Here is a 47,584-nt window from a genome sequence, read left to right on the forward strand (position 1 = left end):
CAGAGTAACATAGCTTTCTGTTTCACGTTTCAAGGGTTTGCGACGGATAGCCTCAAGGATATTGAGGACAATTTTTCCCCCATCCAAAGCCGGAATCGGAATTAGATTAAAAATCCCGATATTAAGGGACAGCATGGCTAAGAGACTCAGAATAGCCGGCAATCCTTGCTGAGCTGCCTGACTGCTGACATTATAAATAGCAACCGGACCGCCTAATTTATTTAAATTAAAGTTAAAAATCAAATCTTTCAAAGCCGTCAAAATCCGACCTGTAGTCGTCCAAGTAGCGGTAAAGCCTCCGACCACCTTGTCCCAAAAACCAGTCTTGATAGCAGGCGAAACCCCCAAGAGGTAGCGATTCCCTTCTTTTTTAGGCTCAACGTTCACTTTCTGGATTTTGCTACCACTCTTATAAGTGATGGTCAGTTTTGGTGCATCTGCCTTATCTTTCGTCGCTTCCGACACTGCGTTGGTTAGGTCACCCCAGTTTGCAATCTCATAATTGTTGACTTTCAGAATCTGGTCATTGCTTTTCACCCCTGCCTTTGCAACGGCGCCACCTTCCAGCACCTGAAAATGATTGCTGTTTTCATCTTGGACACCGCCTTGGAGAAAGGCCAAAAGCATGAAAACTAAAATACTCAAAATGAAATTGTTCATGGGGCCTGCAAAATTGGTGATGAGGCGTCCCCAAATCGTCGCATTTTGATACTGAACATCCAGCGGAGCAATCCGAACTTCCGTTCCGTCTTCCTCAACAATGGTCGCATCGTGGTCAACAGAATAAGTCTTGGTCTCGTCTAAGACCAGCCCTGTGATTTCCAGCTTTTCTTCAAAATCAAAGCTGGTCACATTCATGGGGAGGGCTGTCTGATCGATTTTCTTGCTGGACAGATTGATCTGTACGACCTTTCCGTCTGTGTTCAGGGTTAAAGTAGCTGGCGTACCCGTTTTGATTTCCGTAGAATCTTCGCCCCAGCCAGCCATGCGGACATAGCCACCTAGCGGCAGAATCCGAATCGTGTAGGCTGTTCCATCCTTGCCAATATGGGCAAAGATTTTCGGCCCCATCCCAATGGCAAACTCTCGAACTAGAATTCCTGATTTTTTGGCAAAGTAGAAATGTCCAAATTCATGGACTACCACAATAATGCCAAAAATAATGATAAAGGTTATAATCTGCATTCTGTAATTTATTTTATCCTTCCTATGTTTATCAGAGTTATTCCGTCTACTTTTAACCTATCATCGGAAAATGTGAAACGGATAGGCCGTAAGCTGCAAGCGGTAGTGAAGCAGGGCAAAGCACGCTAATAACCAACTGAACAATTATAAAACAACCGTTCAAAATCGCCCCCAGCCCAAGCAACAAGCAGACACCATGAAAGCAAAGAAAGAGCAGAAAGAAGCTAAGCTTTTGAGCTGAGCCAAACTTCCTACCCTCGCTTAGCCGAAAGCTCTCGCACCTTAAGAACTATCAGCCTTGCGTATTGGTGCTATTTTCACTAGCATCTGTTCCCTAAATTCTCTTACTCGCTATTTTAGAACAAGCCAAAGAAGTGCATGATTGGAAAGACAAAGAGCAAGCTGTCAAAGCGGTCCAAAACACCACCGTGCCCAGGAATAAACTTACCTGAATCTTTCACGCCAAAATGACGCTTGATGGCACTTTCTACCAAATCCCCAAATTGACCAGCGATACTGAAAATAACGGTCAACAGCAGGATGGTCAAAAAGCTATGAGGGGTGGCAACTTGCGGACGAACAATCATAAAAATTGCAGAAACCACCACTGCTGAGGCGATACCGCCCAGACTGCCTTCGACTGTTTTATTTGGCGACACCTTTGGCAGCAATTTCCGGCGACCGTAGCGGGTACCGACCAAATAAGCTCCACTGTCTGTCGCCCAAACGATAAAGAGGGCCAGTAAAACCTTATCCACATTCACCAAACGGGCATCGATCAAAGCATTAAAACCTAGCCCGACATAAAAGCTAGAAGCAATCGGATAAGCCGCATCTTCAAAGCTATAGGAAGAACCCAAAACAGTCGCTCCCAGCAAGACAAAGACAATCAAGCCATAAGCCACGACATTACCATCCACGGGTAAAAATTTCAGATAGTTCTCAAGTGGCAGAGTCAAAACAAAGGCTGCCAACATGGCCAGTCCCCCCTCCAGCGTCGCTGTCGGAAGCCCCTTCATCTGAAGCAGCTCATGCACTGCCAGCATAGCAAAAAGTCCAACTCCAATCTGGAAGGCAACACCTCCCATCATCACCAGAGGAATAAAAATAGCTAAGGCAATTCCTCCAAAAATAAGACGTTTTTGTAAATCCTTACTCATCTTTTCTTACTCCCTTACACACCGCCAAATCGTCGATTGCGGCGATTATACTCTACAATCGCATCCTTCAGGGCATTTTCATCAAAATCCGGCCAAAGGATATCTGTAAAATAAAGCTCACTATATGCTGTCTGCCAAGGCAGGAAATTGCTAAGGCGCAGTTCGCCACTCGTACGAATCACTAAGTCAGGATCCCGCAAACTTGCAGGCAGACTGCTGGTATAGAGATAATCTCCAATCATTTCCTCTGTAATATCCGCTGGTTGGACTTTAGCGTCTAAAACATCTTGGGCAAGCTTCTGGACCGCTCGATTGATTTCAGCTCGTCCGCCGTAGTTTAGGGCGAAATTCAAAATCAGCCCCGTATTCAAGCGAGTCAGCTCCTCAGCCTTCTCCAAGGCCTCAAATGTTGCTTTAGGAAGTCGCTTCGTGTCGCCAATCATTTGAATTTTCACATTATTTCTGTGCAGTTCTGGCACATAGCGATCATAAAACTCAACCGGCAAATTCATAATGAAGGACACTTCTTTTTCTGGTCGCGTCCAGTTTTCCGTTGAAAAGGCATAGACAGTCAAAACCTGCACGCCCATCTCCTTGGCTGCAATCGTCACCGCTTGCAGGGCTTCCATGCCTGCCTTGTGTCCAAAAATACGTGGCTGCATGCGCTTTTTGGCCCAACGACCATTGCCATCCATGATAATCCCTAGATGCTTGGGAACAGTCAAATCTTCATCTGACTTTTCTTTTTTCTTAAAACTAAACATATTTTTTATCCTATTTAAAGTTTTATCATTTCATTATATCATAAATCCTTTAAATGTGGGCAGGAGAGCTGACTTTTCGTCTGTCAGATCTGATAATGAAAAGATGGATGTGCGCACAAACAAGTTTCAATAGTATTTTACAAGTATAAAATTGTAAAATATGGACTTACAAATGCCTATAAAAGAAAAAGAGTCTGGGACAAAAAGATTTCAATTTTTAAAAATCTTAATTATTAAGCCCTTCAAATATATAATTAAATGCGAAAAGCGAACAAAGCAGAATTCTGATTACCAGAAAACTAGTTTTGTTCGCTTTTTATACTTGAGGTCGGACTTTTGTCCCAGACTCTCTATGATCAGTATTATTCTTCAATTGCAGAATCTTCTTCAGAAACAGCAACATCACCCTCTACTCCTGCGGCAGCTGGAATACCTTCTGTCAGTGGCAGAACAGTCTTGATAGCTGTCAATTCAAATGTCAGGTAAACACCGTCTACATCCAAGACAACTGTCTTACGCTCTGAATCGACTTCGTCAATAGTCCCATAAAGACCACCAATTGTAATGACCTCATAGCCTTTTTGCAGTTTATTAAGGCTTTCCATACGTTTTTCAGCTTGCTTTTTCTGTGTCCGTACTTGGAAATACATCATTCCCACCATCACCACAACCATAACAATCAACATTGTTGGATTCATTTCTCTTCTCCTTTGGAATTCATATCGTAACTACTATAGCAGATTTTGGCCATTTTGACAAGGTAGGAAAATGATTTCCAAAAAATCAGGATGACTTGCACCCTGATTTTTTTCTCTTTTATTTAAGATTTTTAACAACTTCTACTACGTGCTCAACTGTAAAGCCGTATTCTTCCAGCACCTTTCCTGCTGGAGCAGATGCACCGAACTGGTCAATTCCGATAACTGCACCGTCTAGACCGACATACTTGTACCAAGGCTGGCTAGCTGCCATCTCGATCGCTACGCGGCGACGAACTGCATTTGGCAAAATTTCTTCTTTGTAGGCTGCATCTTGAGCATCAAAAAGCTCTGTTGATGGTACGCTGACCACGCGAATTTTAGCACCTTCTGCTGCAAGTGCTTTAGCAGCTGCGACAGCCAAATTAACCTCAGAACCAGAAGCTAGCAAGATGGTATCGAAATCTGCTCCTGTTTCGTAGACCACATAAGCTCCTTTAGATACCTTGTCAAAGTCTGTGCCTTCTTCAACTGTCAGATTCTGACGAGTCAAGACCAAAGCAGTCGGAGTGGACTGGCTCTTAAGGGCCAGATACCAAGCCGCCTGAGTTTCACGCGCATCTGCTGGGCGGAAAACAGTCAGGTTTGGAATAGCACGCAGACCAGCCAAATGCTCAATCGGCTCGTGAGTCGGTCCATCTTCACCAACTGCAATGGAGTCGTGCGTGAAGACATAAGTCACTGGCAAACCTTGAAGGGCAGACAAACGGACAGCTGCCTTAACATAGTCTGAGAAGACGAAGAAGGTACCACCATAGACGCGAAGACCACCATGAAGCGCCATACCGTTGAGAATTGTTCCCATAGCAAACTCGCGCACACCAAATTGGATGTTGCGGTTGAGACGGTGGGCATCATCTTGCAGGCCATCTTCCTTGATATAGGTCATATTGGAGTGAGCTAAGTCAGCAGAACCGCCAAGGAAAGTTGGAAGCACCTTAGCTGCTGCATTGAGGGCATCCTGACTAGAATTACGGGTCGCTTGAGAGAAGCCATTTTCAAGCACTGGGAAATCTTCTGGTTTGATCTCTACTGGATCCTGACCAGCAATGATGGCTGCTACTTCTTCAGCTAATTCTGGATGGGCTTGCTTGTAGTCCTCTACTAGCTGTTTCCATGCATCGTATGCTGTTGCACCACGCTCTGCTACATTTGTACGGTAGTCAGCATAGACTTCCTCAGGAATCTCAAATGGTGCATAGTCCCAGCCCAAGGCTTTACGAGTAGCTTCCGCTTCTTCTGCTCCAAGAGGCGCACCGTGAACAGCATTCGTACCTTGCTTGTTTGGCGCGCCATGACCGATAATAGTCTTGACTTCAATCAAAGACGGCTTACCAGAAGCTTTCGCTGCATTGATAGCTGCATCAATGGCTGCAAGGTCTGTTCCGTCTTCCACCAAAGCAGTGTGCCAACCGTAAGCGTCATAGCGAGCACGGACATTTTCTGTAAAGGAGTCCTTAGTCTCTCCATCTAAGTTGATATCATTTGAATCATAGAGAACAACCAGCTTATCCAGCTTTTGCAAACCAGCATAGGAAGCCGCTTCAGATGAAACCCCTTCCATCAAATCACCGTCGCCACAGATGACATAGGTATAATGGTCAAAAATCGGATAGCTATCACGGTTATACTTAGCTGCCAAGAAACGCTCTGCCTGAGCAAAACCAGTCGCTGTAGAAATCCCTTGTCCCAATGGTCCAGTCGTCGCATCAACACCAGCTGTGTGGCCAAACTCTGGGTGACCTGGTGTCTTAGAACCCCATTGGCGGAAGTTCTTGATTTCTTCTATGCTAACATCCTTAAAACCAGAAAGATGAAGTAATGCGTAGAGCAACATAGAGCCGTGTCCTGCAGACAGAACGAAGCGGTCGCGGTTAATCCAGTTTGGCTCTTCTGGATTGATACGCAGTTGCTTAGTAAACAAGTCATAAGCCATCGGCGCAGCGCCCATGACCACACCAGGGTGACCTGACTTAGACTTTTCAATTGCGTCAATCCCTAAAAAGCGAATGGCATTAACTGATAATTGTGACATTGAGTTCTCCTTTCGAAAATAAGAGCGCTTACTCAGCAAGCGCAATCACCTTCTTTTTCTATTCTACATCTACTATTATAGTATAATTTTGTCTTTCTAGCAATAACGGAAGCGCTTTTCTCCCCAAACCATCAGTCTTTCAGCTTCCTGCCAGTCATGTCTTCCTAGTTTTTTCAGAAGAAACCGGAATTGAACAAGCTCAGCTGTCAAAACCAAGAGATCACTGCGTCCGACGACATAAAAATCTTTTCTCATTTTCTTACTCATTTTCAATCCGCAGGAAAACACAAAACTAATAACAATATTATACCTATTAAAATTGACTCTGAGTCAGAGACAAGGTAAATAAAAACCATGAGTTTATACACTCATGGTCTTCTAGCATTCAAATATTCTGCCTAATTCTTTATTGTAATCCCATACTTTTCATGGTTTTCTTCATACCATTCAATTAAAGCAAGCGCTGTTTGATAAGTGATATTCTTAATCTTGCTAGTGCCTTTAGCTAAAGTCAAGATGCTCATTTTGCTGACATTTGCATCGGTAGCAACACGGTAACTGGTCAAAGTACCATTGATTAGCAACTGAACGACTGCTTCTACCTTTTTATAATCAGACATTGATGTAATATCCAATCTTTTCATCCTTAAATCCTTTCCTAAAATTAATCTCTTCTAAACTATTATACACCTTTTCTACTATATTTATATATATAAATGCTTATTTTGCATAAAAAAGTAGAAAAATCCAGCTGAAAATCAACTGGATTTTATTTCAGAAAATTTTTAAGCTTTTTCAGTACCATCTGTTGCTGATTTTTCACGAATAACCAGAACACCATCTTCCATATCTGCAGTCAAGTGCTTAGCATCTAGATTATCCAAGTGGAAGTCGGTCACCTTGTCACGAATTTGCTGCTCGATGACACGGCGGAGCGGACGAACTCCCATGACTTGGTCGTAACCAGCATCGCGCAGGAATTCCTTAGCTGCATCTGATACAGCCAGATCAATCTCTTTCTTGCTGAGAGTTTGATTGACTTCAATCAACATGAGATCTACAATCTCCATCAAATCTTCTTTCTTAAGATGAGAGAACTCAATAACCGCGTTGAAACGATTGAGGAACTCTGGACGGAAATAAGGTTTGAGTCGGTCCATCAGTTCAGGTTTCTCTGCATCCTCTTCCAAGCCAGCTTCATAGCCAAATCCGGCATTGGAAGTTGCAATGATGACCGTGTTCTTGAAGTTGACAGTATTCCCTTGACCATCTGTCAAACGACCGTCATCCAGAACTTGAAGGAGAAGGGTAATCACCTGTGGATCCGCCTTTTCAATCTCATCCAAGAGGATGATAGAGTAAGGATTGCGGCGTACACGCTCGGTCAGGGTATTACTGTTGTCATCATAGCCGACATAGCCCGCAGTAGTACCAATCAGTTTGGAAACCGCGGTCCGGTCAGAGTATTCAGACATATCCAGACGGATGATGGCTTCCTTAGTACCAAACATATCCAGAGCCAGCTGCTTAGCCAGTTCGGTCTTGCCGACGCCTGTTGGACCAACGAAGAGGAAGCTTCCAATTGGACGGTTGCCTTCATCAAATCCTGCGCGATTACGGCGGATGGCTCTTGCTACAGCTTCTACAGCCTTGTCTTGGCCAATCACCTTTGCTTTGAGACGGTCATTCATGCCCTTGAGGCGCTCAATGTCGCTGGCCCCCATCTGAGAGACAGGCACTCCCGTCATCCGTTCAACAGACTCCGCTACATCGTTGACCGTAGCCGTCACCTTCATGTCCTCGGTGTGGTTTTGAATTTTCTTTTCCAGCTCTTCAATGCGGGTCTTGGCATTCAAAGCTGCTTCATAATCTTCTTTCTCAACAGCTGCTTCCTGCTTAGCCTTCTGCTCAGCAATCTCACGCTCAACCGTGTGGACATCGGTCACTGGATGCTGGGCTGCTAAGTGGGCAGCTGTCACATCAACCAGGTCAATCGCCTTGTCCGGCAGACTCCGCTGCGGAATATACTGGACAGAGTAATCCACTGCTGCTTTCAGCACTTCATCCGGCAGGATCACATTGTGGTGCTTTTCGTACAAGTCGCGGATACCTTGGAGAATCTTATAGGTATCTTCGGCAGACGGTGCATTGACCTTAACTTCATTGAAACGACGAGCCAGAGCTGCATTTTTGAGAATGGTATTGCGGTACTCGTCCTGAGTAGTAGCCCCGATGACGGTCAGCTCACCGCGCGAAAGGGCCGGTTTGAGAATATCTGCCAGTCCCTTAGAACCGCTATCTCCGCCAGTAGATCCTGCACCCAGAATTTGATGGATTTCATCAAAGAAGAGAATAATATTGCCGGATTCCTTGACTTCATTGACCAAGTTTTGGATATTTTCCTCAAAGCTGCCACGATACTGAGTGCCGGCTTCTAGGCCGGAAATATCAATAGAAATAACTTCCTTGTTCTTGATGGCCGCTGGCACGTCACCATTGACGATAGCCTGGGCCAATCCTTCTACGACGGCTGTCTTTCCGACACCGGCATCCCCGACCAGAACTGGATTATTCTTGGTCCGACGTGAAAGAATTTCAGCAGTTTCCTGAATTTCCTTATTGCGGCCAATGACCGGATCCAGCTTATCCTCACGCGCTTCCTGGGTCAGATTACGTCCTAGCTTAGCCAGAATACCATCTTGTTTTGGCCCATGAGCAGTGGTTTGTCCAGTCTGCTCACCTGCTCCTTGACCAGGGAGCTTGCCAGTAGCCCGGTACTGGGCAAACTCTTCCGGCGTTACCTCTCGACCATTGATTAAATAACGACGATTTTCACTGTTGTAGCCACCCATGCGCCCCATGAGTTGGTTGAAAAGGTCGTCCATATTGTTAAAATTGTTGTAGTTGTTGTTCATAGCATTGCCTCACTTTTTTATATTTTTTTACATAATTTTTATTTTTGCTGAAATTTTAGATAAGAAATCTTTTCCTTATCTACTATAAATATTCATTTGGGAGATTTTCTCCTATCTATTATTTTACATAACTTATTCGATTTCCAAAAATTAAGACTGTTCTAGTCTTTTATTTTATGGATGAATTCTATCTGCTCCAGAAGAATATGATTTTACATAATTTTGCCTCCTGTAAAAAATAAATGCCTTCTGGCTATTTCCTCATCTTCTGAATAAATCCTGTGTAAACTTTTTTGTTTACAGTTGTAATTATACATTCTTTTTTACCCCTTGTCAATAGGTTTGAATAAAAAATTTACATAATTTTTAATAACTCAAAGAAAAAGATTCCACCAAACTAATTTAGAAACATTCCTTTACTTGATAATACTGATTAATAAAAACAAAGAATCCCCTAAACTAAAATTAGGGGACCTTCAATATCTGAAGTTTTCAAGATTCTACTAGATAATCAGCTACTGCTCTTATTCTACAGTAACAGACTTAGCGAGATTGCGCGGTTTATCCACATCCAAACCACGGTGCAAGGTTGCAAAATAAGCAATCAGCTGGGTCGGTACCACCATCGAAATCGGAGACAAATAAGGGTGAACTTGACTCAAGACAATGTCATCTTCGTCCTTAGCCACATTTTCCTCAGCAATCGTCAAAACCTTGGCTCCACGCGCTACAACTTCAGAGACATTACCGCGAGTATGACTAGACAGGACTTCATCTGAGAGTAGGGCCAGCACAGGAGTCCCCTCTTCAATCAGGGAAATCGTACCATGCTTAAGCTCGCCTGCCGCAAAGCCTTCACACTGGATATAGGAAATTTCCTTGAGCTTGAGGCTGGCTTCCATCGCCACATAATAGTCCTGACCACGGCCGATGTAAAAGGCACTGCGAGTATCTACTAACAAATCACGCACCTTGCTGTCAATCAGCTCTTTCTCAGAAAGAATGGCCTCAATAGACTGGGCTACGATAGACAGCTCATGAACCAAATCAAAATTCTTGGCTTTTTCGTTGCCGTTGGCATCACCGACTGCCTTGGCTAAGAAAGCTAGGGCAGCGATTTGCGCGGTGTAGGCTTTGGTTGAAGCCACGGCGATTTCTGGTCCAGCATGGAGAAGCAAGGTGTGCTTGGCTTCCCGAGACAAGGTTGAACCTGGCACATTGGTTACTGTCAGGCTAGGAATGCCCAACTCATTAGCCTTGACCAAGACTTGGCGGCTATCTGCTGTCTCACCAGATTGGCTGATGAAGATGAAGAGTGGTTTCTTGCTGAGGAGTGGCATGGCATAGCCCCATTCAGAAGAAATGCCCAGCTCAACTGGCGTATCCGTCAGCTCTTCCAGCATTCGTTTAGAAGCGTAACCAGCATGATAAGAAGTTCCAGCAGCAATGATATAAATGCGATCAGCTTCTTGGACTGTCTTGATGATGGCAGGATCAATCAGCATCTTATTATTTTCATCCGCATAGGTGCTGATCAGCTTGCGCATCACGGTCGGCTGCTCATCAATTTCCTTCAACATGTAGTAAGGATAAGTGCCTTTGCCGATATCAGACAGATCCAGCTCAGCTGTATAGCTGCCCCGTTCAAGAACATTGCCTTCGTAGTCTTGCACTTCTACACTATTTGCAGTCACGATAACCAGCTCTTTATCATGGATTTCCATATATTCGCTGGTCTCACGAATCATAGCCATGGCATCGGAGCAGATCATGTTGCAGCCTTCGCCCAAGCCAATCAAAAGCGGAGACTTGTTTTTAGCAACGTAGATTGTAGAAGGATCTTCGGCATCTACCAAAGCAAAAGCGTAGGAACCTTCGATAATGTGAAGAGCCTTGCGGAAAGCATCTAGAACAGAGAGTCCGTCTTCTTCTGCAAATTTTCCAATCAAATGGACTGTAATTTCTGTATCTGTCTGCCCTTTAAAATCATGGTCAGCAAGATAGTTATTTTTGATATCCAGATAATTTTCAATCACGCCGTTGTGAACCATCACAAAGCGACCCGTCTGAGAGGTGTGGGGATGGGCATTATTCTCACTTGGTTTCCCATGGGTTGCCCAGCGCGTGTGGCCGATACCAGTTGAGCCAGCTACATCGATGCCAATCTTTGCACGAAGATCAGCAATCCGGCCAACAGACTTAACCAAGCTGGATTTTTTCCCTGTTGTAACAAAAATTCCAGCCGAATCATAGCCTCGGTACTCTAACTTTTCAAGCCCTTGCATCAAAATATCTGTTGCATTGCGGTTCCCCACCACTCCGACGATTCCACACATAGTTTTACTTCTAACCTTTTGCTGACAAAAGGCTAGCTCCTCCTTGATTCAAAATTGGTATAGTCTTTTTTATCTTTTCATTCACAGACAGAAACAGTATACACACCTATTCAGATTTTGTCAACAAAAAATTGGTATAGTTCCTTTTAAAAATCCTATGAACCTTATCAGGACAAGGATTTTGAAGCTACACCAATACTATCTTGACCTTACAAACTGACGACAGCCTACTTTTAATCTGACAACTGATTTCTAAAACACCGTTTTCCGTTTACAAATAAAAGGACGCTAGGAAATACCGCTTCCCGACTTTCAAGAGCCCTTAAACTGCAAAGAACTGCCCTACCAGATAGGTCACGGCCATGGTCAAAAGACCAATGGCTAGATTTCGAATCATGGCATTTTTAATCGGAGCTTTACCTAGTTTAGCGCTGGTGTAGCCCGTTCCCAATAGAGCCAAAGCTACAATCAGGACCGTCGCCCAAATACGGATGCTAGCAGGAAGCAGGATAATTGTGAGCATCGGGAAAAGAGCTCCAATCGCAAAAGCGATAAAACTAGAGAGAGCCGCCTGCCAGGGATTGGTAAACTCCTCTACCTCGATACCGTACTTTTCCTCCACCAAGGCCTTGAGCGGATCCTGCAAGAAAGCCCGATTGGTCAGGAGTTGGGCAGAGGTCTCGCACTCGCCATTTTGGACATAGGCTGCATAGAGAGACTGCCTAGCGATGTCTGGATTTTTCATCAAAAGTTCCCGCTCCCTAGTTACTGCAGCTTCCTCTGTATCCTTTTGAGTAGAAACAGAAACATACTCTCCACCAGCCATAGAAAATGCCCCAGCAAAGACGGCAGCTAAACCAGATAAAAAGATAATCCAGACATCCTGAGTGGCACTGGCCACCCCAATTACTACACCAGCTATAGAAATAATCCCGTCGTTGGCTCCCAGAACCCCTGCCCTCAAAATATTCAACCGGCCACTAAAGTTCTTGTCAATTTTATGTTCTTCCATTCTAAAACTTCTTCCTTTTTATTTATAATCATTATAAATAAAATCTCTGTCTAATACAAGGAAAAACAAGAAAATGAGAAAAGTTCCACGATTTAAGATAAAAATCCATCCCATGAATAAAGAAATAAGCTTGGGACACAAGTTCAAACTAAAATATAAAAAACGAACAAAATAGTCTTCTGTAATAGTCAGAATTCTTCCTTGTTCACTTTTTAGTTAGATATATCTAATATGAGAATCTTATAACTAAGGAGTCGTCAAAGTGAAGATCATCTTGCTCCAACTCCAGCCATGCTTTGTTAATCCATGACAATCATAGCCTTAATGGTCTTGCGTTCATCCATATCCTTATATGCTTGGTCAATATCTTCTAGTTTATAGCTTGAAGTAAAGACGCGACCTGGATTAATATCCCCATCAAGGACAGCTTTCAGCAAGAACTGTTTGTCGTAAGTCGTGACAGAGGCTGCGCCTCCTGCTACAGTTAAGTTTTGGGCAAAAGTTGAACCGATCGCGCGATTATTATAGTGAGGAACCCCAACAAAGCCCATCCGACCACCATTGTGAAGGACTCCAAGCGCTTGATCAACAGCCGCTTCTGTTCCCACGCATTCCAGAGCTGCATCAGCACCACCACCTAGAATCTCACGCACCTTGGCAATACCTTCTTCGCCGCGTTCCGCAACAACAGCAGTTGCACCTGACTCCAAGGCCATTTTTTGTCGGTCTTCATGGCGACTCATGAGAACAATTTGGGAAGCACCGCGCATTTTCGCAGCAATAACAGCGCATTGCCCAACAGCCCCATCACCAATCACGACCACCTTATCACCAGGTTTCACATCTGCCACACGCGCAGCATGATAGCCAGTTGGCATCACATCCGCAAGAGTCAAGAGGGACTTTAGCATACCTTCTGTATAGTCTGACGGTTGTCCTGGGATTTTTATAAGAGACCAGTTGGCAAATTCGAAGCGCATATATTCTGCTTGCACGCCATCTGACCAGTTATTGCCAATATGACGATCACAGGTGCCATCATATCCTGCTCGACAAGCATCACATTCCCCGCATCCATGAGTAAATGGAGCAATAACAAAATCGCCAGGTTTAACGGTCGTCACTCCATCACCAATTGCCTCAACGATACCAATCGCTTCGTGCCCGCTATTCTGATGGCCTTTTTCAATATCTGGATTGCGATAATGCCACAGGTCTGAACCACAGACACAGGTCCGAACGATCCGAATAATGGCATCATCTGCCTCAATGATTTGCGGACGGTCCACTTCAACAAGGCCAACCTGACCAGCTTTTGTATAGACTGTTTTCTTCATAGAACCACTCCTTTTCTATTAGTTTATCACTTTTATTATACACTTTTTGTAAATTTTTGTATGAAGTCAGAATGCGTGAGGGTATAAAACGTATTACTCTTGTGCTTTGAAATAGTCTTCTTCAGACACAGGCTCACTCCATTCCGTACTAGTATTTTCACCAGGAATTTCAAAAGCTAAATGAGAGAACCAAGAATCCTTGCTAGCACCATGCCAGTGCTTTGTATTGGCTGGGATGGTAACGGTGTCACCAGGTTGGAGTTTCATAGGCTCTTTTCCCCATTCTTGATAATGTCCTTGACCACCCACACAGATAATGACTTGTCCCCCGCCTTTAGTAGCTCTATGGCTATGCCAATGATTGCGACAGCCTGGTTCGAAAGTAATATTAAAGATTGGGAAAGCTCCATCCGAGATTGGAGCTAAATAGGATTGACCCACAAAGTATTGTTCATAGGCACTATTGTCTTGTCCAATTGGAAAAAATATTGAAGCTTGATAAGCTTCTTTTGCACTAGCGTCTGACGGGACATCCTCCGTCCAGAGTGCTTTAGCTAGGTTGAAAACGGCCCATGCTTTTGGCCAGCCTGCATAAAAAGCCACATGCGTAATGATGGCAGCAATTTCTTTTTTGCTTACCCCATGCTTCTTAGCATTTGCAAGATGGTAAGACAAGGATTGATCTGTGATACCGGATGCCATCAGTGCTACAACCGTGATAATACATCTTGTTTTCAGGTCAATATCTTGGTTATTCCAATTTTCTCCAAAGAGAATATCATCATTAAAATAGGCAAATTCTGGTGCAAAGTCACCTAGGGCATCTCTCCCTGCTGTTTGTTTGATTTTTGACATAATTTTTCTTCCTTTGCTTAGATTTTAACTTCCCTAAAAATTCAATCTTGCTATTTTACCAATGTCATGAAAAATTCTGCTGTTTCTGGATCTTGATGGTCAAAGAAGAGAGATTTTTCTTGATCTAAATCTTGAATGGCTGCCATCTCTTCTGCCGTCAATTCAAAGTCAAAGATATTGAAGTTTTCCTGCATGCGTTCTTTGCGAACAGACTTAGGAATCACCACAACATCACTTTGAAGAAGAAAACGCAGTGCTACTTGAGCAACAGATTTCTCATATTTTTCTCCAATTTCTTTTAGAGTTGGCGTATTGAAGAAATCATTGCGCCCTTCTGCAAAAGGTCCCCAAGATTCGATTTGGCAGTTGTATTTATCTAAATAAGTCTTGGCCACTTTTTGCTGTTGAAAGATGTGCGTTTCAATCTGATTTACAGCTGGCTTGATTTCTACAAAATGCTGCAAATCGATAAAACGATCTGGTGAGAAGTTTGAAACCCCAATAGCACGGAGCTTACCAGCCTTGTAGGCTTCCTCCATAGCTTTGTAAGTTCCATAGTAATCACCGAAAGGCTGATGAATCAGCAAAAGATCGATATAATCTGTTTGCATTTTTTGCAAGGATTCTTCAATGGATGCCTTGGCCTTCTCATAGCCAGCATTGCTAATCCAAATCTTGGTGGTGATGAAAAATTCTTCCCGCGGAAGGCCAGATTCCTTGATAGCTTCTCCCACACCTGATTCATTGCCATAAGATTGAGCGGTATCAAAGGCACGATAACCGACTTCGATAGCATCAAGAACTGCACGCTTGGTTTCATCTACCGGTGTTTGGTAGACTCCAAATCCTAATTGTGGCATTTTAACCTTGTTATTTAAAGTTTTGTAAAACATATTTTGTATCCCCTTGTTTCTTTTGATACTTCTAGTTTACACCCGCTTGAAAATTTTGTACACTAGTAATAAAGCAAGCTAGTTTTCATAAAACGAAAAGTGAGAAAGAGGTAAACATGCTTAATCTAGAAGAACTCGAACAGCTCGTCGCCTTTAAAGAATTAGGAACTCTCTCTAAAGTTGCAGAGAAATTCCTCATTTCGACACCTTCCTTATCACGTTCCATGCAACACTTGGAAGAAGATTTTGGTGTTCCCCTTTTTGACCGCAGTGCTAATCGGATTTCGTTGAATGAAACAGGAGAGCGTGCTGTTGAAGTTGCGCACAGAATTTTAAGTACTAGTCAGCAGGGTATCAAAGAAGTCAGACAGTTTGATCAAAGCCTCAAAACCATTACAATTGCTTCAGTCGCTCCTGCACCACTTTGGTCTCTGCTGCCACAGTTAACCACCCTCTATCCCAATAAACAAATTAGCCATCAAATTTGCTCTATCCACAAGGTAATGGAAGCTATTGAGAAGAGAGAAATCGACCTAGCTGTTCTCCCATTTGCGTATGAGCAGAATCAAACGACCTGTCTACCTTATCTACAGGAGGAACTCGCCATCGCAGTCACGACGGGTCATGATTTGGCTCGTCTAGAGTCCGTTAGCTTCGAGGCAATCAATGGTTATAACTTTCTCCTAATGGATCAAATTGGATTTTGGAATGAATTGGTTCAAGAAAAAATGCCAGCTTCAAAATTTCTGATCCAGTCCAACCGCTTTGAGTTTGAAGAATTGGCCTACAATTCTACACTTCCCCGCTTTGCAACTAATCTCAGCCAAGAAAGAGAAAAGATTCAGGACGACCGAGTAATGATACCTATTTCCAACCCTGAAGCACATGTCCGCTATCATTTAGTTTCTCTTAATCCCGAAATCAACTTGACTGACTTAATAAATATTTAAAATCGCCAGTAAAAGACCTCGAGAAAAATATTCTCGAGGTCTCTTTTATATTTAGTAATAATGGCCTTCTCAAGCCCAATATTGTACTTGACTATGTCCCTGCAAATGCAACAAACAAACTGATTATTTCACCACGATATTAACTAGTTTATTTGGCACACTAATCACTTTCACGACTTCTTTTCCGGCAATTTCAGATTTAATTTTCTCATCTGCCAGAGCGATTTCTTGCAGTTCCTCACGGCTCAGATCCTTGGCTACGACTAACTTAGCACGAACTTTACCCTTGATTTGGACGACGATTTCGACCTCTGCCTCGACTAGCTTGCTTTCATCATAAGTTGGCCAAGCTACGTAGGAAATGCTCTTGCCAGTTTGAGCTACTGCCTGCCAGAGTTCTTCAGCCAAGTGCGGTGCAAAAGGCGCCAATAGTTGAACAAAGCCTTTAGCGTATTCGACATAGAGCTTTTCTTCCTTGTTGGCTGCGTTGACAAAGATCATGAGCTGGGCAATAGCTGTGTTGAACTTGAGCTCCTCAATCTGCTCTGTGACAGCCTTGACTGTTTCGTGGTAGACCTTGTCCAAGGCTCCGCTATTTTCAGAGACCAGCTCCTTAGAGTTAAGGAGACGATAGACCCGATCCAGGAACTTACGGCTACCTTCCAGACCTTCTTCACTCCAAGCGATGGATGCATCCAGCGGCCCCATGAACATTTCATAGACACGTAGTGTATCAGCACCATATTGCTCCACTACATCGTCTGGGTTAACCACATTCTTCAGAGATTTAGACATCTTAGCAGGCGCTTGCTCTAGTTCTTCCCCAGTTTCGATGTTAAAGAAGGAGCCATCGCGTTTTTCCACCTTGTCCGTCGCCACTAGAGCACCACGGCTATCACGGTAGCTAGTCCCCAGAATCATTCCTTGGTTAAAGAGTTTTTGGAAAGGCTCTTTGGTCGGAACCACTCCGATATCATAGAGGAATTTATGCCAGAAGCGAGCGTAGAGGAGATGGAGTACAGCGTGTTCCGCACCGCCGATGTAAATGTCAACTGGAAGCCAAGCCTTGAGCAGATCTTCGTCCGCTAATTTCTCATTGTTATGCGGGTCAATATAACGCAGGTAATACCAACTGGAACCTGCCCATTGAGGCATGGTATTGGTTTCGCGGCGTCCTTTGACACCATCTTCCCGAGTCACTTCCAGCCAGTCAGTCAGATTGGCCAGAGGGCTTTCACCAGTACCAGAAGGGCGGATATCCTTGGTTACAGGCAAGACAAGCGGCAGTTCATTTTCAGGAACAGCCGTTGAAGTGCCATCTTCCCAATGAATGATGGGAATTGGTTCACCCCAGTAGCGCTGACGGCTAAAGAGCCAGTCGCGCAGTCGATAGGTGACTTTTTCATTTCCGACACCTTCTGCTTCCAGCCAAGCAACCATCTTGTCAATCGCGGTAGCCTTGTCCAAGCCATCTAGGAAGCCAGAGTTAATATGCGGACCGTCCTCTGTATAAGCAGCGTCAGAAACATTGCCACCCTCTAGAACCGGAATAATCTCTAAATCAAACTGCTTAGCAAACTCCCAGTCGCGCTCGTCGTGTGCAGGAACAGCCATGATGGCACCAGTTCCATAGCTAGCAAGCACATAGTCGGCAATCCAGATTGGAATTTCCTTACCGTTGACAGGATTGATGGCATAAGCTCCTGTCCAGACACCGGTCTTCTCCTTAGCCAAATCAGTCCGAGCGAGGTCGGATTTGAGGCTGGCTGCGTGTTTGTAGTCTGCTACTGCTTGGGCTTGTTCTGCACTTGTGATAGCATCAACAAGTACATGCTCTGGAGCCAAAACAGCATAGGTCGCACCAAAAAGGGTGTCCGGACGAGTCGTAAAGACGGTGAAGCCCTTGTCTGTACCCTTAATCTTGAAGGTTACATTGGCACCGATTGACTTACCGATCCAGTTGCGCTGCATGTCCTTGATAGACTCAGGCCAGTCCAGCTCCTCTAAGTCATTGAGCAAACGCTCTGCATAGGCTGTGATTTTCAGCATCCATTGGCGCATTGGTTTGCGGACAACTGGATAGCCACCGCGCTCAGATGTTCCGTCTGGCAGAACTTCCTCATTGGCAATAGCCGTTCCCAGCTCTTCCACCCAGTTTACTGGCACCTCAGCTTCATAAGCCAGACCTTTTTCATAAAGCTTGGTGAAAATCCATTGGGTCCACTTGTAGTAGTTGGGGTCAGTGGTATTGACTTCCCGATCCCAGTCGTAAGAAAAACCAAGCGCATTGATTTGGCGTTTGAAGTTAGCAATGTTTTCTGCTGTAAAGTCAGCTGGGTCATTCCCTGTATCCATAGCATACTGCTCAGCTGGCAGACCAAAGGCATCCCAGCCCATAGGATGCAGGACGTTATAGCCCTGAGCCCGCTTGTAGCGGCTGAGGATATCTGTCGCCGTGTAGCCCTCCGGATGCCCTACATGGAGCCCCGCTCCTGATGGATAAGGAAACATATCCAGCGCATAAAAGTTAGGCTTGTCCTTGTCGGTACCTGTCTTGAATGTATGGTGCTCAGCCCAGTATTTCTGCCACTTAGGCTCGATTTCTTTGTGATTGTAAGTTGCCATAATCATTTACTCTCCAACGATCTTTTCCGTGTTCTAGCCACGTTTCTATCTATTATACCATTTTCAAGGGATTTTGAAAGACGCCGAAGAAAGGGAATTGATAAAATCTTTGATAATTTACCTTGACTTATCCTCAAAAACCGATAGAATAAATTTAAAATCAAGTTAAAAAGGAAGAGGTATGAAGATGAGAAAGACTTTGTTTCAGATTATTGAGCCCCATCAACAGGAAAGTTTTATTGAAGAAGCCTATGATATTTTTATGATCTTTGTCATCCTCAGCAGCTTAATCCCACTGACTAGCAAAAGTCACTCAGGAATCTTCATGTGGATTGATCTTGTGTCAACGATTATTTTTATTATTGACTACATACTTCGGCTTGTAACCGCAGATTATAAATTGCAGAAAGGAAAAATTTCTTTTCTGCTTTATCCTTTTACTTTTCTGGCCTTAGCTGATTTACTCTGTATTCTGCCGTCCCTCTTTTTATTAAATAACAGCCTGCGACTTTTTAAGATTTTGCGGATGCTTCGTACTTTGCGTATTTTTAAATTTTTCCGTTATTCTAAGAACATCCAGATCATGACCAACGTCTTAAAAAAACAGAAAGACAATCTGATTATTGTAGGAATTTTAGCGCTTAGCTATATCTTTATTTCTGCCCTCGTCATGTTTAATGTAGAGCCCAGCACCTTCCCTAACTTTTTTGACGCCCTCTACTGGGCAACCATCTCCTTAACGACTGTTGGCTATGGTGATATTTACGCAGTTTCAACGACTGGAAAAATTATTACTATGATTTCCTCCTTTTTAGGAATCGCCATTGTGGCTCTGCCCGCTGGTATCATCACGGCCGGCTATATGAAAGAAATCAAAGAACTATAAAAACCTGTTCGGGAAGGCCGTTTAAGCCGTTCCTGAACAGGTTTTTTAATGAATTATCAGGTTGATTCTTAAAGAATTTTACCAAATCACAACCCGCTCTTCCGGGCTGCGCCACATGCCATCTCCTTCTTTGACATCAAAGGTCGTAAAGAAGTCATCAAAGTTGGGCAGCTGGATATTGGTCCGGAGCTTGGCTGGGGCATGGACATCCACGCTAGCCAACATCTGCATGAACTCTGGCCGTGCTTTCATCCGCCAAATGCGGGCAAAGTTAGTAAAGAATTCCTCAGCAGAGAAGTCCGCTTCCTTCTTGGCTGCTTCTAAAGCTGCGGCAATACCACCTAGGTCGGCGATATTTTCAGATACGGTCAGCTTGCCATTAACTTTGGCTCCGTAAGAATCCTGACCTTCGAACTGGTCGATAACCTTTTGCGTCCGTTCTGTGAAAGCCTCATAGTCTTCTGGTTTCCACCAGTCCTTCAGACTTCCGTGTTCGTCAAATGAAGCTCCGTTTGAATCAAAGGCATGAGAAATTTCATGGGCAATCACCGCACCGATTCCACCGTAGTTAGCTGATGAGGATTGATGCAAATCATAAAATGGCGCTTGGAGAATAGCTGCTGGAAAAACAATCTGATTTTGCTGCGGGTCATAGTAGGCATTGACCAGATGGGCCGGCATGTGCCATTCACTGCGGTCCACTTCCTGATTCCACTTGCTCCACGTATGCGCAATGGAAATTTTTGCTAAGTTTCGAGCATTCTCCACCAAGCTCAATTTTTCATCAATTACTTTTTTCGCATAAGTTTCTGGCAATTTTTCTGGATAGCCGATATGTGGCGTGATGACATTGAGCTTAACGATAGCCTTATCGCGTGTCTCCTTAGCCAGCCAGTCTGCTGTCGTCAAACGCGACTTATAAACCTCAATCATGGCGGCCACTTTATGCTCTACATCTGCTTTTGCTTCAGGGGAAAATTTCTGACCAGCATACCAAAGACCGAGAGCTTGATTATATGGTCCTTGAGCTAGTGTCAAGGCTGCTTTCTCTTTCGGCCGTGGCTCCGGCACACCTGAGATGGTCCGAGCATAGCTACCAGACAGGACGCGGAGTTCCTCAGTCAGATAGGATGTCCAAGCACCAGCCGCCGATAATTTCAACCCCGCATGGATAGCAGGCCAGTTCTTTTCAGAATAGTATTCTGCTGCAAATTCTTTCCAGAAGCGCTCCTGAGGTACAATGACTTTGTCTGGCAACTGACCTAGAATCTGTGTAAAGATAGCGTTCAAAGGCAGTTCTGGCGTCAGCTCAACAAAATCAGCCCAGTCATAAGGATGATAAAGTTTGGCATATTCTGACATTTCTTCATTTGATAGGACATACTTGGCTAGCTTGGCATCTAATTCCAAATACTTATCCAAAATATCCTTCGTTTCCTCTGCTGAAAAGCCAAATTTAGGTAGAAGTTCTTCCTGCATCTTGCGCCAGGCGGCCAGAAGTTCAGGCCCTTTTTCATTTCCTTCTTCATAGTAGGTCGTATCTGGCAGAATGATGCCAGGCGCATCTGCCCAGAGAACATTCATTTGAGCATTCATAAAGTCTGGAGCAACATCAAATCGTAAAAAATTCGGTTTGCCAGCCAGCATATACTCCGCACTCTTGCCTGCAAATTCCGCAAAAGAGCTCAGCGCTTTATACTCTTCCACAAGTGGCATAGCAGGTGCTACACCAGCCTTCTCACGCGCCTCAAAATCGGCTACCAGACGGTGATACTTGACAAAGTTCTGCAAAATAGGATCATCCGGGAGTTCCTGACCTTTAAGCCATTTATCTGTCGTTTCCAGCATCAGTTTTTCAATATCCTGATCCAAATCCATAAACCCACCAGTCATTGGCTTATCATCGGGAATAACTGCTGTCTCAGCCCATGTCCCGTTAACATAGTCATAAAAATCATCTTGTAAACGTGTCATTATGTTCTCGCTTTCATGCTTTTAATATAACCTTATCAAAATTAGGATATATTTTCAAATCTTTCGTGAATTAAATTAAATTTTCTATAAATTAACTTGACTTAATAATATTTTTAAGTTATATTAATCTTATGGAGGTGAAAGAAATGATTCGAATTGAAAATCTGAGTGTCAGCTATCAAGACACTCTGGCACTCCAATCTCTATCTTTAAATATAAAAGGTCCGACCATCACTGGTATTTTGGGACCAAATGGGGCAGGTAAGTCTACCCTGATCAAGGCCATGCTGGGCATTATTGACCATGAGGGCCAGACCTATCTTAACGAAGAACCCCTAAATCAGCAGCTAGCCCGTATTGCCTATGTCGAGCAAAAAGCACAAATCGATTACAATTTTCCTATCAAAGTCAAGGAATGCGTTTCTTTGGGACTTTATCCGACAATCAAGCTCTTCCAACGACTTAAAAAGAGTGATTGGCAAAAAGTCACTCAGGCTCTCAAAGTCGTCGGTCTGGAAGAATTTGCCGAGCGCCAGATTAGCCAGCTGTCAGGCGGGCAGTTTCAGCGGGTCTTGATTGCGAGATGCTTAGTCCAGAAAGCCGACTATATCTTTCTGGATGAGCCCTTTGTCGGCATTGACACCGTCAGTGAAGAGATTATTATGTCCACCCTGCGGAAGCTGAAAGACCAGGGCAAGACCATCTTGATTATCCACCATGACCTAAGCAAAGTGACGACCTATTTCGACCAAATTCTCCTGCTTAATAGAGAGCTCGTAGCCTTTGGTCCAACGGAAACCACCTTTAATCAGACTAACATGGAAAAAGCTTATGGTTCTCAACTGTTTATGAAGGGAGGTCAATAAGATGATTCAAGAATTTATCCACGCCTTGCAGGACTTCCACTTCCTACAAAATGCCCTGATCACAGCCATTGTTATCGGGATTGTCGCTGGCGCCGTCGGCTGCTTTATCATTCTGCGGGGGATGTCCCTGATGGGAGATGCCATTTCCCACGCGGTGCTGCCTGGTGTAGCCCTATCCTATATTTTAGGAATTAACTTCTTTATCGGTGCTATCACTTTTGGTCTGCTCGCTTCGGTCATCATTACCTATATCAAGGGCAATTCTATCATCAAGAGCGATACGGCTATCGGCATCACCTTCTCCTCTTTCCTAGCGCTGGGGGTCATTCTGATTGGCGTCGCCAATAGCTCGACCGACCTTTTCCACATTCTTTTCGGGAATATCTTGGCGGTTCAAGATATAGATATGTGGATTAGTATTGGTGTTGGAATTTTGGTCCTCTTGGTCATAGCTATCTTTTTCAGACAATTGCTACTGACTTCTTTTGATCCAATTCTGGCTCAATCGATGGGTATGCCAGTCAACTTCTACCACTATCTGCTGATGATTCTCTTGACTTTGGTGGCTGTGACGGCCATGCAGAGCGTGGGCACCATTCTGATTGTGGCTCTCTTGATTACACCAGCGGCCACTGCCTATCTCTATGCCAAGAGCCTCAAGACCATGATTGTACTATCCTCCTGTCTGGGAGCGCTGGCTTCTGTCCTGGGCCTCTTTATCGGCTATACTTTCAATGTCGCAGCAGGATCCAGTATTGTCCTGACCTCTGCTCTCATCTTTGTTATTTCCTTCTTTATTGCGCCCAAACAGCGCTATTTGAAGATTAAAAATAAAACACAATAAATTCTAAGGAGTTTTTTATGAAAAAATTGACTTTTCTCGCTTTGATTTTCCTAACGGCCATCGGCCTCTTTGCCTGCTCCGGTCAGAAGAATTCGTCCAGTGACTCTTCCAAGCTCAAGGTCGTCGCAACTAACTCGATCATTGCGGATATTACTAAAAATATCGCCGGCGATAAGATTGACCTGCACAGCATTGTACCAGTCGGCAAAGACCCGCACGAATACGAACCCCTGCCTGAAGATGTCAAAAAGACTTCTAAAGCTGATCTTATCTTTTACAATGGTATCAACCTAGAAACCGGCGGCAATGCTTGGTTTACCAAGTTGGTCAAAAATGCCAACAAAGAAGAAAACAAGGACTACTATGCAGTCAGCGATGGCGTTGAAGTGATTTACCTTGAAGGCCAAAGTGAAAAGGGCAAAGAAGACCCCCATGCTTGGCTCAACTTGGAAAATGGCATCATCTATGCACAAAACATTGCCAAGCGCTTGATTGAAAAAGACCCTGACAACAAGGACACGTACGAGAAAAACCTCAAAGCTTATGTAGAAAAACTGACCGCTTTGGACAAGGAAGCCAAAGAGAAATTCAACAACATCCCAGAAGAAAAGAAAATGATTGTGACCAGCGAAGGCTGCTTCAAGTACTTCTCTAAGGCCTACAATGTGCCATCTGCCTATATCTGGGAAATCAACACTGAAGAAGAAGGTACCCCAGACCAAATTAAAACCTTGGTTGAAAAACTGCGTAAGACTAAAGTCCCATCTCTCTTTGTGGAATCAAGTGTTGACGAGCGTCCGATGAAGACCGTTTCTAAAGACACCAATATCCCAATCTACGCCAAAATCTTTACTGACTCTGTTGCGGAAGAAGGAGAAGAAGGCGACAGCTACTACAGCATGATGAAGTACAATCTGGACAAAATTTCCGAAGGATTGGCAAAATAATACATGAGAGGTTAGGAAGACAAGATTCTAACCTCTTTATTTATAGAGACTGAGCTTCAAATGGAGACGCTCTCAAATTTCCGGTCAAATTATTCGAAAAAAATCGTCATTCGCAGTACAATGAAGCTATTAAACACGAATGGAGACTTCTTATGACAACTTTTCTCGGAAATCCTGTTACCTTCACTGGCCAACAACTACAGGTCGGCGACATGGCCCGCGATTTTAGCCTGACAGCAACCGACCTTTCAAAGAAAACCTTGGCTGACTTTGCTGGTAAAAAGAAAGTCCTGAGCATCATCCCATCTATCGATACTGGTGTCTGCTCGACTCAGACTCGCCGTTTCAACCAAGAACTCTCTGACTTGGACAATACCGTTGTCATCACGGTTTCAGTTGATCTGCCTTTTGCCCAAAGCAAGTGGTGTGCTGCGGAAGGCATTGAAAATGCTGTCATGCTGTCTGACTACTTCGATCATTCTTTCGGCCGCGACTACGCTGTCCTCATCAATGAATGGCATCTCTTAGCCCGTGCAGTTCTAGTTCTGGACGAAAACAACACTGTAACCTACACAGAGTATGTAGACAACATTAATACCGAGCCAGACTTTGAAGCGGCTATTGCTGCAGTTAAAAGCTTAGGATAATCGAAAAGCGCGAAAAATTTCGCGCTTTTTGTTGTAAAAATCCTTTTTTCAATCTTAACTGTTGTTAGCATAAAAAAGATTGAAGCAATCTCGTTCCAAACTTTATTTTCTAACAGTATTTTTTGCTTCTACTTCTCTATTTTCCTGAGCCGAAGCCTCTTGTAAAAATTGAACTAGCTTGAAAAAAATCGAACAGAGTTGCTCCTGCTCTCGAATACTACTTTTCAACTAACAACAACACTTCCTTGCCCTGTCAGCCCCCGAACTGTATTCTTTTCACAATTTTTGTTATACTAGTTATAGAAAGGCTAGGAGGACTGAAAATGACCCCAAATAAAGAAGATTATCTCAAATGTATCTATGAGATTGGCACCTATGCTAAAAAAATTACCAATAAAGAGGTCGCTCAGCTTATGCATGTTTCTCCTCCAGCCGTGACCGAAATGATCAAAAAAATGCTGGCCGAAAATTTGCTGGTAAAGGACAAAAAGGCTGGCTATCTGCTGACCGATTTAGGACTCAGATTGGTCTCCGAACTTTACCGCAAGCATCGCCTGATTGAGGTGTTCCTCGTCAACCATCTGGGGTATACAACAGATGAAATCCATGAGGAAGCCGAAGTCCTAGAACATACTGTTTCAGATCGTTTTGTTGAACGTTTGGATGCCATGCTGAATTTCCCAGAAACCTGTCCTCACGGCGGTACGATTCCAGCCAAGGGAGAGCTTTTGGTAGAGAAAAACAATCTCACCTTAGAAGCGGCCTCTGAGCCTGGAGACTATCTTGTCACTCGGGTCCACGATGAATTTGATCTTCTCATTTATCTGGAAAAGCATGGTCTTCAGCTAGGCAAGACCATTACCCTTCTTCAGTATGACTCCTTTGCCCAGCTTTATGTCCTCAAAGTTGATGGGCAAGAGATTCAGGTCAACTCCATGATTGCCAAACAGATTTATATTGAAAAACTTTAAAACGAAAGGCTCGATTCGCAATACAAATCGAGCCTTTTCAATTTTAGTAGCTTTTTTAGATTAAGCTTTTTCTAACTTGGCTAAATCAGCATGAAAGCCGAGCAAAGACCAGCAAAAATATTGGCCAAAGCGTGTGTGCCCCAGCTGGATAAAATGGAACCATCCGATTTCTTCTCATTTACAAAGCCTAGGTAAGCTGCGATTCCTCCTGTAAACAAAATAATGAGCATCGATGTCAGCCAAGTTGTCTGAGAAGCGAACATGAGGCCATGAAGCAAACCAAATAGAGCTGCTTGCAAAGTATTGGCCACTCTGAATGGAAGGCAACTGGCTAATCGTTTCAAAAGAAAACCTCTAAATAAAATCTCTTCTGGCAAAGCTGTCTGAAAAATACTGTAAATCAAAATGTCTGGCAGGGCTTTAAAACCAAGCCCGGAAAATCTTGACATCGCCGTTTCAAGATTTCTTATCGTGTATAAAACAAAAATAGAAAAGACCAGAAAAAAGATTGAGCCCAGCAAAATCCAAAGCCAGGTCTTCTGGCTGCCAGTTTCTTTTAGCGGTTTTAGCCCTATCCATTCTAAAAATGGACTTTTTCTTCTAGCCGTCACCAACCACCAAATAAAAGGAAGAAAAGGATTTGGATTACGGCGCTAAGCAACGCTTGAACTTCATTTCCCATAGCATTTCTCCTTTAAACTTATATATTTTTGTAAATTTCCAAAGAGTCTCTCTTTCTCCTCCTGCTGAATTTCCTAGCCCAGCTGTCCCGGCCGCTTTTCCTTCTTCTTGGGTGGGAATGTGCGGTCAAACATTTCCAACTCCGCCTCATCTACTTCATAACCCTCCGGATCCCGTAGAGCCAAGGTCCATTTTCCCGAGTCACGCTGCCGTCCCTTTGCAAGTCCAGCACCATAACAAAATCCAAAGTCTCCTCCTTGTCCTGACCGTCCAGATAAATACCATAATCACTGGCCGTCACAAAACCGTATTTAGGATAGTAGGCAGGATTGCCGAAGAGAACGAGATGGGAAAAGCCTTCCTCCCTCGCCTGACGGATAGTAGCATGAGCCAGTTTTTCTCCAAAACCTTGCTTTTGAAAAGCTGGTAGGATAGCAAAAGGACCAAAGGTAGCAATTTCCTTAACCTGTCCAGTCTGCTCATGGCGAAGCTGGGCTTTGCTAAACATAATCTGCCCTGCAAGCTGACCATCTACCAAAATAACTTTGGATAGGTTTTCTAAATAGTTTGGATGCTGACGAAATTGGTGCAAAATCAGATGTTCCGCACAACCCGGCCGATAGACATTCCAAAAGGCCTCTCTGACTAGATGTTCAACTTCATAGTATTCTGAAGGGGCTTCCTTGCGAATTTCAATCATCATCGCTTCTCCTTTATATTTTTAATATATTTCATTCGTTTTAAGCAGAAAATTCTCATCTCTCTGCCATATATGTGTCTACTTCTTGAGCACTTAGCTTTCTTACCTGACTTTCAGGAAATTCCTGATAGGAAGGCATGATAAAACTAGGCTGACGGCTGGCACAGCTTTTATCGGGATTCTTTTTCAGATAGGCCTCTAGGTCCGTCAGATTGGCAAAAATCTTGTAAGACACCCGTCCCTTGTCTGACTGGATTTGATAAATGCCGCAGGGCGCCTGCATAGTCACATCCGCCACCCGCAAATAATACTTGGCAATTTCTAAAGATTTGAAGGGAAAATTCCAGCGTTGCAGACCATTTTTTGTCTGCTCAATGCAGATACAGCGTCCACAATGACCGCATATATACTGCCTATGCTCCCTCAGGCAGTCCAAGGGATGAAGCAGCGGTGTCACGCGGTTCTGGTCAATATAGCACTCTATACACATATTCAAGTCTCCTTCTACTGAATCAATTCTAATATAGCAAGTTTTTGAAGAAAAAGAAAGAAAAGATTGCCTTCCTCTTGCCAGACTTTTCACTTTTTGCTAAAATGATGTCAAAAAATTAAGAAGGACAAGATTATGCCACAAAATCTCTTTAAAGAATTGGCTCAACTGGAGCAAGTAGAAGCTCTAGCTCTCGGCGGCTCACGGGCCGGCCAACATTTTGACCAAGACTCAGACTATGATGTCTATGTCTACCTGAGTGCTCCTCTCGAGCCAGCCATCCGCCAAGAAATCCTCAGCAAGTACTGCTCCTATATGGAAATTGGCAATCAATTTTGGGAACTGGAAGACGACTGTGTCCTCAATAATGGTATCGAGATTGAGCTGATTTACCGCTCGCTGGACGACTTTGACCAAGACCTGCAGACCGTCGTTTCAGATCACCAAGCCCAGAATTCTTATACCACCTGTATGTGGTACAATCTGCTCCATAGCAAGATTCTCTACGATCGAGACGGTCGCTACGCTGCCCTCCAACATAAGTACAGCCTGCCCTATCCAGCTGAGCTGAAAAAGAATATTATCAGCAAGCAGCTCCTGCTCCTCGACCAAGCGATGCCAGCTTTTTCAAGACAGATCAAAAAGGCCCTCAAGCGCCAAGACCTGCTCAGCATCAATCATCGTAGCAGCGAGTTTTTCGCCTCTTACTTTGATGCCCTCTTTGCCCTCAATGAGCAGCTCCATCCAGGTGAAAAGCGCATGCTCCAGTATGCCAAAGAACATTGCTCCCGCCTGCCTCGAGATTTTGAAGCCAATATCCAAGACTACTTCCAACATCTCTACCAGCCAGACCATCAGCAGGAAGCAGTCCTAGCCTTGGATAGCCTCCTAGACAACCTTAAGTACTTGATTGAAGCATCCATCTAGAACTTCAACAGATAAAAAGCTCATGAAGTCAGTTTTTCAGCTAATTCATGAGCTTTTTGCATATCATTATATAGTCTGGCACCTAAGAGGACAAATCCAATTCAAACAGTCCGTACTCATGCTTGTCTCCCTGTAATTCTGCTGCATAGTGGCGCGTGACGGTTTTTTGATGAATCAGGGCGCCGATAGCCGAGGCTTGTCGTTTCTGCGCTTCTTTAAAAATCGGATAGGCCAAGGCAGAGCCCAATCCCAAGAATTTCTCATCTACCCCTAGATACATAATCATATAGCGTTTGGGAAAGCGCTTAGTCCAAAAAAGCTTGGCCAGGTTAAGAGGAGTCATTTCTTGATAAACCAGGGAGCCGTAGTCCGGCATGGCAATCAGAAAACCTGCTAGCCTGCCCTCCTTATAGGCCAGCTTAACCATAGAAAAATCAAGAATATACTGGTATTTTTGAAAAATCTGACTGAACTGCTGACTGGAAATTGACCGATAAATCGGAAAATCCTGATAGAGGTGATTGAGGAGCTCAAAAACCTGCAGCGAAGCTTCTTCCCACTCCTTCTTCTTTGGCGAGCAAATGGTGAAACCCGCCTCTTCAAAAGACTCAAAACGATGAGCCAGTTTGTCCTGATGAGTTTGATTGCTGACCTTGGGATAAAAATTGGACAGATAGCGCTCCTTGAGCTCAAAACCAGCAGCCTGCCATAGCTCAGGATAATAGTCTGGATTATGAGGTTCTCCAGTAAAAGGGAGCTCCTCTGTTCCGGTTAGCTGCATTCGATAGCCTAGCCAAAAGCTTGCCTGTACCGGACCGATAATCTTACTTGCTCCGAGACTGCGAGCAAAACCTGCTAAATGCTCGATAAAAGCAGATGCAATCTGTTGGTCATTGATTGACTCGAAAAATCCCAAGTAAGCAGCCTCATCATCTGGATAGAAGGTCAGGAGGCCTCGAATACAAGGCCGACCGTCCTCATAGCCAACAAAGGCATAGGTATCTAAGTCAGAACTCAGCGGGTGACTGCCTTCAATCAAAGCTAGTTCTTCCTCTTCCGACTGCATAAGGTGGTCTGGCTGGTAAATCCGCTTAGGCAGGGCCAGAAAATCGGCCAGCTCTGCTGTATTGGGTTTGACTGGTTTAATTTCCAGCATGGTCTTCCTCCTTGATTAGTCGAATCTTGCCAGTAAGGCCATCCATCTCAATCCAGTCGCCATTCCGCAGCTGACTGCAGGCGCCTCTGACATTGACAATAGAGGGAATCCCTAACTCGCGGGAAATAATGGCCGTGTGCGAGAGCAAGGATCCCTGCTCTGCAATGACCCCCTTGGCTTGGGTCAGAAGATAGACCCAGCCCGGATCGGTCATCTTGGTCACGATAATCCGATCCTGAGCAGACTCAATCGTTTGTACGTCTTCCACGATTAATACCTGAGCCTTAACGCAGCCAGGCGAGCAGCCAATTCCTTGTAAGGCTTGATTGCCCGCATTATGACTGCTGGTGCGGTTTTGCGGTTTCAGGTATTTCTCAAAGACCTGTCCAGCAAAAACATAGCGACTAAAGGTTGGCAACTCCTTATCCGCCTCCAACTTCTCCCGACGATCGGCTATCAAGCCACTTACATCTCTGGACTTTCTGGTCAACTCAAACAGCTCTTCCTTGGTCATGTAAAAAACATCATCAGGCGTAGCCAGCAACCCTTGCTCGGCTAATTGCTGCCCAAGTGTGCGGAAAATCTGCCGCATCATGCCATAGATTCGTGTGCGGTTTAAGCGGGAGCTTTCCCGATATTTAACACCAGTCATGGCTCGCTTGCGAAGAACATTCGTCCACCAGCCTGATTTTTGCACCTCTTCTTCAAGTTTCTGAGGAGCCAACTTCTTCTTCTCTTGTTGGCACATTTGCAGCAGGAGCTTGAGCAGACGCTCGGGGTGCGTTCGGAAGGTTGGTGTTTCTAACTTCAACTCTTCCGGAGCCCGATCACCAAATTCATAGATAAAATGGACTATTTCTTGGACCAAAGGGTGCTGGCGACTTAGAAAGACTGCTGGACTTTCACTTGCCATGGCTTGTCTAATCGCTGCATTTTCTTCCGCTTTCAGCTGAGCTGTTAAAGCCTGCAGCGCCAAAGCCGGCCGCATACTTTCAATCTGCTCAATTCCTGCAATCTCAGCCTGAACAGCTCCGCCGCGACGCGACTTCTTCAGGAGTCCAGTATAGACAAAGGCATAGAGGTCATTGACCAGCGTAATGTCCCAGTGAGCCAAAATATCCTCTTTTAGCTTGCTGACCAAGGCAATCAAGGTCTCTGCATCTGCGTAGGGAGAAAAGCTCGCTTCGTATTCGCGCTGAATCTGGGCAAACTGTTCTTCCAATTGCCGCATTTGCTTGGGTGCCGTCCAAAACTCTCGGATGATACGGAGCATGATTTGCAAGCGGTTGAAAGCATATAGGTGCACCGGCATCTGAGGCACTTCCGTCTCTCTCACTCCCAGCATATCTTGCCAGATAGGAATGATTTTATTAGAAAAAGGCAGAAGCTGCAAGAGCTGATACCAGCTCTGAATCTGGTAATAAACCCGGCTATTGACTGGCTGCAGCATATTTTGAAAAGTGGCTTCATAGGCAGCCAACTCTGGAGCATCCTTGCCAACCAAGCGCTGGGCCAGACTGCGAAAAATGCTGGCATAGGCCTCCTGAATAAAGCTAATGGTCAGAGGACTGGAAACACCTGGATAGCTCTCGACAATATTACTGTTATCCAGAATAATCTGCTGTCCCTCTGGCAAGGTAGTAATAGGTCGAGCCTGCAAGAGATAGAGCTGGCCATTTGCGAAGGTGAACTCCATATCCATATAAGGTCCGAAAAGCTGACTCACCTGACTCGCCAAGGCTTGCAGCTCCGCGAGTTGTTCCAGTGATACGTCTGGTGAATCCTCCGTCTGCTCTGTATAAAAGAGCTGGTCCTTGGGATGGAGGGTCACCATGGTTGTAGGAATCTTATCCTCGACAACCTTATTGCCCAAGCCCCGACCGATGACAATGATGTGCTCGTTCAGAATACCCTTGGGGTTAGCTGTGAAGTAAATCCCAGACAAGTCTCCCTCTTGCATGACCTGCACAATGCAAATCATCTGCGCTTGCTTCAAAGATAGGCCTTGCGCAAATAGATAGGTGAGAGCCGACTCCTGATAAAGAGAGAGCAAGATCGCTTGAATAGCTTCTTTAAGTCCATCTGGACTCACGTTGAGCTGGCTCTCAAACTGACCGGCAAAGGATGAGGCCTTCCCATCCTCAATGGTTGCAGATGAGCGGACTGCAAAGCGACTGCCTGACTGGAAAAATTCCTTACGAACCCAACTTTCTGCTGCCGTCAGATCTTCTTGACTAAACTGCTTTCTGGCCCAGTCCTGCAGTTGCTGACATAGCTGGGACAAGTCCAACTCTCCAGACCGATAGGCTGCTTCCATCCGCTCCAAGTCAGCAGAGCTAGCAGATGTTTGAAAAAAGCCAAAAGCAAACACTGCAAAGTCAGGAACCGGCAAACCAGCAGCCTGTATTTTCAGCAAATGATAGGCCTTGCCTCCGACCTGGTCAAGCCCTGTCTGCTTGATTCTTTTCATCAAAGTACCCCCATCAAGAGATAAACAGCAACGGACAGAACCATGGTCGTCTCTGTGATATAAGTATAACGCTCCACCCTCTCCCGGATATTAAAGCGAGTTGGATCCTTGATAAACTGCTCAAACTGGACGGTCATCCAGATAACATTCAGCACCAAGACTACCACTCCGACATGGGAAATATTCCAAAGGAGGACAAAATTGGTCAAGATATCCAGAAGAGTCACCACCTCGATAAAGCGAGTGGCTTTTTTGTAGCCAAAAAGCATCGAATAGGTCACATACTCTGTCTCGTCTTTTGGTGCCCGAATCTTACGGCAGACTTCCCAGATCAGACTTGGGAAATACATGGTAAAGGCCAGCAAGACCGTCGGAAGAGACAAGAGAGGCAGATTGTACTTGTAGCAGACAAAGGAAATAGTATAGAGATTCAAAATCATCATGACCGGATTATGGGTTACTAGAGCCAGAGGCAAGGAGTTTTGTATCTTATCACGCTTGAAGAACCAGAAGGACATGAGGGTTCCGTAGATATAGAGAAATAGGAACCAGCCGATATTGTTCATAAAGAGGATATTTAGAATCACAGACACAGCTACGATAAAGCTGAGGGCAATAGCCAAGTCCTTCTTTTTCACCCGGCCAGATGGCAGAGCCCGATGAGGAAAGAGCCGTCTGTCGGTCTCATAGTCCTTGAAATCATCTGCGATCCGCAAAATCATCAAAAAGACGAAAATGGTAAAAATTCCGATCAACTCCTGATGGTCAAAGTGAAAGGTGGTCACTCCGTCATTGAGCAGGAGGACAAAATAAATCTCAAAAAACATGATGGCAGCCACAAAAAAGCGCGGCAGCAAAGGGAACATTTCCTTATAATAAGCAGCTAATCGTTTAAACATAGCTTTTCTCCAATCTTTTCACCCATTTGAATCTGGATTTCTATTCCGAGGTCTGAGTAAGTCAGAATATCCTGATCCAAGCGAATCGTGCCTGCTGGATAGAGGACAAGAATGGTTGATCCGCCCAGACCAAAGCAGCCCTTCTCCTGTCCCCTGACCAAATGGTCCTGACTGTGATTGTATATTCTTCCAACCAGAAGAGCCCCTACTTCCATCTGTAGGACAGGTCCTAGGTCGGTATCTAAAAGACAGTATTCTCTTTTATTTTCCTTGTAAATCAAGCGCCGCTTCTGGGCTACCTGTCTGACCGTATGCAGGCGGCCTTTGATTTTTCGTCTTTGGACAATTCTGCCAGATTCAGCCGCCAGATAGCGGTGCAGGTCTTCCACTCCCAAACGATAAACCAGCGCTGTTCCGCCACTGAACAGCTGAGCTAACTCTTCATCCAGCAGTAAGTCAGCTAGCCTGTATGTCTGCCCCTTAATCGTCAGCTGTAAGTCCTGACTGATGGTAAAAGCCTCTAACTTAGCATCCGCCACAGCCAGTACTTGACTGTCAGGACAGACTAGACGCAGATCAGGCTTGATTCTCCGCTGGAAAAAAGCCGCAAAGCTAGAATAGGGGCCATCTTCATAATCAGCCAGATTCAGCTGATAATTTTCCACAAAAGCTGCTATTTTCTTGCGAGACAAGCCTGTATAATCTTTCAAGGTCAAAAGATAAGACAGACTAGGTCGGGTCAAGATAGGCAACAGAAAGCACCCCCAAGCAGTGCCATAAAGCTTGTCTAACAGACCCGCCTTGTATTCTGTCGGTTCCACTACTTGGCCAGTCCTTCTCTGATAGACCTTAACCATGCGGGAGAACCCCCAGACCAATCAGACTTGCAACAGCCAGAATCGCAAAGACCAGATAGGCCAGCTTATTTGGCTTGGGAATCCGGCAGTTGTAGACAAATAGGAAGGTCAGCAAAAGAGACAAGCCCAACCACACCCAAACAAACAGAGCAGGCACCAGCCATTGACAGACCAGATAAGTCATCGGGAAAAAGAGGGCGCTGTAGGTCACAGGCAAGCCGATAAAATAAGAACCAGAGCCTTCATCATGCTTGGCCAAGCGATTAAAATGCGCCAAGCGCGTGACTGCAGCCAAGACATAGAGAACAGCTAAAACGATATTGGCAGCTCCCAAGGGCAGCTGGGTCATGAGAAGCACAGCCGGAAGAGCCGCAAAGCTAATCATGTCGCAGAGCGAATCAATCTCAATGCCAAAGCGCTTCTGACTTTCAGTCCGCTTCATCCGCCGCGCTACGACACCGTCAAAAAGGTCGCAGATACCGCTAAGGATAAAGGCCATCATGGCCGGTCGCAGCTGGGACTGAATGATGGCATAGACTGCCAAAAGTGCAAAAGCAGCGCCCATATAAGTCAGGATAACAGATTTGTCGTATTCACCGATAAACAAAGGTTCATTCTTCTTCATGAATTCTAATTTCTCCTTTTCTTGCGTCTAAGGTAACCAGCATGCCAGTTTCTAGCAGCTGAGTTGCATTCTTGGTACAAACCAGAGCTGGTATCCCGCATTCCCGAGCGACAATGGAGGCATGGCAGAGAACCCCGCCATACTCTGTCACAAGACCGCCCAGAATACCGAAAACATAGCTCCAGCCCGTATCTGTAAAGCGGGTGACGAGGATTTCTCCCGGTTCAATCAGCTCAATATCAGCCAAATCCAAGAGAACTCTAACCCGACCGGTCACCTGACCGCTGCTGGCTGGCATTCCCGTCAGCAGAGCCTGAATCTCATAGGCCACTCCTTCCAGGCTCATCTCTTTATCAGTCAAATCCCCCTCTGGCTCAAAATTCCGATAGGCCTGGCAATAATGCCGATTATCAGCCGCTTCTTCTTGCAGCTGGTCAGCAGTCTTTTTCCCTTCCATAAAGGCGGAGAGGCTTTCTTTCCTGATGTAAAAAATGTCTTGAGAATCTTTTAGAAAGCCTCGCTTTTCATAGGCTCGGCCGAGTTTAAGACTAATCTGGCGAATGAGGTGGTAATAGCGCGTGGAAATGTCTTTAAACTCCTCCCGCCACCAGAGCAAGTTCCGCAGGTCTTCGCTGATTTTTTCTATCTTTTTCTGCTTGGCTCGAGATAGATGAGCCAAATCCAGCTCAGACCCTGAGATAGGGCTGAGCGAACCTTTAGCTGCTTGGTAATACGCTGAATCAGCAATCAACTGCTGGACCGCTGCCATAACCTGATGAGAATCTTCTTCATAACTAGCTACTCGCAAGTCCAGCTCCCGTGCCGAGTGATAGCCCAAATCCTTTTGGAAATCCTGAATCTTGATGAAATCTGCTCGCTCAGGATATTGTGCAGCCAGTCCCTGCAATTCTTCCACCGATAGCTTCAACCAATCGTCTGTCAGTTTCTCCTCTGCCAAAATAAGATCCGCAGCTTCCAGCATTCTAGCTAAAGGCTTAGTATGCGAAACATTTCCTAACTTGGCAATCAGTCGGAAAAATTCATCGACCGTCAGCCATTTGAGCAGACTGGTCTTTTTCATAGACAGCTGGACCGTATTGATGTAGGCCTGCCAGAAATAAGTTCCCTCACTGTCTAAATAAGCCTGATTTAGCACTAACTGCCAAAGACTCTCGGCTTGTTGCAGCGGGCTTTGGTCGTTCAGTTCTCGTATTTCTTGATGAAGGCTGGTAAATTGCTGGCGCAGCTCTTGCAGCTTGTCTGGTGCCTGACACAGAAAATCTTTGGTTACCTTTTGCGTTTTCCAAGCTACCCGCAGGAAATTCAAAAGCAGAGCCGGACTTAATTTGCTGGTAAAGCCTTGACCTTGGTAGTCTTTATTAACTCCCAGCTCATCATCAAAGTCTCGCTCAGTATAACCTGGAATCTGCTCCATACCTTGCTTGACCACGCCTAAGTTCCAGAAAGGCCGAGCATAATGGAGACGCATCAGCGGCGGCATCACACCTTCAGGCTCTAGGCCAATTGCCAGCAAAAAGCTGGAGAGTGCCTCTTGCCAAGAATAGCGATAAAGGCTCCACATCAGGTTGGGACAGGGCTGGGCCGCCACCCCTCCATCCCGAAAATTCGCCGTCGTCCAGCGACCACTGTCGATTTTAGTTGGTACTGTCGTAATAGGCCGAGCCTGCAGCAGATAGACTTGCTCTTCTAGAGCACACCACTCAATATCCATCGGCCGACCAAAATACGCCACAATCTCCAAAACCTGCTCGTGCAGCTTCTGCAAGACTGCCAAAGGCATTCCTAGCTTTTCAAACTGGATCCAGTCTGGCTTGTACCAAGCAAGAGTCAACTGCTCAGGATTGACTTGGCCACTAACCAAGCTCTCAGCCGAGCCTTTTACATACTCCAAGAGCATGGTCTGGTCCTGATTAGTCGCCACATCTAGGGAAAAGCAGACACCGCTAAAGTCAGGCTCTATCTGCTCCTGAATCAGCACCGCCATGGCAAAATCCTTATCAGCAAGACCCTGACGCTGCCAGTAGGCCAAGGCTTCTGGATTAAAGAGGGAAAGCAGACAAGAACGAATGCCCTGCTCGATTTCTGACAGCGTCTGGCAATTGCCAATCGAATCATACTGGCCGGCAAATGACAGATCCTGTCCGTCTTCTAAAAGGGCACTGCTGCGAACGATATAAGCTTGATTTTCCTGACAAAAGCTTGCTAGCTCCCGCTGCCAAGCTGGATCCAAGGGACATTGCTGCAAACGCTCCGCAATTTCCTCCTTGCCCAAATGAATTAACTCTTTAAGTCCCTGTTCTGAGTATTCTGGCAGAGCTGCTCTTAGCCAAGCCATTACTTGATCTGCTGGCAAAATCAAACCCTTAGGAATCGGAAGCCCCAGTTGACAGAGGTTGATTAACTGATTGATTTTACCGCCATAGACGGCCGAAGGCTCCTTTTCTAGCCATAGTTCTTTCATCAAAAGCTCCCATCTTACATACGATTTTTTCTAAGCTTAGCCCAGTAGAGCAGACGATTGACTCCTAGATGCGTACCCGCCCCTAGGATTAGAATGCCCAGAATCTGCTGCCAAGACAGAGGAATATAGAAAAGCAAGAAAATAATACAGCCAATCAAAGAATCAATCTGGTCTATCCAGATAAAGGTCCATTTCCAGCCATTTTCCGCCGTCTTGCCCTCTCTGATTTCCAAACGGCGCTTGATGAAGCTATTAGGCAGTTCAAACAAAACATAGGCCAGCCCCAAAAGAGCCCCAAACACCAGATTAAAAAGCAAGGTGTTTTCGTAGAAGGCGTAAACCAAGTGCAGTTTCTCTAGATTAGGAGTGCTCTTCAAGAGCACCCCCCATAAAATCTGGGCTAAAGAGCCCCAAACAATCATTCCTATGAAGCCTTTCCAGGTCTTGTTAGCTCCGAAAAGCCGCTTTCCATCTTTCAAAACCAAGCCGCCATCCATGGGTCGATAAGCTGCCTGCAGCAGTGAAGACTTGCAAAAGATCATATTCAGAACCCCAGCTAGAATGACTGGCATCAGGGTAATGTACAAGGCAAGAACAGTGCGCATATCTATTTCCTATTCTTTTTTATGAAAATTAGCCTGAAAAAATTAAGAGACTTCTCAAGCTTTTCTAGTTTTATTATACCATAAGTCGTAAAAGCCCTTACATAACCAACCACATACAAGTGTCTCATCTGATGACTCTTCAAAACACTCTCGATTTTGCTTTTTTATATTTCTTCTTTTTTCCTCTAATATATGTAACGAACTTCAGTCTCTGCTGTCGAAAGATCCCTACCTTCAAGAAAAGAAGTTTTATCAGCCTAGACATCAAAAAAGAGAGAATCTGCGTTCTCTCTCAATGCTAACATTCGTCACCCCCTACAAGTGACAAAGAGCTATATGTCACCGATTCTTAGTATCTAGGATAATGGTCACCGGTCCATCATTCACCAGCTCCACCTGCATGTCTGCGCCAAAAATGCCCGTTCGGGTCGGAACTTCCTGCTGCAGGGCGAGATTGAAGGCATCATAAAAATTGCTAGCCATCTCTGGTGGTGCGGCCTTGATAAAGGCTGGCCGGTTGCCCTTTCTCGTATCTGCGTGTAGAGTGAACTGGGAGATAGATAAAATCTCTCCACCAATATCTTGAATGGACAGGTTCATCTTCCCCTCAGCATCAGAAAAAATTCGCATATTGACAATCTTGCGGATAGCATAATCCATATCCTCCTGACTATCGTCAGGACCCACTCCGACTAAGAGCAGGAGTCCCTGTTCAATCCTGCTATGTAGCTGTTGGTCAATGCTGACCTGCGCACGTTTCACGCGCTGAATGACGATTTTCATATCTTTTCCTTTATTTAATAACTAACATCTACTCTATTATTCCCATGCTTTAGCCATTGGTCCGCTTAACAGAATACACTTCCGGTACACTCTTAATCTTGTCCACCACTGTCGTCAACGTGGACAGATTGGCAATGCCAAAGGAAACATGGATATTGGCAAATTTCATATCCTTGGTCGGCTGAGCATTAACTGTTGAAATATTTTTGGTGGTATTAGACAGGACCTGCAGCACATCGTTGAGGAGTCCAGAACGATTGAGACCATAAATATCAATATGGGCCGTGTATTCTTTGGTCGTGTTGTTGTCTTCCCATTCCACCTCAATCAAGCGCTGCTCGTAATTTTCCTGAGCCTTGAGATTCATACAATCTTCTCGGTGAATAGCTACACCACGGCCTTTGGTAATGTAACCAACAATGTCGTCACCAGGCACGGGGTTACAGCATTTGGCAATCCGAATCAGGAGACCGGATGCCCCTTGAATCACTACACCGCCTTCATGCTTGACCTTGAGAGTGTCTTTTTTGTTTTCGACCTTGACCTCACCGCCCTTGACCAATTCCTCAGCTTCTGCTCTGGCCTTGGCCCTCTCTTCCTCACGGCGCTCTTTTTCCGTCAGACGGTTGAAAATGCTGATAGCACCAATCTCACCGAAGCCAATCGCTGCAAAAAGCGCATCTTCGGTCTTATAACTGGTCTTTTGCAGGACTTCCTCCATGTGCTTCTTGTCCATGTACTTATTCGCAACATAGCCCTGCTCCTGAAATTGAGCCTGCAAGAGCTCCCGCCCTTTGGAGATAGATAGTTCCTTATCTTGATTTTTAAAGAATTGACGGATTTTATTTCTGGCTTTGCTGGTCTTGACAATATTGAGCCAGTCACGGCTAGGCCCAAAGGAGTTCGCATTGGTGACAATTTCCACCTGATCCCCTGTTTTCAGCTTGGTATTCAGGGGCACCATGCGACCGTTAACCTTGGCTCCTGTCGCCCTCTCCCCAACCTTGGTATGAATCTCATAAGCAAAGTCAATCGGACCAGAATCTTTGGGCAGACAGCGCACCTCGCCATTCGGCGTAAAGACATAAATCTCTTCTGTCAAATAGCTTTCCTTGACCGAATCGACAAACTCCTGAGCATCTCCCGACTGGTCTTGGAGCTCCATCAGTTCTTTGATCCAATTCATTCCGATGGCTGACTCTTTGCTGTTAACCTGACCTTTTATCCCTTTCTTATAAGCCCAATGGGCTGCGACCCCGTACTCCGCCACTTCGTGCATTTCCTTGGTCCGAATCTGAAATTCAATTGGTCCTTTAGGTCCATAGACCGTCGTATGAATAGACTGGTAGCCATTGGCCTTGCGGTTGGCAATATAGTCCTTGAAACGCCCCGGCATTGGTTTCCAGAGCTCATGGATATAGCCCAACATGGCGTAAACATCACTGTGAGTTTCCAAAATACAGCGAATGGCAATCAAATCATAGATCTCATCAAAACGCTTCTTCTTGTCCTGCATCTTGCGATAAATGGAATAAATATGCTTGGGACGGCCGTAAATCTTACCATGCAGATTGCGCTCACCTGCGTAGGTTTCGATCTTGTGGACAACTTCCTCCACCAGAGCTTCCCGCTCTCGCCGTTTTTCCTTCATCATGTGGGAAATTTTATAAAACTCCGTCGGATTAAGGTAACGGAAGGATAAATCTTCCAGTTCCCATTTGACACTAGAAATCCCCAAACGATGAGCCAGAGGAGCATAGATTTCCATGGTTTCCCGCGAAATTCGCTCTTGCTTGTCTGGCCGTAAATGATGAAGGGTCCGCATATTATGCAGACGGTCGGCTAGTTTGACCAAAATAACACGGATATCCTCAGACATGGCCATGAGCATTTTGCGATGATTTTCCGCCAACTGTTCCGCATGGGACTTATATTTCACCTTCCCCAGCTTGGTCACTCCGTCCACAATCACGCGCACATCATGCCCAAATTCCTGCTCCAAATCATCCAGCGTTGCCGAAGTGTCTTCAACCACATCGTGCAAAAAACCACAGGCAACCGAAACAGCATCCAGCTTGAGCTTAGCTAAAATTCCCGCTACCTGGATAGGATGCACAATGTAAGGTTCTTGCGACTGGCGAGTTTGCCCGCTATGGCGATCTATGGCATAGACCAATGCCTTTTGTACAAAAGCCACATCTTTTGCAGCTAAATATTTTCTTGTGAGGGAGACGACCTGATCCCCCGTTAAATTTATTTCTTTTGGCATGCGCATTCTCTCCGATTTCTTGCCTACTATTTTATCATTTTTACATCAATATGAAAACACAGAAAGTGCAGAGAATTTAAAAGGATGCTAAAAGACGCAAACAACCCGCCTCTAAAGCGGCGGGTTGTGATGAAGGCGATGGTTTATTTCGGTCCGAACCATATCCTTCAAAAATTCAAAATAAGCATAGATGAGATAACCGATGGATACCACACCTAAAATAGCTACTAATACTTCAAATAAGGTAGACAAAGACATGATAAACCTCCTCTCCTTACCCAGTAAACATATGCATCCGTCTCCTCAGGCGGCTGATTTGTTTCCGTTTTTTCCCTTTCTAGCCTGCCTTAGGATTCACTTATATTATACCATTTATCAGCCGAATAAAACAGGAAAAATTAAGGAATTTGCACTATATTAAAAAGCAAACTAACATCATATCAGTCTACTTTTTCTCTTCTGGATTCAAATCATCGAAAGTGGTGCTGTTTTTGCTAATTGCTTCACTGATTGCTTTTTGACCCAAGCCGTTAATTGAGCTGTCCATTTGGTTGGATAGATTGAGCACAGCTGTCTTGTTTGTCATGGCCAAGATACCAATCTCCTCATCATACTTCTCTACAATATCTTTTCGACTTGCTTTTATCGGTGGTGCGCAGAAGGCTTTAATAGCTTCTCTTTCCAATGTTTTTTTAATTTCTCTTCGTGCTACTTCGGTAAAGGGGCTGCACAATGCATCTGAGACAACATCTGCTATACTCATTTATTTCCTCCTTCTTCCTCATCCAATTTCCTTCTCAGCTGGTAACTCTTTTCTAATTCGTCTTCCAGCTGCCTGCGATCTTTCCGATACTGATTTGTCAGTTTTTCATCTTTTTCTTCTATTTTTGCACATTGACGACGATATTCTCTATCCGTCTCACTCGCATAAGTATCTAACAGATTAATAAACTTACGACACTCTTCCTTATCCACGTAATCTTGTCGGCTAAAGTGATAAGTAGCCTCCTCAAACTCTTCATAAAGTCTCGTCAGGTGACGCTTGTTATCTTCTAGTTTCCAATATGTTTCTTCTATTTCTTTCTTGGCAGCCTTATAATTATCCTCCAAGTCCCAGAGTTCTTCTTCTTGGTTTCTAATTTTAGCTTGAATTTCATCTATTTTGTCCATTGGCTAATATCTCCTGCCAAACTTTCGTCTGCTGCCACTGCCTGATCAATACCATTTCGGATACTACCCTCCAAGTCTGTAAACGCCGTCACAATAGTGGCCGATTTGTTTACCGCTTTATCAAAATGTCGCTGAGTCTTTCCTACAATGCTATCATAAGTTACTCCAGCTTCCGCATAGGCCTCCTGCACCTCATCATAAGTCAATTCTGTTACAAACCAAGGAATTTCCTTGCTTTTGTCATAGAGTTCTTCAGCATCTGTCACTGCTTTTTTCGCAACCGCCTCAATCTCGCTGTGCCCATTGCTGACAGACTCTGTCAGAGCTGCCGCAACAGCCGTTGCCTGGACGCTATCCAAGAAAAACATCTCATGACTATTAATACTACCATCTGATAAAAACTGACCGGTCAATTGCTTGAGGAGACCGTCTTTTACTCCCTGCAATTTCTTCAAGGTCTTATAGTGCTTCTTTTCAAGCCCAGTCATCCTCTCTGGACTCTGCTTTTCCAAAATATCCTTGATTTGATTAATTTGATTCTTATCACCTGTAATATCCGAGTCAAGGCTGTGTCCGCCAGAATTATCAAGTATATACTCTTTGCCTAGATAGACACCTCCAAGTCTATCGGACCATATGTTAAGAGGATCTTTTTCTGTTGTAATACGAATGACTTGACCTGTAAAGTCCGCATATTTGTTCAGAATATTCTCGCGAGCAGAATCCAACGGAATCAGATAGTCTATGGCTCTATCCTTCATTCGAATCACTCCCTCTACATAGAGAGGGGCTGAGTTATATACCACTGTACGCGGAGCGTTAAATTCCAAAGCTACCCTCTGAGCAATATTCCCCCCTAAAGAATGCCCTGTTAAGGTGATATTGTCCCCATATTTCTGTCGGATTCTTTCGTAAAATTTAAAAGCTTCATCATAATGATAGCCATAAGGCATTAAAATACTAGTAATATCTACCGTGACATCTGTTACAAAATCCGCATTAGGATTGGTTCCCGTGTAAGCAATAATAACCTCTCCACTATCCTTATCTAGGAAAGCTGTACCGCTGGTACCAGTCAAACCGTCACGAAAATCATCTAAATATTCAAGATTAGGAGGGATAGACTTCAATTTATTAACTTCCCTAAGAAGTTTATTTTTAGCATTATCTTCAATATCAGACTGATGAACTCGAACATTTTCAAATTCATAAGTCAGATTAGAAGCATCTAAAGTTGGAATCCCACTATTGGCCATTATATACCCCCGCATTTGACACCGTTTCTCTAAAGTAATAGCCATCTTTATAATCTATTAAAATTGAGTAGTAGTAATAACCTTCATTTTGTAGAGAACTTCCAATCTCAAGTATGCTTTTCTCAGAATCTTTTTTATCAAAATAATTATTAACTATTTTATTTTCTGTAAGATAAGATATGCTAAAACCATTTGTTACACTGTTATACGATTTTTCTTTTAATCTAAAATTAGATAATTCAGCTTTGTTTATAGTTAACTTTTGAAATAAAAATCTGTCAAACTTCCATATTTTCCTAGCGGTCTCTTCCTCAGAAAAAGTAAACTTGTTATCCGCATAATGAACACTTACGACTACTTCTTCTTCGCTTTTTGGCGCATCATCAGTTGCTGGAATTTTAGCAAGGGTACCCACTATTGTATGCGATGTTGCATCACCCTTCAGCTTAATTTCCGTGATGAAATCATCGATTCCATCACTCTTCTTTTTAAAATAGACCTGCTCAATCTCAAACCCTTCCGGAAATTGCTTAAACAAGTCAAACAGATTCTCAGTCGGATAGACGCGACTAACCTCAGAAACCTTGTTTTCAATCCATTCTCGGCTGTTCTTATTTTCTCCGCATCCTGCCAATCCCGTCATTATCAGTCCTCCTACAAGTAACATTGTAAGAAAAGTGCGTTTGCTCATGACCTTCTCCTTATTTATGATATTCAATAAAACAACTAACCTTAATTCCCTTATAGTATATCATAAAATTTCTACTTCCTTGCTACCCTATATAATATTGAGGTTTGCTATAATAAAGTGGGCTCAGGGATCGTCTAGGTATTGGAGGTTAGGAGGGAGTTTTTTCTTAGTGTACTTTTCTACATATTAAAGCACATTATTGTCAGTTGCTCCCTGATTAACTCTCATATTTTCAAATTCATAAGTCAGATTAGAAGCATCCAAGGTTGGCACATTACTATTTGGCATCTATCTTCTCCATACTCTTAATTTTTCCTGCTATAAGTTCTGAATGAGAGATATTTTCTCCGTCAAAAACAATAGGATATCCGTATTCATAGCCAATAGTTGCAGAGCGATCTGCACTAATATAAAGATCTAGCGACTCGCTTGGTTGTAAATGGAAGTAGTCCTGAATAATTTTACTCTTTACATTTTTATAAGCAATGGAAGCATCACCAGTCTCCCAATTATAGTACGTTTTTTTGAGCTCAAATCGAGATAGAGCTACTTTATTTAGTTCTAACTTTTGAAATAAAAACCCATCATAAAACAAATCATCTTTAGAAACTTCTGGATTCAAAAATTCTAATCCTTTTTCAGTGTACACAATACGGCTTTCTAAAAGCACTTTTTCTTCATAAGGATTACCTCGAGCTTCTATTCTTTTAAAATTGCCAGTTATTTCTTTTGTTTCTGCGTTTCCTACGAGTTCAATCTTCTGATAACGAGAATAGTCCTTCGTCTCATCGTAAGTATCAATACTTCTAATCTCAAACCCTTCCGGAAATTGCTTAAACAAGTCAAACAGATTCTCAGTTGGATAGACACGACCGACCTCCATACCAATCTGGTCAACTACGACTACTATCAGGATAAGCCGGTGGAGACCTTGGGACTGGCTAAGACAGCCGTGCTAATCGAGAAGGCCAAGAAAGAAAATCCAAACGTCCTATTAGTGGACAATGGCGACACCATCCAAGGAACGCCGCTGGGAACTTACAAGGCCATTGTGGATCCTGTGGAGAAGGGCGAGCAGCACCCAATGTATGCTGCCCTACAGGCTCTGGGCTTTGAAGCTGGCACTCTGGGGAACCATGAGTTCAACTACGGCCTAGACTATCTGAACCGCGTAATCGAGACAGCTGGCATGCCACTTGTCAATGCCAATGTGCTAGATCCAGCGACTGGTAAATTTATCTATCAGCCTTACAAATTCATCGAAAAGACCTTTACGGATACTCAAGGCCGCTTGACGACTGTCAAGATCGGTGTGACTGGGATTGTTCCGCCACAGATCCTCAACTGGGATAAAGCGAACCTAGAAGGAAAAGTGGTCGTTCGCGATTCTGTCGAGGCTATTCGAGACATCATTCCTGAGATGCGCAAGGCTGGTGCAGACATCACTTTGGTGCTTTCTCACTCTGGTATCGGAGATGACAAGTATGAAAAAGGCGAGGAAAATGAAGGCTATCAAATCGCCAGCCTACCAGGTGTAGATGCTGTTGTAACGGGCCATTCCCACGCAGAGTTTCCAAGCGGAAACGGAAGCGGCTTCTACGAAAAATATCCTGGTGTAGATGGTATCAACGACAAAATCAACGGCACCCCAGTGACCATGGCTGGGAAATACGGCGACCATCTGGGCGTCATTGACCTTAAGCTGAACTATACCGACGGTAAATGGAAGGTCACTGACAGCAAAGGCTCCATCCGCAAGGTGGATACCAAGTCTAATGTAGCAGACAAGCGCGTCATTGACATTGCTAAGGAATCCCATCAAGGAACTATCAACTATGTCCGCCAGCAAGTCGGCACCACGACTGCACCGATTACTAGTTACTTCGCTCTGGTCAAAGACGATCCTTCCGTGCAAATCGTCAACAATGCCCAGCTTTGGTATGCTAAGCAAGAGCTGGCTGGCACGCCTGAAGCCAACCTTCCTATCCTGTCTGCAGCAGCTCCTTTCAAGGCAGGAACTCGTGGAGATGCAACGGCCTACACAGACATTCCAGCTGGTCCTATTGCCATCAAGAACGTAGCAGACCTCTATCTCTACGATAATGTAACTGCTATCCTCAAGGTCAACGGTGCCCAACTCAAAGAATGGTTGGAAATGTCAGCTGGCCAATTCAATACCATTGACCCAAATAATAGCCAACCACAAAATCTGGTCAATACTAACTACCGGACTTATAACTTTGATGTTATCGACGGTGTTACCTATGAGTTTGACATTACCCAGCCGAACAAATACGGCCGCGAAGGCAAACTGGCTAATCCAACTGCCAGTCGGGTTCGCAATTTGAAGTATCAAGGCAAGGAGATTGACCCTAAGCAAGAATTTATCGTCGTGACCAATAACTATCGAGCTAACGGTAAGTTCCCAGGCGTGCGCGAAGCCAGTCTCAACCGTCTGCTCAATCTGGAAAACCGTCAGGCCATCATCAACTATATCTTGGCTATTAAAAACATCAATCCAAGTGCCGATAAAAACTGGCATTTCGCTGATACCATTAAGGGGCTGGACCTGCACTTCCTGACAGCTGATAAAGCCAAGAACTTGATTGGTGCAGACGGAGACATCGTCTATCTAGCGGCATCAGCTCAAGAGGGATTCGGCGAATACGAATTTGTTTATGTCGCACCGAAGACTGAACCAGTGCCAATTGAGCAGCCAAGCCGTCCGACTATCGCAGTCGAAGCAGCCAACCTGCAGCATAGCAGAGTAGACTTCCCTGTCTTGACCGCTGTTGACCCTATCACAAACAAGCAAGCGTCTCACAGACAGACAGGAGCAGAAAGCCTCCCAGCAACCGGAGAAAAGACGTCCTCACTCAGACTCTTGGGACTTGTTGTGACTGGATTTGCAGGAATCTTCGCCTTCAAAAAACGGGAAAGACAATCATGATAAAAAATGGCTCTATAATTTCTGTAGTGGGTAAAATCACTGTAGTAATTATGGAGCCTATTTTGTTGTAGAAAAAAAGTCCCATATGACCTATAATGAAAAGCGACAAAACCATCATTAGAAAGACTCATATGGAACAACTCAATTTTATCACAAACTTACTGGAAATCAAAGATCCTAACATTACGATTTTGGATGTTCTAGATGCTGGAACGCATAAAGAAATCATCGCGAAGTTGGATTATCCTGCTCCTAAATGCTACAGCTGTCATGGTCAGATGGCTAAATATGACTTCCAAAAAGAATCGAAAATTCCCTATCTAGAGTGCGCGGGATACAAAACGCTGATTCGGTTGAGAAAACGCCGCTTCCGCTGTAAAGACTGTAGAAAAATGGCTGTATCTGAGACTTCTCTGGTCAAGAAGAATCACCAAATTGCAACCATCGTCAAGCAGAAAATCGCTCAAAAATTGATCGAGAAAGTCTCTATGACGGCCATCGCTGAAAGCTTAGCAGTTTCCACGTCAACCGTCATTCGTAAACTGAAAGAGTTTAAATTCAAGACAGATTTATCTTATCTTCCAACTCACATGTCTTGGGATGAATATAGCTT

General features: G+C 44.4%; 42 protein-coding genes and 1 pseudogene (1 of these 43 running past the window's edge). 10 read left to right on the forward strand and 33 right to left on the reverse strand.

Annotated elements, in window-relative coordinates; translation table 11 throughout:
- The 13 genes from rseP to FZ952_RS04390 form a co-directional block, all read right to left on the reverse strand.
- Positions 1 to 1,185 carry the 5' portion of an RIP metalloprotease RseP gene (rseP, locus tag FZ952_RS04335; protein ID WP_148880744.1) on the reverse strand. The gene continues 72 nt to the left of window position 1, outside the view, so the window shows 1,185 of its 1,257 coding nt (coding positions 1–1,185); its start codon is at positions 1,183 to 1,185; the stop codon falls past the left edge of the window.
- A 356-nt stretch (positions 1,186 to 1,541) separates the two neighbouring features.
- Positions 1,542 to 2,345 (reverse strand): phosphatidate cytidylyltransferase, encoded by an 804-nt coding sequence (locus FZ952_RS04340; protein ID WP_148880745.1) that lies wholly within the window; start codon positions 2,343 to 2,345, stop codon positions 1,542 to 1,544.
- Between the two features lie 14 nt (positions 2,346 to 2,359).
- The gene (locus FZ952_RS04345) at positions 2,360 to 3,109 is read right to left on the reverse strand and encodes an isoprenyl transferase (RefSeq protein ID WP_148880746.1); all 750 of its coding nucleotides are present in this window, start codon (positions 3,107 to 3,109) and stop codon (positions 2,360 to 2,362) included.
- Between the two features lie 362 nt (positions 3,110 to 3,471).
- Entirely contained in the window at positions 3,472 to 3,807 is a 336-nt protein-coding gene (gene yajC / locus FZ952_RS04350) for a preprotein translocase subunit YajC (RefSeq protein ID WP_037618567.1), read from the reverse strand.
- A gap of 118 nt (positions 3,808 to 3,925) precedes the next feature.
- Positions 3,926 to 5,902 carry a transketolase gene (gene tkt / locus FZ952_RS04355; RefSeq protein WP_148880747.1) on the reverse strand — a complete coding sequence of 659 codons (1,977 nt, stop codon included), beginning with the start codon at positions 5,900 to 5,902 and terminating at the stop codon, positions 3,926 to 3,928.
- A 96-nt stretch (positions 5,903 to 5,998) separates the two neighbouring features.
- On the reverse strand, positions 5,999 to 6,157 hold the full coding sequence (locus tag FZ952_RS11570) for a hypothetical protein (protein WP_187423867.1): 159 nt from the start codon (positions 6,155 to 6,157) through the stop codon (positions 5,999 to 6,001).
- 143 nt (positions 6,158 to 6,300) lie between these two features.
- Positions 6,301 to 6,546: a hypothetical protein gene (locus FZ952_RS04360; RefSeq protein ID WP_037618571.1), complete on the reverse strand. Its 246-nt coding sequence runs from the start codon at positions 6,544 to 6,546 to the stop codon at positions 6,301 to 6,303.
- A gap of 141 nt (positions 6,547 to 6,687) precedes the next feature.
- On the reverse strand, positions 6,688 to 8,817 hold the full coding sequence (locus tag FZ952_RS04365) for an ATP-dependent Clp protease ATP-binding subunit (RefSeq protein ID WP_148880748.1): 2,130 nt from the start codon (positions 8,815 to 8,817) through the stop codon (positions 6,688 to 6,690).
- Between the two features lie 524 nt (positions 8,818 to 9,341).
- Positions 9,342 to 11,153, reverse strand: a complete 1,812-nt coding sequence (glmS, locus tag FZ952_RS04370; RefSeq protein WP_148880749.1) for a glutamine--fructose-6-phosphate transaminase (isomerizing) — start codon at positions 11,151 to 11,153, stop codon at positions 9,342 to 9,344.
- A 322-nt stretch (positions 11,154 to 11,475) separates the two neighbouring features.
- Positions 11,476 to 12,165: a VIT family protein gene (locus tag FZ952_RS04375; protein ID WP_148880750.1), complete on the reverse strand. Its 690-nt coding sequence runs from the start codon at positions 12,163 to 12,165 to the stop codon at positions 11,476 to 11,478.
- A 299-nt stretch (positions 12,166 to 12,464) separates the two neighbouring features.
- Positions 12,465 to 13,502 carry a zinc-binding dehydrogenase gene (locus FZ952_RS04380; RefSeq protein ID WP_148880751.1) on the reverse strand — a complete coding sequence of 346 codons (1,038 nt, stop codon included), beginning with the start codon at positions 13,500 to 13,502 and terminating at the stop codon, positions 12,465 to 12,467.
- 93 nt (positions 13,503 to 13,595) lie between these two features.
- Positions 13,596 to 14,357: a carboxymuconolactone decarboxylase family protein gene (locus FZ952_RS04385; protein WP_148880752.1), complete on the reverse strand. Its 762-nt coding sequence runs from the start codon at positions 14,355 to 14,357 to the stop codon at positions 13,596 to 13,598.
- 50 nt (positions 14,358 to 14,407) lie between these two features.
- Positions 14,408 to 15,250, reverse strand: coding sequence for an aldo/keto reductase (locus FZ952_RS04390; RefSeq protein WP_148880753.1), 843 nt, complete (start codon positions 15,248 to 15,250; stop codon positions 14,408 to 14,410).
- A 116-nt stretch (positions 15,251 to 15,366) separates the two neighbouring features.
- Here FZ952_RS04390 and FZ952_RS04395 point away from each other — a divergent pair, with 116 nt between their 5' ends.
- Positions 15,367 to 16,200 carry a LysR family transcriptional regulator gene (locus tag FZ952_RS04395; RefSeq protein ID WP_148880754.1) on the forward strand — a complete coding sequence of 278 codons (834 nt, stop codon included), beginning with the start codon at positions 15,367 to 15,369 and terminating at the stop codon, positions 16,198 to 16,200.
- 123 nt (positions 16,201 to 16,323) lie between these two features.
- Here FZ952_RS04395 and leuS read toward each other — a convergent pair whose 3' ends face one another.
- The gene (gene leuS / locus FZ952_RS04400; protein ID WP_148880778.1) at positions 16,324 to 18,825 is read right to left on the reverse strand and encodes a leucine--tRNA ligase; all 2,502 of its coding nucleotides are present in this window, start codon (positions 18,823 to 18,825) and stop codon (positions 16,324 to 16,326) included.
- Between the two features lie 187 nt (positions 18,826 to 19,012).
- On the opposite strand from leuS, the gene FZ952_RS04405 reads away from it, so the two are divergent.
- Entirely contained in the window at positions 19,013 to 19,711 is a 699-nt protein-coding gene (locus tag FZ952_RS04405; protein ID WP_148880755.1) for an ion transporter, read from the forward strand.
- A gap of 78 nt (positions 19,712 to 19,789) precedes the next feature.
- On the opposite strand, the gene FZ952_RS04410 is transcribed toward FZ952_RS04405, so the two are convergent.
- Positions 19,790 to 21,685, reverse strand: a complete 1,896-nt coding sequence (locus FZ952_RS04410) for a M13 family metallopeptidase (RefSeq protein ID WP_148880756.1) — start codon at positions 21,683 to 21,685, stop codon at positions 19,790 to 19,792.
- A 146-nt stretch (positions 21,686 to 21,831) separates the two neighbouring features.
- Here FZ952_RS04410 and FZ952_RS04415 point away from each other — a divergent pair, with 146 nt between their 5' ends.
- From FZ952_RS04415 to FZ952_RS04435, 5 genes are all read left to right on the forward strand, one after another.
- Complete coding sequence (locus tag FZ952_RS04415) at positions 21,832 to 22,551, forward strand: metal ABC transporter ATP-binding protein (RefSeq protein ID WP_037616190.1); 720 nt, start codon at positions 21,832 to 21,834, stop codon at positions 22,549 to 22,551.
- A 1-nt stretch (position 22,552) separates the two neighbouring features.
- Complete coding sequence (locus tag FZ952_RS04420; RefSeq protein WP_148880757.1) at positions 22,553 to 23,395, forward strand: metal ABC transporter permease; 843 nt, start codon at positions 22,553 to 22,555, stop codon at positions 23,393 to 23,395.
- Positions 23,396 to 23,412: 17 nt separating this feature from the next.
- A complete protein-coding gene (gene ssaB / locus FZ952_RS04425) occupies positions 23,413 to 24,342 on the forward strand; it encodes a metal ABC transporter substrate-binding lipoprotein/adhesin SsaB (RefSeq protein ID WP_148880758.1) in 930 nt (309 codons plus the stop codon).
- A 152-nt stretch (positions 24,343 to 24,494) separates the two neighbouring features.
- Complete coding sequence (gene tpx, locus FZ952_RS04430) at positions 24,495 to 24,989, forward strand: thiol peroxidase (protein WP_148880759.1); 495 nt, start codon at positions 24,495 to 24,497, stop codon at positions 24,987 to 24,989.
- A 323-nt stretch (positions 24,990 to 25,312) separates the two neighbouring features.
- On the forward strand, positions 25,313 to 25,960 hold the full coding sequence (locus FZ952_RS04435) for a metal-dependent transcriptional regulator (RefSeq protein WP_148880760.1): 648 nt from the start codon (positions 25,313 to 25,315) through the stop codon (positions 25,958 to 25,960).
- An 80-nt stretch (positions 25,961 to 26,040) separates the two neighbouring features.
- Here FZ952_RS04435 and FZ952_RS04440 read toward each other — a convergent pair.
- From FZ952_RS04440 to FZ952_RS04450, 3 genes and pseudogenes are all read right to left on the reverse strand, one after another.
- Positions 26,041 to 26,642 (reverse strand): annotated as a pseudogene (locus tag FZ952_RS04440) (CPBP family intramembrane glutamic endopeptidase).
- Between the two features lie 150 nt (positions 26,643 to 26,792).
- Positions 26,793 to 27,344 carry a GNAT family N-acetyltransferase gene (locus FZ952_RS04445; protein ID WP_262366327.1) on the reverse strand — a complete coding sequence of 184 codons (552 nt, stop codon included), beginning with the start codon at positions 27,342 to 27,344 and terminating at the stop codon, positions 26,793 to 26,795.
- A 52-nt stretch (positions 27,345 to 27,396) separates the two neighbouring features.
- The gene (locus tag FZ952_RS04450; RefSeq protein ID WP_148880761.1) at positions 27,397 to 27,831 is read right to left on the reverse strand and encodes a hypothetical protein; all 435 of its coding nucleotides are present in this window, start codon (positions 27,829 to 27,831) and stop codon (positions 27,397 to 27,399) included.
- 135 nt (positions 27,832 to 27,966) lie between these two features.
- Between FZ952_RS04450 and FZ952_RS04455 the strand changes: the two genes are divergently transcribed.
- Complete coding sequence (locus FZ952_RS04455; RefSeq protein WP_148880762.1) at positions 27,967 to 28,758, forward strand: DUF4037 domain-containing protein; 792 nt, start codon at positions 27,967 to 27,969, stop codon at positions 28,756 to 28,758.
- 82 nt (positions 28,759 to 28,840) lie between these two features.
- Here the strand turns inward: FZ952_RS04455 and FZ952_RS04460 are convergent, their stop codons facing one another.
- The 15 genes from FZ952_RS04460 to FZ952_RS04525 all read right to left on the reverse strand — a co-directional run bounded on the left by FZ952_RS04460 (position 28,841) and on the right by FZ952_RS04525 (position 44,862).
- Positions 28,841 to 29,914: a hypothetical protein gene (locus FZ952_RS04460; RefSeq protein WP_148880763.1), complete on the reverse strand. Its 1,074-nt coding sequence runs from the start codon at positions 29,912 to 29,914 to the stop codon at positions 28,841 to 28,843.
- Positions 29,901 to 32,384, reverse strand: a complete 2,484-nt coding sequence (locus FZ952_RS04465; protein ID WP_148880764.1) for a phosphoenolpyruvate synthase — start codon at positions 32,382 to 32,384, stop codon at positions 29,901 to 29,903. The genes FZ952_RS04460 and FZ952_RS04465 overlap by 14 nt, the downstream gene beginning before the upstream one ends.
- Positions 32,384 to 33,283, reverse strand: coding sequence for a UbiA family prenyltransferase (locus tag FZ952_RS04470; RefSeq protein WP_148880765.1), 900 nt, complete (start codon positions 33,281 to 33,283; stop codon positions 32,384 to 32,386). The genes FZ952_RS04465 and FZ952_RS04470 overlap by 1 nt, the downstream gene beginning before the upstream one ends.
- Positions 33,268 to 34,140 carry a phosphatidylserine decarboxylase gene (locus FZ952_RS04475; protein ID WP_148880766.1) on the reverse strand — a complete coding sequence of 291 codons (873 nt, stop codon included), beginning with the start codon at positions 34,138 to 34,140 and terminating at the stop codon, positions 33,268 to 33,270. The genes FZ952_RS04470 and FZ952_RS04475 overlap by 16 nt, the downstream gene beginning before the upstream one ends.
- Complete coding sequence (locus tag FZ952_RS04480) at positions 34,133 to 34,765, reverse strand: CDP-alcohol phosphatidyltransferase family protein (protein ID WP_148880767.1); 633 nt, start codon at positions 34,763 to 34,765, stop codon at positions 34,133 to 34,135. Before FZ952_RS04480 ends, FZ952_RS04475 begins: the two co-directional genes overlap by 8 nt.
- Positions 34,752 to 37,247 carry a PEP/pyruvate-binding domain-containing protein gene (locus FZ952_RS04485; RefSeq protein ID WP_148880768.1) on the reverse strand — a complete coding sequence of 832 codons (2,496 nt, stop codon included), beginning with the start codon at positions 37,245 to 37,247 and terminating at the stop codon, positions 34,752 to 34,754. Before FZ952_RS04485 ends, FZ952_RS04480 begins: the two co-directional genes overlap by 14 nt.
- Positions 37,248 to 37,261: 14 nt before the next feature.
- Positions 37,262 to 37,852 (reverse strand): CDP-archaeol synthase, encoded by a 591-nt coding sequence (locus FZ952_RS04490; protein ID WP_148880769.1) that lies wholly within the window; start codon positions 37,850 to 37,852, stop codon positions 37,262 to 37,264.
- 339 nt (positions 37,853 to 38,191) lie between these two features.
- The gene (gene dtd, locus FZ952_RS04495) at positions 38,192 to 38,635 is read right to left on the reverse strand and encodes a D-aminoacyl-tRNA deacylase (protein WP_148880770.1); all 444 of its coding nucleotides are present in this window, start codon (positions 38,633 to 38,635) and stop codon (positions 38,192 to 38,194) included.
- A gap of 49 nt (positions 38,636 to 38,684) precedes the next feature.
- On the reverse strand, positions 38,685 to 40,904 hold the full coding sequence (locus tag FZ952_RS04500) for a RelA/SpoT family protein (RefSeq protein ID WP_148880771.1): 2,220 nt from the start codon (positions 40,902 to 40,904) through the stop codon (positions 38,685 to 38,687).
- Positions 40,905 to 41,015: 111 nt separating this feature from the next.
- Entirely contained in the window at positions 41,016 to 41,162 is a 147-nt protein-coding gene (locus tag FZ952_RS11575; RefSeq protein ID WP_187423868.1) for a hypothetical protein, read from the reverse strand.
- Between the two features lie 187 nt (positions 41,163 to 41,349).
- Complete coding sequence (locus FZ952_RS04505; RefSeq protein ID WP_062200011.1) at positions 41,350 to 41,667, reverse strand: hypothetical protein; 318 nt, start codon at positions 41,665 to 41,667, stop codon at positions 41,350 to 41,352.
- Entirely contained in the window at positions 41,664 to 42,074 is a 411-nt protein-coding gene (locus FZ952_RS04510) for a hypothetical protein (protein WP_148880772.1), read from the reverse strand. The genes FZ952_RS04505 and FZ952_RS04510 overlap by 4 nt, the downstream gene beginning before the upstream one ends.
- The gene (locus FZ952_RS04515; protein ID WP_148880779.1) at positions 42,062 to 43,330 is read right to left on the reverse strand and encodes an Mbeg1-like protein; all 1,269 of its coding nucleotides are present in this window, start codon (positions 43,328 to 43,330) and stop codon (positions 42,062 to 42,064) included. The genes FZ952_RS04510 and FZ952_RS04515 overlap by 13 nt, the downstream gene beginning before the upstream one ends.
- Positions 43,320 to 44,021: a hypothetical protein gene (locus tag FZ952_RS04520; RefSeq protein ID WP_148880773.1), complete on the reverse strand. Its 702-nt coding sequence runs from the start codon at positions 44,019 to 44,021 to the stop codon at positions 43,320 to 43,322. The genes FZ952_RS04515 and FZ952_RS04520 overlap by 11 nt, the downstream gene beginning before the upstream one ends.
- A 277-nt stretch (positions 44,022 to 44,298) precedes the next feature.
- Positions 44,299 to 44,862 (reverse strand): hypothetical protein, encoded by a 564-nt coding sequence (locus FZ952_RS04525; RefSeq protein WP_262366329.1) that lies wholly within the window; start codon positions 44,860 to 44,862, stop codon positions 44,299 to 44,301.
- On the opposite strand from FZ952_RS04525, the gene FZ952_RS04530 reads away from it, so the two are divergent.
- Together FZ952_RS04530 and FZ952_RS04535 are read left to right on the forward strand one after the other, a co-directional pair.
- Complete coding sequence (locus tag FZ952_RS04530; protein WP_410468286.1) at positions 44,851 to 46,971, forward strand: bifunctional 2',3'-cyclic-nucleotide 2'-phosphodiesterase/3'-nucleotidase; 2,121 nt, start codon at positions 44,851 to 44,853, stop codon at positions 46,969 to 46,971. The two genes, FZ952_RS04525 and FZ952_RS04530, sit on opposite strands and share 12 nt — an antisense overlap.
- Positions 46,972 to 47,102: 131 nt before the next feature.
- Positions 47,103 to 47,584: transposase family protein (locus FZ952_RS04535; RefSeq protein WP_148880774.1), on the forward strand; the 482-nt coding region annotated here is incomplete at its 3' end.

The organism is Streptococcus sp. Marseille-P7376 (assembly GCF_902460385.1).
GTDB lineage: Bacteria > Bacillota > Bacilli > Lactobacillales > Streptococcaceae > Streptococcus > Streptococcus sinensis.

What these genes read in the sequence shown, in the direction of transcription:
- FZ952_RS04340 (WP_148880745.1), bottom strand. Translation starts at nt 2,345, where the DNA reads ATGAGTAAGGATTTACAAAAACGTCTTATTTTTGGAGGAATTGCCTTA.
- FZ952_RS04345 (WP_148880746.1), bottom strand. Translation starts at nt 3,109, where the DNA reads ATGTTTAGTTTTAAGAAAAAAGAAAAGTCAGATGAAGATTTGACTGTT.
- yajC (WP_037618567.1), bottom strand. Translation starts at nt 3,807, where the DNA reads ATGAATCCAACAATGTTGATTGTTATGGTTGTGGTGATGGTGGGAATG.
- tkt (WP_148880747.1), bottom strand. Translation starts at nt 5,902, where the DNA reads ATGTCACAATTATCAGTTAATGCCATTCGCTTTTTAGGGATTGACGCA.
- FZ952_RS11570 (WP_187423867.1), bottom strand. Translation starts at nt 6,157, where the DNA reads ATGAGAAAAGATTTTTATGTCGTCGGACGCAGTGATCTCTTGGTTTTG.
- FZ952_RS04360 (WP_037618571.1), bottom strand. Translation starts at nt 6,546, where the DNA reads ATGAAAAGATTGGATATTACATCAATGTCTGATTATAAAAAGGTAGAA.
- FZ952_RS04365 (WP_148880748.1), bottom strand. Translation starts at nt 8,817, where the DNA reads ATGAACAACAACTACAACAATTTTAACAATATGGACGACCTTTTCAAC.
- glmS (WP_148880749.1), bottom strand. Translation starts at nt 11,153, where the DNA reads ATGTGTGGAATCGTCGGAGTGGTGGGGAACCGCAATGCAACAGATATT.
- FZ952_RS04375 (WP_148880750.1), bottom strand. Translation starts at nt 12,165, where the DNA reads ATGGAAGAACATAAAATTGACAAGAACTTTAGTGGCCGGTTGAATATT.
- FZ952_RS04380 (WP_148880751.1), bottom strand. Translation starts at nt 13,502, where the DNA reads ATGAAGAAAACAGTCTATACAAAAGCTGGTCAGGTTGGCCTTGTTGAA.
- FZ952_RS04385 (WP_148880752.1), bottom strand. Translation starts at nt 14,357, where the DNA reads ATGTCAAAAATCAAACAAACAGCAGGGAGAGATGCCCTAGGTGACTTT.
- FZ952_RS04390 (WP_148880753.1), bottom strand. Translation starts at nt 15,250, where the DNA reads ATGTTTTACAAAACTTTAAATAACAAGGTTAAAATGCCACAATTAGGA.
- FZ952_RS04395 (WP_148880754.1), top strand. Translation starts at nt 15,367, where the DNA reads ATGCTTAATCTAGAAGAACTCGAACAGCTCGTCGCCTTTAAAGAATTA.
- leuS (WP_148880778.1), bottom strand. Translation starts at nt 18,825, where the DNA reads ATGGCAACTTACAATCACAAAGAAATCGAGCCTAAGTGGCAGAAATAC.
- FZ952_RS04405 (WP_148880755.1), top strand. Translation starts at nt 19,013, where the DNA reads ATGAGAAAGACTTTGTTTCAGATTATTGAGCCCCATCAACAGGAAAGT.
- FZ952_RS04410 (WP_148880756.1), bottom strand. Translation starts at nt 21,685, where the DNA reads ATGACACGTTTACAAGATGATTTTTATGACTATGTTAACGGGACATGG.
- FZ952_RS04415 (WP_037616190.1), top strand. Translation starts at nt 21,832, where the DNA reads ATGATTCGAATTGAAAATCTGAGTGTCAGCTATCAAGACACTCTGGCA.
- FZ952_RS04420 (WP_148880757.1), top strand. Translation starts at nt 22,553, where the DNA reads ATGATTCAAGAATTTATCCACGCCTTGCAGGACTTCCACTTCCTACAA.
- ssaB (WP_148880758.1), top strand. Translation starts at nt 23,413, where the DNA reads ATGAAAAAATTGACTTTTCTCGCTTTGATTTTCCTAACGGCCATCGGC.
- tpx (WP_148880759.1), top strand. Translation starts at nt 24,495, where the DNA reads ATGACAACTTTTCTCGGAAATCCTGTTACCTTCACTGGCCAACAACTA.
- FZ952_RS04435 (WP_148880760.1), top strand. Translation starts at nt 25,313, where the DNA reads ATGACCCCAAATAAAGAAGATTATCTCAAATGTATCTATGAGATTGGC.
- FZ952_RS04445 (WP_262366327.1), bottom strand. Translation starts at nt 27,344, where the DNA reads ATGATGATTGAAATTCGCAAGGAAGCCCCTTCAGAATACTATGAAGTT.
- FZ952_RS04450 (WP_148880761.1), bottom strand. Translation starts at nt 27,831, where the DNA reads ATGTGTATAGAGTGCTATATTGACCAGAACCGCGTGACACCGCTGCTT.
- FZ952_RS04455 (WP_148880762.1), top strand. Translation starts at nt 27,967, where the DNA reads ATGCCACAAAATCTCTTTAAAGAATTGGCTCAACTGGAGCAAGTAGAA.
- FZ952_RS04460 (WP_148880763.1), bottom strand. Translation starts at nt 29,914, where the DNA reads ATGCTGGAAATTAAACCAGTCAAACCCAATACAGCAGAGCTGGCCGAT.
- FZ952_RS04465 (WP_148880764.1), bottom strand. Translation starts at nt 32,384, where the DNA reads ATGAAAAGAATCAAGCAGACAGGGCTTGACCAGGTCGGAGGCAAGGCC.
- FZ952_RS04470 (WP_148880765.1), bottom strand. Translation starts at nt 33,283, where the DNA reads ATGTTTAAACGATTAGCTGCTTATTATAAGGAAATGTTCCCTTTGCTG.
- FZ952_RS04475 (WP_148880766.1), bottom strand. Translation starts at nt 34,140, where the DNA reads ATGGTTAAGGTCTATCAGAGAAGGACTGGCCAAGTAGTGGAACCGACA.
- FZ952_RS04480 (WP_148880767.1), bottom strand. Translation starts at nt 34,765, where the DNA reads ATGAAGAAGAATGAACCTTTGTTTATCGGTGAATACGACAAATCTGTT.
- FZ952_RS04485 (WP_148880768.1), bottom strand. Translation starts at nt 37,247, where the DNA reads ATGAAAGAACTATGGCTAGAAAAGGAGCCTTCGGCCGTCTATGGCGGT.
- FZ952_RS04490 (WP_148880769.1), bottom strand. Translation starts at nt 37,852, where the DNA reads ATGCGCACTGTTCTTGCCTTGTACATTACCCTGATGCCAGTCATTCTA.
- dtd (WP_148880770.1), bottom strand. Translation starts at nt 38,635, where the DNA reads ATGAAAATCGTCATTCAGCGCGTGAAACGTGCGCAGGTCAGCATTGAC.
- FZ952_RS04500 (WP_148880771.1), bottom strand. Translation starts at nt 40,904, where the DNA reads ATGCCAAAAGAAATAAATTTAACGGGGGATCAGGTCGTCTCCCTCACA.
- FZ952_RS11575 (WP_187423868.1), bottom strand. Translation starts at nt 41,162, where the DNA reads ATGTCTTTGTCTACCTTATTTGAAGTATTAGTAGCTATTTTAGGTGTG.
- FZ952_RS04505 (WP_062200011.1), bottom strand. Translation starts at nt 41,667, where the DNA reads ATGAGTATAGCAGATGTTGTCTCAGATGCATTGTGCAGCCCCTTTACC.
- FZ952_RS04510 (WP_148880772.1), bottom strand. Translation starts at nt 42,074, where the DNA reads ATGGACAAAATAGATGAAATTCAAGCTAAAATTAGAAACCAAGAAGAA.
- FZ952_RS04515 (WP_148880779.1), bottom strand. Translation starts at nt 43,330, where the DNA reads ATGGCCAATAGTGGGATTCCAACTTTAGATGCTTCTAATCTGACTTAT.
- FZ952_RS04520 (WP_148880773.1), bottom strand. Translation starts at nt 44,021, where the DNA reads ATGAGCAAACGCACTTTTCTTACAATGTTACTTGTAGGAGGACTGATA.